General features: G+C 66.0%; 51 protein-coding genes (1 of these 51 running past the window's edge). 21 read left to right on the top strand and 30 right to left on the bottom strand.

Going from position 1 to position 57671, the window contains the following annotated elements; genetic code table 11:
* Window positions 1–474 carry the 5' portion of an intradiol ring-cleavage dioxygenase gene (locus tag QX124_RS29425; protein ID WP_315737165.1) on the bottom strand. Its footprint begins 441 nt before the window's first position, so the window shows 474 of its 915 coding nt (coding positions 1–474); the start codon lies at window positions 472–474; its stop codon lies off the left edge, out of view.
* 148 nt (window positions 475–622) lie between these two features.
* On the opposite strand from QX124_RS29425, the gene QX124_RS29420 reads away from it, so the two are divergent.
* Both QX124_RS29420 and QX124_RS29415 read left to right on the top strand, forming a co-directional pair.
* Window positions 623–1897, top strand: coding sequence for a serine hydrolase domain-containing protein (locus QX124_RS29420; RefSeq protein ID WP_315799033.1), 1275 nt, complete (start codon window positions 623–625; stop codon window positions 1895–1897).
* Between the two features lie 242 nt (window positions 1898–2139).
* A complete protein-coding gene (locus tag QX124_RS29415) occupies window positions 2140–3657 on the top strand; it encodes a sensor histidine kinase (RefSeq protein WP_315779522.1) in 1518 nt (505 codons plus the stop codon).
* A gap of 6 nt (window positions 3658–3663) precedes the next feature.
* Here the strand turns inward: QX124_RS29415 and QX124_RS29410 are convergent, their stop codons facing one another.
* Both QX124_RS29410 and QX124_RS29405 read right to left on the bottom strand, forming a co-directional pair.
* On the bottom strand, window positions 3664–4398 hold the full coding sequence (locus QX124_RS29410) for a cytochrome c biogenesis CcdA family protein (protein ID WP_315758506.1): 735 nt from the start codon (window positions 4396–4398) through the stop codon (window positions 3664–3666).
* A 304-nt stretch (window positions 4399–4702) separates the two neighbouring features.
* Window positions 4703–5014, bottom strand: a complete 312-nt coding sequence (locus tag QX124_RS29405; RefSeq protein ID WP_315758505.1) for a hypothetical protein — start codon at window positions 5012–5014, stop codon at window positions 4703–4705.
* A 407-nt stretch (window positions 5015–5421) separates the two neighbouring features.
* Here QX124_RS29405 and QX124_RS29400 point away from each other — a divergent pair, with 407 nt between their 5' ends.
* From QX124_RS29400 to QX124_RS29390, 3 genes are all read left to right on the top strand, one after another.
* Window positions 5422–6642 (top strand): LysR family transcriptional regulator, encoded by a 1221-nt coding sequence (locus tag QX124_RS29400; RefSeq protein WP_315799032.1) that lies wholly within the window; start codon window positions 5422–5424, stop codon window positions 6640–6642.
* A 7-nt stretch (window positions 6643–6649) separates the two neighbouring features.
* Window positions 6650–7045 (top strand): helix-turn-helix domain-containing protein, encoded by a 396-nt coding sequence (locus QX124_RS29395; protein WP_015668220.1) that lies wholly within the window; start codon window positions 6650–6652, stop codon window positions 7043–7045.
* A 441-nt stretch (window positions 7046–7486) separates the two neighbouring features.
* Window positions 7487–8308, top strand: a complete 822-nt coding sequence (locus tag QX124_RS29390) for an enoyl-CoA hydratase (RefSeq protein ID WP_315799031.1) — start codon at window positions 7487–7489, stop codon at window positions 8306–8308.
* A 104-nt stretch (window positions 8309–8412) separates the two neighbouring features.
* Here the strand turns inward: QX124_RS29390 and QX124_RS29385 are convergent, their stop codons facing one another.
* From QX124_RS29385 to QX124_RS29375, 3 genes are all read right to left on the bottom strand, one after another.
* Complete coding sequence (locus tag QX124_RS29385) at window positions 8413–9492, bottom strand: isocitrate/isopropylmalate dehydrogenase family protein (protein WP_315799030.1); 1080 nt, start codon at window positions 9490–9492, stop codon at window positions 8413–8415.
* A 126-nt stretch (window positions 9493–9618) separates the two neighbouring features.
* A complete protein-coding gene (locus tag QX124_RS29380) occupies window positions 9619–10686 on the bottom strand; it encodes an alcohol dehydrogenase (protein WP_315776388.1) in 1068 nt (355 codons plus the stop codon).
* Between the two features lie 229 nt (window positions 10687–10915).
* On the bottom strand, window positions 10916–11983 hold the full coding sequence (locus tag QX124_RS29375; protein WP_409997771.1) for a CaiB/BaiF CoA transferase family protein: 1068 nt from the start codon (window positions 11981–11983) through the stop codon (window positions 10916–10918).
* A 340-nt stretch (window positions 11984–12323) separates the two neighbouring features.
* On the opposite strand from QX124_RS29375, the gene glgA reads away from it, so the two are divergent.
* The gene (glgA, locus tag QX124_RS29370; RefSeq protein WP_315737157.1) at window positions 12324–13739 is read left to right on the top strand and encodes a glycogen synthase GlgA; all 1416 of its coding nucleotides are present in this window, start codon (window positions 12324–12326) and stop codon (window positions 13737–13739) included.
* Between the two features lie 157 nt (window positions 13740–13896).
* Here glgA and QX124_RS29365 read toward each other — a convergent pair whose 3' ends face one another.
* The 12 genes from QX124_RS29365 to QX124_RS29310 form a co-directional block, all read right to left on the bottom strand.
* On the bottom strand, window positions 13897–16020 hold the full coding sequence (locus QX124_RS29365) for a HAMP domain-containing methyl-accepting chemotaxis protein (RefSeq protein ID WP_315776386.1): 2124 nt from the start codon (window positions 16018–16020) through the stop codon (window positions 13897–13899).
* 240 nt (window positions 16021–16260) lie between these two features.
* Complete coding sequence (locus QX124_RS29360; RefSeq protein ID WP_315737155.1) at window positions 16261–16389, bottom strand: hypothetical protein; 129 nt, start codon at window positions 16387–16389, stop codon at window positions 16261–16263.
* A gap of 220 nt (window positions 16390–16609) precedes the next feature.
* Complete coding sequence (gene ccoS / locus QX124_RS29355) at window positions 16610–16795, bottom strand: cbb3-type cytochrome oxidase assembly protein CcoS (protein WP_315737154.1); 186 nt, start codon at window positions 16793–16795, stop codon at window positions 16610–16612.
* Entirely contained in the window at window positions 16786–18987 is a 2202-nt protein-coding gene (locus tag QX124_RS29350) for a cation-translocating P-type ATPase (RefSeq protein ID WP_315799029.1), read from the bottom strand. The genes ccoS and QX124_RS29350 overlap by 10 nt, the downstream gene beginning before the upstream one ends.
* Window positions 18988–19000: 13 nt before the next feature.
* On the bottom strand, window positions 19001–19501 hold the full coding sequence (locus QX124_RS29345) for a FixH family protein (protein WP_315737152.1): 501 nt from the start codon (window positions 19499–19501) through the stop codon (window positions 19001–19003).
* A 15-nt stretch (window positions 19502–19516) separates the two neighbouring features.
* The gene (ccoG, locus tag QX124_RS29340; protein WP_315799028.1) at window positions 19517–20998 is read right to left on the bottom strand and encodes a cytochrome c oxidase accessory protein CcoG; all 1482 of its coding nucleotides are present in this window, start codon (window positions 20996–20998) and stop codon (window positions 19517–19519) included.
* Between the two features lie 113 nt (window positions 20999–21111).
* Window positions 21112–21984 (bottom strand): cytochrome-c oxidase, cbb3-type subunit III, encoded by an 873-nt coding sequence (gene ccoP / locus QX124_RS29335; protein WP_315758486.1) that lies wholly within the window; start codon window positions 21982–21984, stop codon window positions 21112–21114.
* A 6-nt stretch (window positions 21985–21990) separates the two neighbouring features.
* Window positions 21991–22155 (bottom strand): cbb3-type cytochrome c oxidase subunit 3, encoded by a 165-nt coding sequence (locus tag QX124_RS29330; protein WP_315715702.1) that lies wholly within the window; start codon window positions 22153–22155, stop codon window positions 21991–21993.
* Between the two features lie 17 nt (window positions 22156–22172).
* Window positions 22173–22907, bottom strand: a complete 735-nt coding sequence (gene ccoO, locus QX124_RS29325) for a cytochrome-c oxidase, cbb3-type subunit II (RefSeq protein ID WP_315737149.1) — start codon at window positions 22905–22907, stop codon at window positions 22173–22175.
* A gap of 10 nt (window positions 22908–22917) precedes the next feature.
* Window positions 22918–24564, bottom strand: a complete 1647-nt coding sequence (gene ccoN, locus QX124_RS29320) for a cytochrome-c oxidase, cbb3-type subunit I (RefSeq protein WP_315737148.1) — start codon at window positions 24562–24564, stop codon at window positions 22918–22920.
* A gap of 215 nt (window positions 24565–24779) precedes the next feature.
* Window positions 24780–25205, bottom strand: a complete 426-nt coding sequence (locus tag QX124_RS29315) for an HPP family protein (RefSeq protein WP_315737147.1) — start codon at window positions 25203–25205, stop codon at window positions 24780–24782.
* Window positions 25206–25242: 37 nt separating this feature from the next.
* Window positions 25243–26076 carry a universal stress protein gene (locus QX124_RS29310; protein WP_315737146.1) on the bottom strand — a complete coding sequence of 278 codons (834 nt, stop codon included), beginning with the start codon at window positions 26074–26076 and terminating at the stop codon, window positions 25243–25245.
* A 271-nt stretch (window positions 26077–26347) separates the two neighbouring features.
* Between QX124_RS29310 and fixL the strand changes: the two genes are divergently transcribed.
* From fixL to QX124_RS29290, 4 genes are all read left to right on the top strand, one after another.
* Entirely contained in the window at window positions 26348–27859 is a 1512-nt protein-coding gene (fixL, locus tag QX124_RS29305) for a sensor protein FixL (protein ID WP_409997770.1), read from the top strand.
* Window positions 27852–28469: a response regulator FixJ gene (gene fixJ, locus QX124_RS29300; RefSeq protein ID WP_315772439.1), complete on the top strand. Its 618-nt coding sequence runs from the start codon at window positions 27852–27854 to the stop codon at window positions 28467–28469. Before fixL ends, fixJ begins: the two co-directional genes overlap by 8 nt.
* A gap of 77 nt (window positions 28470–28546) precedes the next feature.
* A complete protein-coding gene (locus QX124_RS29295) occupies window positions 28547–28951 on the top strand; it encodes a response regulator (protein ID WP_315737144.1) in 405 nt (134 codons plus the stop codon).
* 112 nt (window positions 28952–29063) lie between these two features.
* Complete coding sequence (locus QX124_RS29290) at window positions 29064–29756, top strand: helix-turn-helix domain-containing protein (protein WP_315737706.1); 693 nt, start codon at window positions 29064–29066, stop codon at window positions 29754–29756.
* Between the two features lie 14 nt (window positions 29757–29770).
* Here the strand turns inward: QX124_RS29290 and QX124_RS29285 are convergent, their stop codons facing one another.
* The 4 genes from QX124_RS29285 to QX124_RS29270 all read right to left on the bottom strand — a co-directional run bounded on the left by QX124_RS29285 (window position 29771) and on the right by QX124_RS29270 (window position 35753).
* The gene (locus QX124_RS29285) at window positions 29771–31093 is read right to left on the bottom strand and encodes an MFS transporter (protein WP_315799027.1); all 1323 of its coding nucleotides are present in this window, start codon (window positions 31091–31093) and stop codon (window positions 29771–29773) included.
* A 116-nt stretch (window positions 31094–31209) separates the two neighbouring features.
* Window positions 31210–31668 (bottom strand): PRC-barrel domain-containing protein, encoded by a 459-nt coding sequence (locus tag QX124_RS29280; protein ID WP_315799026.1) that lies wholly within the window; start codon window positions 31666–31668, stop codon window positions 31210–31212.
* A 47-nt stretch (window positions 31669–31715) separates the two neighbouring features.
* Window positions 31716–33917, bottom strand: coding sequence for an amylo-alpha-1,6-glucosidase (locus QX124_RS29275; RefSeq protein ID WP_315799025.1), 2202 nt, complete (start codon window positions 33915–33917; stop codon window positions 31716–31718).
* A gap of 72 nt (window positions 33918–33989) precedes the next feature.
* On the bottom strand, window positions 33990–35753 hold the full coding sequence (locus QX124_RS29270; protein ID WP_315799024.1) for an ABC transporter ATP-binding protein: 1764 nt from the start codon (window positions 35751–35753) through the stop codon (window positions 33990–33992).
* A 292-nt stretch (window positions 35754–36045) separates the two neighbouring features.
* Here QX124_RS29270 and QX124_RS29265 point away from each other — a divergent pair, with 292 nt between their 5' ends.
* Window positions 36046–37116: a glycosyltransferase family 4 protein gene (locus tag QX124_RS29265; RefSeq protein WP_315799023.1), complete on the top strand. Its 1071-nt coding sequence runs from the start codon at window positions 36046–36048 to the stop codon at window positions 37114–37116.
* A gap of 44 nt (window positions 37117–37160) precedes the next feature.
* On the opposite strand, the gene QX124_RS29260 is transcribed toward QX124_RS29265, so the two are convergent.
* The 5 genes from QX124_RS29260 to bioB form a co-directional block, all read right to left on the bottom strand.
* Entirely contained in the window at window positions 37161–39104 is a 1944-nt protein-coding gene (locus QX124_RS29260; protein ID WP_315799022.1) for an alkyl/aryl-sulfatase, read from the bottom strand.
* Window positions 39105–39186: 82 nt separating this feature from the next.
* Window positions 39187–40452: an adenosylmethionine--8-amino-7-oxononanoate transaminase gene (locus QX124_RS29255; protein ID WP_315799021.1), complete on the bottom strand. Its 1266-nt coding sequence runs from the start codon at window positions 40450–40452 to the stop codon at window positions 39187–39189.
* Window positions 40449–41081 carry a dethiobiotin synthase gene (gene bioD / locus QX124_RS29250; protein ID WP_315799020.1) on the bottom strand — a complete coding sequence of 211 codons (633 nt, stop codon included), beginning with the start codon at window positions 41079–41081 and terminating at the stop codon, window positions 40449–40451. The genes QX124_RS29255 and bioD overlap by 4 nt, the downstream gene beginning before the upstream one ends.
* The gene (locus QX124_RS29245; RefSeq protein ID WP_315799043.1) at window positions 41078–42223 is read right to left on the bottom strand and encodes an 8-amino-7-oxononanoate synthase; all 1146 of its coding nucleotides are present in this window, start codon (window positions 42221–42223) and stop codon (window positions 41078–41080) included. The genes bioD and QX124_RS29245 overlap by 4 nt, the downstream gene beginning before the upstream one ends.
* 100 nt (window positions 42224–42323) lie before the next feature.
* On the bottom strand, window positions 42324–43376 hold the full coding sequence (gene bioB, locus QX124_RS29240; protein WP_409997769.1) for a biotin synthase BioB: 1053 nt from the start codon (window positions 43374–43376) through the stop codon (window positions 42324–42326).
* A gap of 120 nt (window positions 43377–43496) precedes the next feature.
* Here bioB and QX124_RS29235 point away from each other — a divergent pair, with 120 nt between their 5' ends.
* The 9 genes from QX124_RS29235 (at window position 43497) to soxA (ending at window position 51795) form a co-directional block, all read left to right on the top strand.
* Window positions 43497–44129, top strand: a complete 633-nt coding sequence (locus QX124_RS29235) for a GntR family transcriptional regulator (RefSeq protein WP_315758544.1) — start codon at window positions 43497–43499, stop codon at window positions 44127–44129.
* A gap of 130 nt (window positions 44130–44259) precedes the next feature.
* Window positions 44260–45660 carry an MFS transporter gene (locus QX124_RS29230; RefSeq protein WP_315799019.1) on the top strand — a complete coding sequence of 467 codons (1401 nt, stop codon included), beginning with the start codon at window positions 44260–44262 and terminating at the stop codon, window positions 45658–45660.
* A 137-nt stretch (window positions 45661–45797) separates the two neighbouring features.
* Window positions 45798–46247, top strand: coding sequence for a (2Fe-2S)-binding protein (locus tag QX124_RS29225; protein WP_315779500.1), 450 nt, complete (start codon window positions 45798–45800; stop codon window positions 46245–46247).
* 10 nt (window positions 46248–46257) lie between these two features.
* Window positions 46258–48441, top strand: coding sequence for a xanthine dehydrogenase family protein molybdopterin-binding subunit (locus QX124_RS29220; RefSeq protein ID WP_315799018.1), 2184 nt, complete (start codon window positions 46258–46260; stop codon window positions 48439–48441).
* Window positions 48442–48496: 55 nt separating this feature from the next.
* Entirely contained in the window at window positions 48497–49774 is a 1278-nt protein-coding gene (locus tag QX124_RS29215; protein ID WP_315799041.1) for an NAD(P)/FAD-dependent oxidoreductase, read from the top strand.
* Window positions 49761–50204 (top strand): sulfur oxidation c-type cytochrome SoxX, encoded by a 444-nt coding sequence (gene soxX, locus QX124_RS29210; RefSeq protein ID WP_409997773.1) that lies wholly within the window; start codon window positions 49761–49763, stop codon window positions 50202–50204. The genes QX124_RS29215 and soxX overlap by 14 nt, the downstream gene beginning before the upstream one ends.
* A gap of 15 nt (window positions 50205–50219) precedes the next feature.
* The gene (locus tag QX124_RS29205; protein ID WP_409997772.1) at window positions 50220–50699 is read left to right on the top strand and encodes a SoxY-related AACIE arm protein; all 480 of its coding nucleotides are present in this window, start codon (window positions 50220–50222) and stop codon (window positions 50697–50699) included.
* Window positions 50699–51019 (top strand): thiosulfate oxidation carrier complex protein SoxZ, encoded by a 321-nt coding sequence (gene soxZ, locus QX124_RS29200; RefSeq protein WP_315799016.1) that lies wholly within the window; start codon window positions 50699–50701, stop codon window positions 51017–51019. Before QX124_RS29205 ends, soxZ begins: the two co-directional genes overlap by 1 nt.
* Entirely contained in the window at window positions 51019–51795 is a 777-nt protein-coding gene (soxA, locus tag QX124_RS29195) for a sulfur oxidation c-type cytochrome SoxA (RefSeq protein ID WP_315799015.1), read from the top strand. The genes soxZ and soxA overlap by 1 nt, the downstream gene beginning before the upstream one ends.
* Window positions 51796–52113: 318 nt before the next feature.
* Here the strand turns inward: soxA and QX124_RS29190 are convergent, their stop codons facing one another.
* From QX124_RS29190 to QX124_RS29180, 3 genes are all read right to left on the bottom strand, one after another.
* Complete coding sequence (locus tag QX124_RS29190) at window positions 52114–53769, bottom strand: regulator (protein WP_315799014.1); 1656 nt, start codon at window positions 53767–53769, stop codon at window positions 52114–52116.
* 75 nt (window positions 53770–53844) lie between these two features.
* Complete coding sequence (locus tag QX124_RS29185) at window positions 53845–54531, bottom strand: isochorismatase family cysteine hydrolase (RefSeq protein WP_315799013.1); 687 nt, start codon at window positions 54529–54531, stop codon at window positions 53845–53847.
* Between the two features lie 1275 nt (window positions 54532–55806).
* Window positions 55807–56844 carry a S1C family serine protease gene (locus tag QX124_RS29180; protein WP_315799012.1) on the bottom strand — a complete coding sequence of 346 codons (1038 nt, stop codon included), beginning with the start codon at window positions 56842–56844 and terminating at the stop codon, window positions 55807–55809.
* A gap of 156 nt (window positions 56845–57000) precedes the next feature.
* On the opposite strand from QX124_RS29180, the gene QX124_RS29175 reads away from it, so the two are divergent.
* A partial coding sequence (locus QX124_RS29175) for a thermonuclease family protein (RefSeq protein ID WP_409997768.1) occupies window positions 57001–57671 on the top strand: 671 nt, incomplete at its 3' end.

Raw genomic sequence — 57671 nt, 5'->3', positions numbered from 1 at the left:
ATCGTAGAAGCCCTCGTCGTCGGCATGCCAGACATCGACCGTGGCGCCTGCCAGCGGGGCACCCGACAGATCGGTGACCCGTCCCTGGACGAACATCTTCTCGCCCTTGAGATCCGCCGAAATGTCGGTGCCGTGGGGCGTCACCTTGTGCTCGCCGACGTAGAACGGGCCGAGCACGGTCGTCTCCGTCGCCCCTGCCCGGTCGCGATGATTGATGGCGTCGACCAGCATCGACACGCCGAGCACGTCGGACAGCAGGATGAACTCCTGCCGGCTCGCGGTGCAGGTCTGTCCGGTGCGGGTGAGAAAGTCGATGGCGGCGGCCCACTCGTCGAAAGTGAGCTCCGTCCGGCGCACGTAATCGTGCAGCGATTTCACCAATTCCTGCAGCAGGAATTTCGCGCGCGGATCGGGTGTCCCTTCGAAGCTCGCGACGACGGCCTCCGTGAGCTCGGCCTCGTTGAATTGTGTCATTGCCAATTCCTCCCGGCGCAAAGGGTACACGACGCATCCCTGGCCTGCCATTGGACGCGGCGCGTTTTTCGGCTATCACCCGGACAAACGGCATGTGCGGCCGATCCTCGCGCAGGCCGCCAGAAACCGATCATAGCGGAGACGCCCGATGCTCGCCCCGACACCCGCCTCGCCCGAAACCGTCGGCATGTCGAAAGCCGCGCTCGATCGCATCGATGCCCATCTGCGGCAGCGCTATATCGAGGCCGGCCGCTTTCCCGGGACGCAGTTGATGGTCTATCGCCGCGGCAAGATCGTGCATGCGAGCTCGCTCGGCTATGCCGACGTCGAGCGCAAGGTCCCGGTCAGGGACGACACGATCTACCGCATCTATTCGATGACCAAGCCGATCACCTCGGTCGCCTTCATGATGCTGGTCGAGGAAGGCAAGGTCGCGCTCGACGAGCCGGTCGCGAAATACATTCCGGAGTGGAAAAATCTGGGCGTGTTCGTCGCCGGCACCGCGCCGGCCTTTGTCAGCCGGCCGCCGGCGCGGCCGATGCTGATCGTCGACCTCTTGCGCCACACCTCCGGCCTCACCTACGGCTTCCAGCAGCGCTCGAACGTCGATGCCGCGTATCGCGACGCCAAGATCGGCGCGGTCGAAAAGGCAGGAACGTTGCAGTCGATGATCGACGACCTGTCGCTCATTCCGCTGGAGTTCTCGCCGGGGGAAGCCTGGAACTACTCGGTCTCCACCGACGTGGTCGGCTATCTCGTCGGCAAGATAGCCGACAAGCCGTTCGAGCAAGTGCTGAAAGAGCGCATCTTCGATCCGCTCGGCATGAGCGACACCGACTTCCACGTCCCCGCCGCGAAGGCGCACCGGCTGGCGGCGTGCTACTCGGCCGATGCCGGCGGCGCCTTGTCGTTCCACGCGGCCGATCGCAAGGGCGGCCTGACCTTGCAGGACGATCCCGCCACCAGCTCTTTCTTGAGCCCGCCCGACTTCATCTCAGGCGGCGGCGGTCTGTGCTCGACCACGGCGGACTATCTGACGTTCTGCCGCGCGCTGGTCAATGGCGGCGAGCTCGGCGGGGTCAGGCTGCTCGGCCCGAAGACGCTGAAGCTGATGACCTCGAACCATCTGCCGGGCGGCGTCGACCTGCCGGCGCTGTCGCGCTCGATGTTCGCGGAAGCAGCCTATAACGGCATCGGCTTCGGTCTCGGCTTCTCGGTGACGATGGATCCGGCCAAGACGCTCATTCCAGGCAGCGCCGGAGAATATGCCTGGGGCGGTGCGGCCTCCACCGCGTTCTGGATCGATCCGGCCGAGGAGCTGATCACGATCTTCATGACCCAGGTGCTGCCGTCGAGCGCCTATCCGATCCGCCGCGAGCTGCGCACGATGGTGTATGCGGCAATCACAGAGAGCAACGTCTAGAAGAGGCGCTGTGGCGGTAAAGCCGCTCAGGGAACCGGCGATCGCCGCGCGTTGCGCTTGGCGTGCACGCGGTGCTCTCCTATGCTGACAGTCATGTGAACGGTTGCAACCGCCGAGCCCTTGCGGAGGCAACCGCTCCAGCCTGATATGCGCTCGCTGCACAAATTCGCCTCCGCCCTACGCACCTCCCGCCTGCGTCAGTCCCAACGGCGATCAGCAGCGCCAGCTCAAACGGGGCATCCGTGCCAAAACTCTCCCTGCCGATCCGGCTTGCTCTTCTGGTCGCAGGGACCACGCTGCCGCTCATCCTGTTCGCAGGCGGGATCGTCTTGCACAACTACATGCAGGACCGCAGCGACGCCCGTCAGCGCGTGCTGGAGACGGTGCGCAGCATCCGGCTGACGCTCGATGCCGAAATGCAGCGCATGACTGGCGGCGTCCAGGTGCTGGCGCTGACCGATGCCCTGACCACCGGCGATTTCGAACGCTTCCGCCCGATCGCGATGGGTTTCCTCGAGCAGTACGGCAAGAACGGCACGATCGTGGTCGCCGACCGCAACGGACGCCAGCTGTTCTCGTCGGCGACGACGGATACGGCTCACCTGCCGACGCGCAACAACCGCGAGATCACCCGCCGCGTGTTCGAGACCCGGCAGCCGCAATATTCCGACCTTTTCTACGGCGTCGTGAAGAAGAGCCTGATCGTCACCGTCGAGGTGCCCGTCTTTCGCGACGGCGAGGTCGTCTATGACATCTCGTTCAGCCCGCCGATCGAGATGTTCCAGACCATCCTGGAAAAGCAGCGGCCGAACCCGGACTGGACCTTGTCGCTGCTCGACCGCAAGGCGACCGTATTCGCACGCGTGCCAAATCCGGCGGACACGATAGGCAAGCAGGCCTCGCCATCGGTGTTTGATCGCATGCGCAGCGAGCAGGAGGCGACGCTGTCGAGCGTATCGCTCGAGGGCGTGCCGCTGCTGTCGAGCTTCACCCATTCCACCCTCACCGGATGGACCATCGGCGCCGGCATCGCCGAGGATTCGCTTGTGGCGCCGCTGTGGCGCAACCTCGCCGTCACCAGCCTGCTCGGCGGCATCATGCTGGCGATCGGTCTGGCCTTTGCGGTGCGGATGGCGACGACGATCGCGCGCGCCGAGATGCTGCACGACCTGCTGATCGAGGAGCTCAATCACCGGGTCAAGAACACGCTGGCGATCCTGCAGGCGATCGCGGTGCAGACCTTCCGCAGCGCCAGCCGCCATGAGCGTGAGAAGTTCGAGGGCCGGCTCGGCGCGCTCGCCGAGGCGCATAATCTGCTCAGCAAGGAGAAATGGCAGGGTTCTGAGCTGGAGGACGTGATCGAGCGCGTGCTCAAGCCCTACCGCCTCAACACGCCCGAGCGCATCAGGATCTCCGGCCCGAAGGTGGCGCTGTCGCCGCGGCTCGCCGTGGTGCTGTCGATGATCGTGCACGAGATCGCAACCAACGCCGCCAAATATGGTGCGCTCTCCAACGACACCGGCACGGTCGATCTGTCCTGGGAGCTGGCGAGCGCGGCCGACGCGGCGAAGAAGCTGCCGGCACGGCTGCGGCTGGTGTGGCAGGAAACCGGCGGGCCGGTGGTCTCGGCGCCGATCCAGCGCGGCTTCGGCTCCCGCCTGATCGTGCGCAGCGCGCGCGATCAGCTCGGCGGCGAGGCCACGGTCGACTTCCTGCCGCCGGGCGTGGTCTACACCATCACCTGCAAGCTCGACGATTGAGCCGCGTCAGCCGAACCTCTGCAGCGCCGGGAACGTCTCGAGCAGCCAAATGCTGAAGGTCGAGACCGCGCCGGTGAGAAAGCCGATACCGGTGGCGATCATCAGCACGCCCATCGCGCGCTCGATGTTCACGAGATGGCCACGCATGCGGATGAACAGCGCCGAGAACTGTTCGATCATGAACGCCGCGACCAGGAACGGAATGCCGAGGCCGGCGGAATAGACGGCAAGAAGCCCGGCCCCCTTGGCGACTGTCGTCTCCGCGGCTGCGATCGAGAGGATTGCCGCCAGGATCGGCCCGATGCACGGCGTCCAGCCGAAGGCGAAGGCGAGCCCCATGACGTAGGCGCCCCACAGGCCGACCGGCTTGGGGATCGGCAGCCGACCTTCGCGCATCAGGAACGCGATCCGGGTCAGGCCGAGGAAGTGCAGGCCCATCACGATGATGACGATGCCGGCGAGAATGGACAACTGCTCCGACCAGGCCCGGATAAGGCCGCCGATCAGCGACGCGCTCGCCCCCAACATCACGAACACGGTCGAGAAGCCCAGCACGAACAGTGCAGCCGAGATCATCACGGCGCGGCGCGACGCGGCCGGAGGCTCCTCGCTCTCGATGTGCTCGATCGTGGCACCGGTGAGATAGACCAGATAAGGCGGAACCAGCGGTAGCACGCAGGGCGAAAGAAAACTGACCAGGCCAGCAATGAACGCGGCCGGAATCGATACGTTCTGGATCATGCGAGTCCCGCGATACGCCCCTCCAGGCGCAAGCCGGGGCACGACGCTTCTTGCCGCCGATGCCGGGAATACGCAACAGACGTGCCGAAGTTACGGCGGTCACCGATGATCACCGCCTGCGGGCTTTCGCGAGGACAGAGCCCGACATCCCCGGATCGGGGGCCTCATTGGCGAAGTCCCCCGCCGCGATGGGAGTGTCCGCCTCGTTCCAACCGGCTCGTCTGCGAGCCGGTGCGCGCTCACTGTGGGATCACGACATATCACAAATGCGCTAAATGCACCCTTGTGCACACATCGAACTGTGCTATTTCACCACTCGAAGCAACGGTGGCCGGCGCTGACCCGGCTGCAGCTTCGCATCGCGCAGCTTGTCGGGATTGTCAGCTTGAACCATCTCATCGCAAAGCGATTTCAGATCGTCTTCGCTCAGACGGTTCAGCTTCATACGCAGGTCGAGGATGGCAACCGAGACCAAATGTGCCGATTCGCGATTGCCCGTTGCCGCGAGCATGGCGCGGCACTGCTCCAGGGATGCAAGCACTGCAAGCATTTGTTCGTCTGAATTGGCCACAGGCGTCGTTTCCGTTCTAGCGTGCGACGAGATCGAGCCGAGCAACTCCCGACTCGCGGATGGCTTCCAAATACGTCATGTCGTTGCTCCCCTGCGCTTTGCCCATGCGGCTCAGTCCTGGCATGACGCAGGGTGAAGACACGCCACCGCTTCCCGGCATTCGATGAGTCAGCGCCACGATCCGTTCATCAAGATAGCATGACAACGGACCATCTTCGAATACCATTTCATTGCGGTCGAGGCAAAAACCGTCGATCTTAGATTCGACTCGCGCTAAGCGTGTCCTTGTCCTACATGATGTGTCAGACCGCGCGTCTGCCGCCGGTAAGACCATGCTGCAGAGAACTGAAGGTAGCAGACTCATCGACCCTCGATCGCTCAACCAAATCATGGCACGAACGTGTCTTGCCCGTAATTTATCGGAATCACTCTAGCAGGCGGAGAGAGCTTGTATGCGCGTTGCGGCGGAACGGGGCGTTCCTCAGAAGGAACGCCAGGACCTAGCCGAGACCCCTGCGACGCTGGCGCCAGGGGAGCACGGCGACTCGTCTGCTGCGGCAGGATCGAGCATCGAACTGAGCCGAGAGAGTGGCGGCGCCAGGGGCGCAGCGGCGAGCAAGCCGGCAAGAACTGTGACGGGCCGGGCCCCCCCGGCAAAGTCAACCATGAGCAAATCGGCGCTGGCAAGTCTCACCGACTGGGATGCAGCGCGGATCTTCCTCGAGGTTGTCAGGGCCGGCAGCTTCCGCTCCGCGGCCGAGCGGCTGACGCTCTCGATCAATGCCGTACGGCGGCGCATCGATGATTTCGAGCGGCAGATCGGCGCGACGCTGTTCACGCGCGATGTCCACGGCGCTCGGCTGACCGACGAAGGCGCGCTGGTGGTCTCCGCCGTCGAGCACATGGAGGCCGCGTCATTCGAACTGCTGCGCGCGGGCGATGGTCTCGCCGGCGCTGCGTCGGGCGAGGTCCGAGTCGCGGTGACCGAGGGGCTCGGCACGTTCTGGCTGGCGCCCCGGCTGGTCGAATTTCAGCAGAGCTTCCCCAACGTCATGGTCGACCTCTATTGCGCGATGCGCTCGGCCGACGTGTCGCGTCACGAGGCCGATGTCGCCATCCACCTCACCCGGCCGGCGGCGCTCGACGTCAAGCTGGTCCGGCTCGGCCGCATGCACCTGATGTGCTTTGCGAGCGAGAAATATCTGGAGATATTTGGCATCCCAAAGACGATTGACGATCTCGTCAAACATCGCTTGGTTCTGCAGGTGGCGGACGAAGCCGCCGCCAACGCCGCCTTCGCCACCATCTTTCCCGGTTTTGAGCAGCGGGACCTGATCGCGATGACCACCAATGTCTCGAGCGCCAATTACTGGGCGGTGGCGCACGGCGCCGGTATTGGAGTCTTCCCAACCTACGCGAGTGCCCTGGGCGGGAAGATCATACCGCTTGAGGTTGATCTCAAGTGGTCCTACGACATCTGGCTGTCTTACCATGCCACCACTGGACGCATCCCTAGGGTGCGTCACATGATCGACTGGCTGGTGGAGGCCTTTAACCCTGGCAAATACCCGTGGTTTAAGGACGAATTCATCCATCCACAGCAACTTAAAACAGTATATATGGGTGAACCCCTGACCCATCTTTTCGGGGGCTTTCCGATGGAAGGACGGTAAAATCAGTATGAACAAATCAGCGGCAAAGAAAATGAAGCAGCGCAGTGCGGGCAAGCCCGACATCGAGCTCGGCAAGCGGATTCGCCTGCGGCGTGTAGAGCAGAAGATCTCGCAGGCTGAGCTCGGCGAGAAGCTCGGCGTGAGCTTCCAGCAGGTCCAGAAGTACGAGAAGGGCGTCAACCGGGTCGGCGCTGCGCGTCTGCAGCAGATCGCCACCGCGCTCGACGTGCCCGTGACGTTCTTCTACGACGGCGACAGCAAGGCCCGTGAGGTCGAGAGCCTCCTGTTCCTGGACAGCGCCTTCAGCCTGCGGTTGCTGCGCGCCTACAGCAAGATCAAGGACCAGACGGTACAACGTCAGCTGGTATCCTTGATGGAATCGATCGCAGCGAACGAAGAATAGGCAAGGCTGTCTGATCCGTCAGACAGGTCTGCCCGTGATGGTTATGGGCCATCTTCGCTCGAGGGCGCAACTTGGGGGCGCCAGGCGATCTGCCAGCTCGGGCGAGTTCACTGCCTCGGCTCAAGGCCGAGCGATCGGCGTGGCCGACACACCGGCCCTTCTCGTCCGCCCAGCGATCGCTGCGCGGTCTGAGGCTTCGTCGCCTTTATTTTTTCGTGCTCCCCTGCCGTCATAGGAAGTGGCGGCATGCCGGCGTTTCGGTCCCGTCCGGCCGACGCTGATCGTGAAGGGCTCGCGTTCTCTCCTGGACGATCCGTGCACAGGTCGAGAGCATCGGCCCGGACGTCCCTTGCCTGCCCATCATGTCCTGAACCCACATTGACGCCGTCACCGGCGCGGTGAACGATGCCGGCCGCCTGCCCTCCTGCCGACGGACCCTTCATGCCGACCATCTCCGAGCTCCCCACCACCTTCGCTGGGGACAAGATCCTCATGACCAGAGCGGGCGATGGCGTCGGCATCATCACCTTCAACAACCCGGACAAACGCAATGCGATGTCGCTGGAGATGTGGGAGGGGCTCGGCCAGGCGCTGGTGGCGCTGCGCGACGACGAGGCGATCCGGGTCGTGGTGCTGACCGGCGCCGGCGACAAGGCCTTCGTGTCCGGCGCCGACATCAGCCAGTTCGAGCAGAGCCGCCACAATGCCGCAGCCTCCGAGGCCTATGCCGAGCGAAGCGCAGCCCAGCGGGCGCTGCTCGCCGGCTACCCGAAGCCGACGATCGCCTGCATCCGCGGCTTCTGCCTCGGCGGCGGCCTGCAGATCGCGATGCTGACCGACATGCGCTTCGCCGCCGCGGACAGCCAGTTCGGCATCCCCGCCGCCAGGCTCGGCATCGCCTACGGTTACGACGGTCTCCGCAATCTGGTGTCCCTGGTCGGCCCGTCGCAGGCGCGGCTGCTGCTCTATACGGGCCAGCGGATCGATGCCGCGGAGGCGCTGCGGATCGGCCTCGTCGATCGGATGATGAGCATCAACGAGCTGCTGCCGGCCACGCTGGAGATCGCCCGCACCATTGCCGGCAATGCGCCGCTGGCGGTTAAGGCCGCCAAGATCACCATCGCCGAAGTGCTGAAGGACGAAAGCCGCCGCGACACAGCCGCGATCAAGCGGATTGGCGATGCCTGCATGGATTCGGAGGATTTCCGCGAGGGCCGCCGCGCCTTCATGGAGAAGCGCAAGCCGGCCTTCAAGGGACGCTAATTAAATCATGATGCGTTTCCAAGAAAACGCATCATGATCCTATCTCTCATTGTTTGAGCATGATCGTTTCGGAAAAACCGGTTCCCACTTTTCCGGATCATGCTCTAAAGCGCCTCCAGCACCGCCTTCGTGACGTCGATCGTGCCGGCATTGCCACCGAACTCGAACGGCTTGAGGCCGGATGCATAGACCTGGTCGACGGCCTGCTCGATCCGCTGGGCCGCCTCGGCTGCGCCCTCGATGCCATGGGTGTCCGCCAGCCAGTCCAGCATCATCGCGGCCGACAGGATCATCGCGGTCGGGTTGGCCTTGCCCTGCCCCATGATGTCGGGCGCGGTGCCGTGGCAGGGCTGGAACACCGCATGGCGGTCGCCGATGTCGGCCGAGGGCGCCATGCCCATGCCGCCGACGAGGCCGGCGGCGAGATCGGAGAGGATGTCGCCGAACATGTTCTCGGTGACCAGGACGTCGAAATCCCAGGGGCGCTTCACCAGCATCAACGCGCACGCATCGACGTAGAGATGATCTGCCTTCACATCCGGATGAAGCTGAGCGACCTCGTCGAAAATCTTGCGGAAGTAGGCGAAGGCCTTGAAGACGTTGGCCTTGTCGACGCAGGCTAATGTCCCCGAGCGGCCGCGATCCTTGCGGCGGGCGGCGAGCTTGAAGGAGAAGTTGAAGAGCCGCTCGGACGTCCTGCGGGTGATGACGAGCGTCTCGCGCGCCTCCTCATGTGTCACCACACCTTTGCCCATCGAGGCGAACAGGCCCTCGGTCGACTCGCGGATGACGACGAAGTCGATGCCGTGCTCGGCGGCACCGACGATCGGGCTCGGCACGCCCGGAATCAGCCGCGCCGGCCGCACGCCGGCATAGAGATCGAAATGGAAGCGCAGCTCGATCTGCGGCGCGATCTCGGTGTTGTCGGGATAGCGCACCGACGGCAGACCGCAGGCGCCAAGCAGGATCGCGTCGGCCTGCTCGCACAGCCGGACCGTGGATTCGGCGATCGAGACCCCGGTCGCAAGATAATTGGTGGCGCCAGCCTGGGCCTCGGTGAAACGGAACGACAGGCCGGCCCTGGCCTCGACCTTGCGCAGCACCTCGAGCGCTGGCGTCATGACCTCCGGCCCGATGCCGTCGCCGGGAAGGACTGCGATGTGGAGTGCGTTGGTGGAGGGCATGTTTTCTTTACAATACGAGTGAGTTAGCTCGGTCATTGCGAGCGAAGCGACGCAATCCAGGGCTCAGGTTGAGACTCTGGATTGCTTCGTCGCTTCGCTCCTCGCAATGACGGGAGTGGCTGGGAGTTACGGCGTCAGCACGGCGCGGCCGACGAGTTGGCCCTTCTGCAGCTCGCGCAGGGCATCGTTGGCCTTGGCAAGCGGCATCGGCGTCACCGGGATCGGCGCGATGTTCTTGGCGCGGACCAGGTCGAGCAGCTCCTTCGTCTCGCGGAGATTGCCGACATAGCTGCCCTGGATGGTGACCGCCTTGATCGGAATGAGCGGCAGCGCCCACGGCGCACCGCCGCCGAACAGGCCGACGATGACCAGCTTGCCGCCCTTTGTCAGGCAGTCGAAGCCGAGCTGCGCGGTGGCGGCATTGCCGACCAGGTCGATGACGGCCCGGATCGGCTCGCCTGCGGCCTTGTTCAATTGCTCGAGCGCATCCGGCGCCTTGCCGTCGACCGCCGCCAGCGCGCCGGCCGCCAACGCGGCCTCGCGCTTGCGCGCGTCGATATCGACCACGATCGCGCCCTTGCCGCCCATGGCCTTCAACAACGACAGCGCCATCAGCCCGAGCCCGCCGGCGCCGAAGATCACGATCGGCGTGTCGAAATCCTTCTCGACCTTCTTGAGCGCGCTGTAGGTCGTCACGCCCGAGCAGGCATAAGGCGCGGTCGTCACCGGATCGAGCCCCTTGAGATCGATCAGGTGGCGCGGATGCGGCACGGTCATGTGGTCGGCATAGCCGCCGTCGCAATAGACGCCGAGCGAGGCCGGCTTCAGGCACATGTTCTCGTCGCCGGCCAGGCACGTGGCGCATTTGCCGCAGCCGATCCAGGGATAGACCAGCACGACGTCGCCGACCTTCAGCCCGCCCTTCTCGGCTTCGGTGACCTCGGGCCCGAACGCCACGATCTCACCGGCGCTCTCATGGCCCATGGTCCGCGGCAGCGACACGCCGCGATCCTTGAGGGACAGCGGCTTGCGGCCGTGGCCGAGATCATAGCCGCCTTCCCAGATGTGCAGATCGCTATGGCAGACGCCGGCCGCCTTCACCTTGATCAGCACCTGTTTGCCGAAGGGCTGCGGTGTCGGCTCGTCGACCTCGGTCAGCGGTGCATTGAAATCGGTGACCTTGAAGCTCTTCATGCTTTCACTCCCGTAGTCCGATGCGGGCGGGACCGGACGGCGCATCGACGGGACGAGCGGCGAGGCTGCGCGCGGCAACGTCGCCTTGGACCTCCTCCCGGCATGAGCGCGTCCGGCTGGTCCGGACTGTTCTTGCGATATCGCGACATTGGCTGGAAACACGTGGAGCGGCAAGGCTACGCGCAGCATGTGCGGTCATGGCAGCCCTGCAGCGGTCTGGCTCACGAGCTCAAGGTTTTGCAGAGTCGCTTACGCCAGCCCCCCGCAGGATTTCCACGGTGTGCTCTCCGAGGCTTGCAGCCCGCGGGCCCGCCGCAACCTTTGCCTCCGACATCCGGAACGGCAGGTTGACGACCTTGAAGGTCCCGGCGGCATCCTCCACGTCGACCAGCGCGCCGCGATGCGCGATCTGCGGATCGGCCAGCGCATCGGCCACGCTGCGGTAGGCCGAGCTGGGCACGCCGCCCGCGTTCAATGCGTCCAGGCATTGGGCGACGTTGAGCCGGCGCGACCAGGCCTCGACGCCATCCATCAGCGCGCCCCAGTTTGCCCGCCGGTCAGAATATTTTGCGAATCTGGGATCATCGACCCAGTCCGGATGTCCGATCACCGTCATCAGGTTCTGGAACGTCTTCTCGCTGGCGATGGCGATCATCACGAAGCCGTCGCGACACTCCGCCGGGCCGAAGGTCGGCCGCGACGGCTGCGCGACGGGAAATTGCGACCATTGGATCTCGTTCAAGGTCAGGCTCAGCATCGATTCCAGCATCGAGCAGTCGATGTGCTGGCCGCGGCCGGTGCGCTCGCGCTGATACAGGGCGGAGGCGATGGCGCCGAAGGCATAGGTGCCCGTCACCACGTCGGCGTGATAGATGCCGCAATAGTCAGGCCGGCTGCGCCCGGGCTGGTAGGCGAGATGCGCCATGTCATAGCCCGAGGCCGCGTGGATCACCGGCGCATAGGCCGGGAGCTCCGCCGAGGGGCCGGTCTGGCCGTAGCCGGAGATCGAGCAGTAGATCAGCCGCGGGTTCAATTTGCGCAAGGTCGCATCGTCGAGCCCGAGCCGCTGCATCACGCCGGGGCGGAAATTCTCGACCAGGATGTCGGCACCTGTGACGAGCCGACGCACCGCGTCGCCGCCATCGCGCGATTTCAGATCGAGCACGACACTCTTCTTGCCGACGTTGAGCTGACCGAAGGCGGTGGAGCAGCCGCCGCGCATCGGAGGCCGGATGCGCATCGTTTCACCTTCGGCTGACTCGATCTTGATCACCTCCGCACCCATGTCTGCAAGCATGCGTGCACAATGCGGGCCGGCGATCGTGGTCGAAAAATCCAGGACGCGCAGCCCCGCGAAGCATCCTGTCAAACGGCTCTCATCGTTTCCAACTAGACTCACGAGCGCAGCTCCCTGGTGGAGTTCTCTTTTCCGCACGCCGAAGCCGGCATGATCCACTTCCTCTTCGCCGATTCACGAAGCGTAAGCCATCGGATGCGGTGCGCGGGGAGTCTAGTTCGAACCATTCGATGTCGAAAGCGTTTGGCCTTCCGCCGCGGTGGGGCGACGCTTTTCTTCACGACTGAATTTGGACCTTTTCTTGCATAGGACGAACATGGGGCTTGATCGAGGACATCTCTTGCGGGTTCTGTTCGTTACGACCGAAATGGACGATTTCGTCCGGGTGGGCGGACTGGCTGCCGTTTCGGCGGCACTTCCCCGGGCACTACGCTCACACACCGACGTCAGGATCATGCTGCCCGGCTACCGGGACGTGATCGAGCAACTCACTCACATCGAGATCGTCGGCCAATGCGCTCCTCTGGCAGAGATGCCAGCCTGCGCGCTGGGACGGTCTTCGACCCGCGACGGCCTGCCGGTCTACGTCCTGCTCTGCGACGAGCTCTATGACCGTCCGGGCAATCCTTACGGCGACGAGAACGGGCAGGACTGGGCGGACAACGACATCCGCTTCGGCCGTCTCGCCGCCGCCGCCGCCGAGCTGGCGGCGGGCACGCTGGATGAGAACTGGGCAGCCGATCTGGTGCACGCCAACGATTGGCAGGCCGCATTGGTGCCGGCCTATCTGGCATGGCGCGGGGTCGAGGTTCCCTCGATCCTGACCATCCACAACCTCGCCTATCAGGGCCTGTTCCCGCGCGAGTCGCTGCGCCGGATCGGCGCCCCCGAATCCTCGTTCCACATCGACGGTCTGGAGTTCTACGACAAGCTGTCCTTTCTCAAGGGCGGCCTGGTCTATGCGTCGCATCTCACCACGGTCAGCTCGACCTATGCGCAGGAGATCACGACACCCGAGCTCGGCTGCGGGCTGGAGGGCCTGCTCCGGCAGCGCTCCAACGCCCATGAGCTGACCGGCATTCTCAACGGCATCGACGAGAGCTGGGATCCCCGATACTGCCAGCAGCTGGCGCAGCCCTTCGCCGCCGGCGACTGGAAGGGCAAGAAGGCCAACGCCGACTACGTCCGCAAGCAGTTCGGCCTCGCCGTGTCGCGCGGTCCGATGTTCGGCATCGTCGCGCGCCTCGTCCATCAGAAGGGCATCGACCTGGTGCTGGAAGCCGCCGACGAGATCGTCGGCGCCGGCGGCCAGATCGTGGTCACCGGCACCGGCGAGCCCGCCATCGAGCGCGCGCTGTTGGAGGCTCACCGCCGCCGGCCGGACGCGATCGGGGTCGCCATTGGCTTCAACGATGCGCAGGCGCGGCGCATCTTCGCCGGCAGCGACTTCACCCTGATGCCGTCGCGCTTCGAGCCCTGCGGCCTGAGCCAGATGTATGCCCAGCGCTTCGGCTCGCTGCCGATCGGCCACCAGACCGGCGGCCTCGCCGAGACCATCACCGATGGCGAGACCGGATTCCTGTTCGAGAAGCCGTCGGCGGAATCCTTCCTCGGCGGGGTGAAGCGCGCGTTTTCGGCGTTCACCAGCACCGAACGGCTGAACGAGATGCGGCTGTCGGCGATGGCACGCTCGTTCAGCTGGAACCTGTCGGCCGCCTGCTACAACGCGCTGTACCGGAAGATGCTGGCGTCGTAGCCCGCTCCCGTTGCCCGGATGAGCGAAGCGACATCCAGGTTCATCTCATCCTGTCGAACAGGCCCCGGATATCGCTTCGCTCATCCGGGCTACGGTCAAACAACAAAAGCCCGGACGTCGTCCGGGCTTTTTCTTGTGCGCTTGAAAGGCGGGCTTCTTACGCTGCGCGGACCGCTTCCAGGAAGCTGCCGACCTCGCGCTTGAGCCGGTTGGAATCTCCGGCGAGCGACTTGGCCGATGACAGCACCTCGGCGGAGGCCGAGCCGGTCTGCGAGGCGCCGCGCTGCACGTCCGTGATGTTGGACGAGACCTGCTGGGTGCCGTGGGCGGCCTGCTGCACGTTGCGGGAGATTTCCTGCGTTGCAGCACCCTGCTCTTCGACCGCCGCCGCAATGGCCGCGCCGATCTCGGCAAGCCGCTCGATCGTCGAGCTGATCGCCTGGATCGAATTCACCGATTCCTGCGTCGCGGCCTGCACGCCTGAGATCTGCTGCGAGATCTCCTCGGTCGCCTTCGCCGTCTGCTCGGCCAGCGCCTTGACCTCGGTCGCGACCACCGCGAAACCGCGCCCGGCGTCGCCCGCGCGCGCCGCCTCGATGGTGGCGTTGAGTGCGAGGAGATTGGTCTGTCCGGCAATGCTGTTGATGAGCTCGACGACGTCGCCGATGCGGGCTGCGGCCTGCGACAATTCTGCGACGCGCCCATTGGTCTGGCGCACCTGCTGCACGGCGTCGCCGGCCATGCGCGCCGACGCCTGGACCTGACGGCTGATCTCGGTCACCGACGAGGAGAGCTCCTCGGTGGCGGAGGCGACCGACTGAACGTTGGCGGAAGCTTCCTCCGACGCAGCCGCCACCACCGTGCTGAGCTCTTGCGAGCGGTTGGCGGTGTTTGTCAGCATATCCGCCGACGTTTCGAGGCCCGAGGCCGCCGACGACACGGTGTTGACGATGTCGGCGATCGTCGACTCGAAGTTGCGCGTCAGCGCATCCAGCCGCCGGGCCCGATCGATCTGCGCCTGCGCGTCGCGCTGCGCGGCCTCGTCCGAGGCCTTCTTGGCGATCAGCGCATCCTTGAAGATCTTCAGGGCGCGCGCCATCGCGCCGATCTCGTCCTTGCGGGACTCGTTCGGAATGTCGGCGCTCAGCTCGCCATTGGCGAGCCGCAGGGTCACGCCGGTCAGTCCGACCAGCGGGCCGACGACGCCACGGACGATGCCGATGACCACGGCGACCGACACGATCGCCACCAGCAGCAGAACGCCGAGCGCGATGAACAGCCGCAGCCGCGCCGCGCCGATGGCCTGATCGATGGCCTGATGCGCGGACTTGAGCGCCGCATCGCGCAGCACGATGACGTTGTTCAGCATCGGCGTCGTCCAGCGGCCCCACTCCTCCGCCGTGACCGGCGACGGCTGTCCGTCGCGCCCCGCCGTGACGAGTTGACGGTAGCGCTGTTCGCCCGCGCCCATCAGGGTCGTGCGAACGTGCTCGAGCGCTGCGGACACTTCCGGCGTATTGCGAACGCTGCGCGCCGCGAGCTCGATCTGCTGCCACAGCAGGGTCACCTGTCCGCTCTGCTCGGTCACCTCGGCAAGACGCGCCGGGGTCCAGCTGGTGTTCTGGATGAAGAAGCGCAACACGGCGGAGCGCGCGCCGTTGATCGTGCGCATCGATTGCGCCAATTGCGCAAGCTGGGCCGACGGCAACAGGTTCTCGATCTCGCCGCCGGCCCGCGACAGCTCGATCGCGGACTCGTCGATGGCGGCATTCAGAGACTCGGCCGCGCGACCGAGGCCATCCGTGGTCGTCGCCTGGATGTTCGCCGGACGCTGCGCGGCCGGAAGCGGTGCCGCGCTGCGCGCCGCGGAACGGACGCCGCGCAATGTCGTCGCTGCGGCATCGAGATTGGTGGTCGGCAGTCCCGCTACTTGCGCGGCGGTCTTGGCCTGGACCAGCGACTCGTCCGTCGTGGCGATGGCCTTGTCGAGCTTGGCGACATCATCCGCCGAGGCGGACCCGGCCGCCGCGAGCAGATTCCACTGGCCGCGCTCGAGCGGGATCTGCGCATTGACCTTCAGTGCCAGCTCGAAGGCGTCCAGAACCCGGGCCGCCTGCTCGCGCTTGCGCAAGTCGCCCCACCCGCTCCACGCGAGCGCAAAGGCGAAGGCCATCGCGAAAAATCCGGTCAGCAGATTGCCGGCGAGAATTTTCCATTTGAGGCTGACCGCACCGGTCTCCGGCTCAACCGTCTCATTCTGCAGCACCGCGCGTTCGGACATTGGCCAATCCCAATCAAATACCGCTGCCCGGCCGGTCACGCTCGCATCGGCCGATACGCGCTTGCGCAGCGGCCCTCCGGCGACGTCTTCGCACGGTCGGCAAACAAGGATCGCGGCGACGCCGCCGCGCCATAATGATTAAGAACGAATGGCGACTAATCCCTTAAACTGAGTTGATCCGAGCGGTATCGGAATGCCGAGATGCCGCACTAATCGGATCGACTCAGCGCATCGGCCCCTCTACTCCGCAGCCGCTGCGAGCGTCACCGACGAATCGCGTAACACCTCGCCGGAGAGCGGATCGTGCTCGCCCGACCAGGGCCTGCGCTCCAGGATGTTGCACGGGCGGGTCGTGGCTCTCGTCCTCATGAATGCCGTCGCCCGTCATCGGGCGTTCGCATTGCACGCGCGGCCTGCGCTGCTTGAGAAATGCCGTTGTCCAATCGCGATGATAGCGCCTGCCTATCGATAGCGACGCTGATCTTCGTTCAGCGGGGCGAGACCATCGCCAGCAACTGCGCCGAGCAGGCATCGCCGCCGCGCTCGCGGTCGCGGGATGTCTGGCGCGTTGGCTGACGCTGCCGGGCGTTCAGGACCGGCTCGGCGCGGGCTCGGATTGAGCCGGCGGGGCCTGCTCATCGTCGTCGGCGATCGCGCGCCAAGCCGCCCCTTCGAGATCGTCGTACTGGCCGCTCTTCAGCGACCAGAGAAAGCCGACCAGACCGGCAAGGCCGAGCGCCAAAGCGAGCGGAACGAGAATGATCATCACTTCCATGACACGGCCTCCCCAGCCACCTTGCGGGCACGCAGCGCATTCAGCATGACGATGATCGATGAGCCGGACATCGCGGCTGCCGCGATCAGCGGGGTGACGACGCCGCTGATCGCAAGCGGCACCGCCAGGACGTTATAGCCGACCGCGAGCCACAGATTCTGCCGCATCAGATGCAGCGCCTTGCGCGCGTAGTCGATCGCGGCCAGCACCGGCGCCAAGGGACGACCGAGAAAGACGAGATCGGCGGTGGCCTGGCTGAGATGCGCGGCCGAAATCGGCGACATCGAAACGTGCGCGGCGGCGAGCGACGGCGCATCGTTCATGCCGTCGCCGACCATCATGACCTTGACCCCGGCCCGCTTCAGCTCCTCGATGCGCGCGATCTTGTCGGCCGGCGTCACGCCGGCGCGCCACTCGCTGATGCCGAGCGCCATGGCGGCTGCGGCCACCGCCGCCTCGCGATCGCCCGAGAGGATCTCGACCTTGATGCCGCGCCGCTGCAGGCCGGCGACGATCTTGGCGGCGTCAGGGCGCAGGCCCTGGCGCACCGAGAACAGGTACTTGCTATCGCCGCGGCTGAAGGCAACCACCGAAGCCTCGGGATCGACGCTGCTGGTCTGCGCAACCAGCGCCTCCGCGCCGCAGAAGGCCGGACGCCCCAGCCTGATTCCGACGCCGTCGACGACGGCGCGGACACCCTGCCCCGGCTCCTCGACCGCGCCCATCAGCGGCGAACGCGCATTGGCAGCCTGGGCCACCGCCGCCGCCACCGGATGATGGCTCGACAGCGCGAGCTGGCCGGCCAGTGCGAACACGTCTGCAGGAATGTCGGCGGCGTTGACGACCTCGAGCTCCGGCAGCGTCAAGGTGCCGGTCTTGTCGAAGATGACGTGATCGGCCTCGGCGAGGCGCTCGATCGCATCGCCCGCATTGAGCAGCACGCCGGACTTGAACATCGCGCCAGACGCCACGGTCTGCACCGTCGGAATCGCGAGCCCGAGGGCGCAGGGACAGGTGATGATCAGCACGGCGATGCCGGTGACGATGGCGTCGTGCCAGCTCGCCCCCATCAGCACCCAGCCGAGCACGGTGAGCGCTGCGGTCGCATGCACCACCGGCGCATACAGCCGCGAGGCGCGGTCGGCCAGCCGCATGTAGCGCGAGCGGGCCTGCAGCGCGTTATCGAGCAGGCGCGTGATCTCGGCGAGCAAGGTGCCCTCGGCGGCGGCCGAGACCCGGACGCGCAGCGTGCCGGAAATGTTGAGCGAACCCGCATAGACCGCGGTGCCCTGCTCGGCCGGCACGTAGAGCGTCTCGCCGGTGATCAGGCTCTGGTCGATCTCGGAGCGGCCCTCGACGACCACGCCGTCGACCGCGCAGCGCTCGCCGGGACGCAGCAGCACCAGATCGCCGGCGCGAACAGCGGCGACCGGCACCTCCGAAATCTCGTCGGTGCCGATGAACTTGGTCGCGGTCTCCGCCTTCAGCGCGGCCAGATTGCCGGCGACGGCGCGGGTCTTCCGCCGCATGTTCTGGTCGAGATAGCGGCCGACCAGCAGGAAGGTCAGCAGCATGATCGCGGCGTCGAAATAGGCGTGCTCGGCGTGATGAAACGTCTCGACGATCGACATGCCCAAGGCCAGGATCACGCCGATGCAGATCGGCACGTCCATGTTGACGTTACCGGTCTTCAAGGCACGCCAAGCGGAGCGGAAGAACGGCTGGCCGGCATAGGCCGCAGCTGGCAGCGCGATCACGGCCGACAACCAGTGGAAGAAGTCGCGCTGCTCGGGCAGCATGTCGCTGACATTGCCGGACCAGACCGGGATCGACAGCATCATCACGTTCATGGTCGCGAACGCCGCGACGCCGAGGCAGCGCAGCAGGAAGCGCGACTCCTCGGCCTCGGTGGCTTCCGCACTCGCCTTCTCGAACGGATAGGCCTTGTAGCCGAGCTCGGCGAGCCGATCGATGAACTTGGCCGGATCGAGCGTGCCCTGCTTCCATTCCAGCGCGACGCGGCGGTCGGTGAGATTGACGCGCGCCAGCGTCACGTCGGGCAGCGCGGAGAGGCCGCGCTCGATCTTGGCCATGCAGCCGGCGCAGCTGACGCCTTCGACCGCGAGGTCGATATGCTTCAGCCCTGCCCCGAGATCCTTGACGTAGTGAGAGAAGTCACGCGTCGCATGCATGATCGAAATCCCTTCAGTTCAGCAGCACGCGGTTCTTCGACATGAACAGGCGTCGGCCGCTGGAATCGCCTTCGAGCACGAGGTCCCACTGGCCCGGCGCGATCGCCTCCGCCGTGCCGCGATAGATGCCGATGCCGACCTCGGCGAGCGCGACCTCCTGATCCGCGCGCTTGTCGGCGGGACGCTCGAGCCGGCCCTGGAAGGTCAGGCCCGAGACGGGATTGCCGCTCGCGTCGCGCGCGTTGACCTGCAGAATGGCGGCGCCTCCGGCGCCACGCTCGATATGCGCCTCGACCTGCCAGCGCCGCGCCTCCTGGGCGCGCGCCGCCGCGATCTCCTTTTCGTAGCCGAGGCTGGCGCTGTAGGCGCTGTCGACCTCGGTGCCCGGCAAGGTCGAGATCGCCATCTTCATCATGTAGACGTTGACGCCGATCACGGTCCCGAAGAAGGCAAGGAGCATCGCGAGCACCATGCCTCCGGTCAGCTGGAAAGAAGGATTGGAACGGCTGGCCATTGACAGGCTCCTTGCTTACGGGCTGACGAAATTGTCGGTGGCGGAGGCGACGACGCCAAGACCGATATCCGTCACGTGGAACTTCACCGGGATGGACTTCGCAGGATTGCTCTCCTCGGGCGCGGTCACCAGGAGGCGCAGCTCCTCGGTCTGGTCGCGGCCGACTACGATCATCGGTCGGTCCGGCGTGACGGAGTCGGCGCCGACGACGTGAACGGTCGAATTGACGGGACCCTCGATGTCGATGGCGATGACGCGATCGAAGCCGTGCTTGTTGAGGACGCGCACCGTATAGGCATTGCGGATCGAGCCGTCGGACAGCTTGATCGCAATCGGATTGCGATCGTGCAGCACGTTGACCTCGAGCAGCGACCGGGTCGCGAGCTTGTAGGCCATGGCGCCGCCGACCGCGGCGATGATCGCGGCATAGACGATGGTCCGCGGGCGCACGAGCTTGTAGATCGGCGGCTTGCCTTCCTGCCGGCGATGGATGTTGATGTCGTTGTCATAGCCGATCAGCCGCGTCGGGCGGCCGATCTTGGTCATGACGGTGTCGCAGGCGTCGATACAGAGGCCGCACTGGATGCAGTCCATCTGGGCGCCGTCGCGGATGTCGATGCCGGTCGGGCACACCGCCACGCATTGCTTGCAATCGATACAGTCGCCGGCCGGCTGGCCGAGCGCGCGCAATTCGGCGGCCTTCTTGACCGACATGCGGCTCTCGCCGCGGTCGTAGCGGTAGGTGACGTTGAGCGCCCATTCATCGGTCAGTGCCGCCTGGATGCGCGGCCACGGGCACATATACACGCAGACCTGCTCGCGCATGAAACCGGCGAGCGTGTAGGTCGTCGCGGTCAGGATCGCGATCCAGACATAGGCGAGCATCGGCCCCTGGAAGGTGATGAGATCCTTCACGAGCGTCGGCGCATCGCTGAAATACAGCACCCAGGCGCCGCCGGTCCACCACGCAATCATCAGCCAGATCGAATGCTTGAGCACGAGCTCCGAGATCCGCTCCAGCTTCATCGGGTCGCTGGAGGCATCCTTCTTCATGCGCTCCCGGCGGTCGCCCTCGATCAGGCGCTCCACCGCGTAGAACAGGTCGGTCCACACTGTCTGTGGGCACAGATAGCCGCACCAGATGCGGCCGCCGATCGCGTTCATCAGGAACAGGCCGATGGCGGCGATAATCAGGAGGCCGGTGAAGTAGTACACCTCCTGCGGCCATAGCTCGATGAAGAAGAAATAGAAGCGGTGGTTCGGGAAGTCGATCAGCACCGCCTGGTCGGGCGCGCCGAAGCCGCGATTCCAGCGCACGAACGGCAGGAAATAATAGACACCGAGACAGAAGCCCATCAGGCCCCATTTGATCCGGCGGAAGGTTCCTGAGACGCTCTGTGGATAGACCTTCTTGTGCGCGGCATAGAGCGGACCGTAATCGTCCACCGGCTGCAGGTCCTGAGGCTTCAGGTCGTCCGGTCTTACCGTCTGGTTCATGGCTGGCGGGTCATGGCAGGGGGATCTTCTCGCAGTTGCGGCCGAAGGTATTCCCACCTCCGGCCGCGCAGTTGATCCAGCTCAATTGAAGGAAAGGTTCCGTTGGATTTCCGCTACTTTCCTCCGCCCAGCGAGTGGACATAGACGGCCATCGCCTTGATCGTGGTCGGGTCGAGACGGCCCTCCCAGGCCGGCATGACACCGGCGCGACCGTTGGTGATGGTCTCGATCAGGGTCGCCTCGTCGGAACCGTAGAGCCAGATCTTGTCGGTCAGGTTCGGCGCCCCGAGGTCCGGATTGCCCTTGGCGTTGTCGCCATGGCAGGCCGCGCAGTTCTCGGCGAAGACCTTGGCGCCGGCCTTGGCGTCATAACCCGGCCGGGTCGGCAGGCCCGCCAGCTCCCGAACGTAGTTGGCGACCGTGACGATCTCCGCCGGCTTCAGGACGCCGTCCTTGCCGAAGGCGAGCATCTGGCCCTCACGCGTCTTCGGGTGACCCGAGCGCACGCCGTACAGCAGGGTCTGCTGGATCTGCTCCAGCGAGCCGCCCCACAGCCAGTCGTCGTCGTTCAGGTTCGGGAAGCCCTTGGCGCCGGCCGCGCCGGTCCCGTGGCAGGCGGCGCAATTGTCGCCGAACACGGTCTTACCCTTGGCACGCGCCAGGGCCAGCATCGCCGGATCCTTCTCGATGTCGGCGAGCGAGGCGGTCGCGAGCGCCGCCATCTTGGCGCCGCGGATCTTCTCGAGATTGGCAAGCTCGACCGCCACGTCCGCACGGGACGAGTAGCCGAACAGGCCCTGAGTGTTGCTGGAGATGGTCGGCCAGGCCGGATACACGATCCAGTAGCCGATCGCCCAGACGATGGTGATGTAGAAGGTGATCACCCACCACCGCGGCAGCGGGGTGTTGAGCTCCTTGATGCCGTCCCAGGCGTGGCCGGTGGTGGGGGTGCCGGAGACACTGTCGACTTCGGTATGGTCAGCCATGATGAATTAATCCTCCCGCAACGGCATGCTCGCCGCCTCGTCGAAAGCGGCCTTGTTGCGAGGCCAGAGGGCATAGGTCACGATCGCGATGAAGATCGCGACGAAGATCGGGGTCCACAGCGTCGTCACGAGTGACGACGCGATGTTTTCGACTGCAATGATGGGCTTCATGATGTTCGCCTCTGATCTCAGCGCAGATTGGCTTTTTCGTTGTAGATCTTGAAGTCGACCAAGGTGCCGAGCATTTGCAGGTACGCAACCAGCGCATCCATCTCGGTCGGAGCACCCGCCTTGCCGTCGAAGTTGCGCACCACCGCCTTCGGATAGCGTTTGGTGAGCGCCTCGGCACCGGCACCGTCCGGATCGACCTGCGCCTTGAGGTCGGTGGCGGCGTTGGCGATCTGGTCGTCGGTGTAGGGCACACCCACCGCCCGCAGCGTCTTCAGGTGATCGGCGACGTTGTCGGCGTTCAGCTCGGTCTCCTTCAGGAAGGGATAGCCGGGCATGATCGATTGCGGGACGATGGCGCGCGGGTTGGTCAGGTGGGTGACATGCCAGTCGTCGGAGTACTTGTTGCCAACGCGGGCGAGGTCAGGACCCGTACGCTTGGAGCCCCACTGGAACGGATGGTCGTACATGCTCTCCGCGGCGAGCGAGAAGTGGCCGTAGCGTTCCACTTCGTCGCGCAGCGGACGAACCATCTGCGAATGGCAGAGATAGCAGCCCTCGCGGACGTAGATGTTGCGGCCGGCCAGCTCGAGCGGCGTATAGGGACGCACGCCGTCGACCGCCTCGATCGTGCTCTTCAGGTAGAAGAGCGGAGTGATCTCGACGAGGCCGCCGATCGCGATCACCAGCAGGATGCCGATGACCAGGATGATCGAGTTCTTCTCGAAGACTTGGTGTCGTTGCCAGAAAGACATGGTTGATACCTCACTCCGCCGGCTGAAGGGCGACGGGCGACTGAACTTCTTCCTCACCGACACGGACCGTCATCCAGAGATTGTAGGCCATGATGAGTGAGCCGATCAGGAACAGCGCGCCACCGGCGGCACGGATGATGTAGAAGGGGTGCATCGCCTCGACGGTCTCGATGAACGAGTATTCGAGGAAGCCGAGCGCCGTGTAGGACCGCCACATCAGACCCTGCAGGATGCCCGAGACCCACATCGCGGAGATGTAGAGCACGATGCCCAGCGTGGCCGTCCAGAAGTGCCAGTTCACGAGCTTGAGGCTATAGAGACCCTTGCGGTTCCAGATCCACGGCACCAGGCAGTACAGCGCGCCGAAGGAGACGAAGCCGACCCAGCCGAGCGCACCGGAGTGCACGTGACCGATGGTCCAGTCGGTGTAATGGCTGAGCGAGTTGACCACCTTGATCGACATCATCGGACCTTCGAAGGTCGACATGCCGTAGAAGGCGACCGAGACGACCAGCATGCGCAGCACGGGGTCCGTCCGCAGCTTGTCCCACGCTCCCGACAGGGTCATCAGGCCGTTGATCATGCCGCCCCAGGAGGGCATCCACAGCATGATCGAGAAGGTCATGCCCAGGGTCTGCGTCCAGTCCGGCAGCGCCGTATAATGCAGATGGTGCGGGCCGGCCCAGATGTAGAGGAAGATCAGCGCCCAGAAGTGGATGATCGACAGCCGGTAGGAATAGACCGGCCGTTCCGCCCGCTTCGGGATGAAGTAGTACATGATGGCGAGGAAGCCGGCGGTCAGGAAGAAGCCGACCGCGTTGTGGCCATACCACCACTGGAACATCGCATCCTGCACGCCACCCCAGGCGATGTAGGACTTGGAGCCGAACAGCGACACCGGAAGCGCCGGGTTGTTGCCGAGGTGCAGAACCGCGATCGTGACGATGAAGGCAAGATAGAACCAGTTCGCCACGAAGATGTGCGGCTCCTTGCGCTTGATGATCGTCGTCAGGAAGACCAGCAGGTAGACCACCCAGACGATCGTCAGCCAAAGATCCGAGTACCATTCGGGCTCGGCGTACTCCTTGCCCTCGGTGACACCGAGCAGATAGCCCGTGCCCGCGATCAGGATGAAGAAGTTGTAGCCGATCACCACGAACCAGGGCGCAAGATCGCCGGCGAGGCGCACGCGGCAGGTCCGCTGCACGACGTAGAATGACGTCGCCAGCAGCACGTTGCCGCCGAAGGCGAAGATCACCGCCGAGGTATGCAGCGGCCGCAGGCGGCCGAAGCTGGTCCACGGCAGGTCGAAGTTCAGCGCGGGCCAGGCCAGTTGCGAGGCGATGATGAGGCCGACCGTGAAGCCGGCGATGCCCCAGAACATCGACATGAACGAGGCGAACTTGATCGGACCGAGATTGTAGTTCGGCCGACCATTGATCTCCTGTGGAGGCAGCTCGCCGCGCTCGAAGTAGCGGTTGAGGATGAAGAAGACGGACGCCGCGCTGGCGGCAGCCGCGAGCGAGGCGTGGAACGCGAAGGCCGTATCCAGTGCCTTCGCCGCAGCGAAGACGCACAGGAAGGCGGTGACGGCAAAAGTGAGCGACAAGCCACTTTCGCCGATGGTCATGGATTTTGTGGATGAGGACGCGCTCATGCGGAATCTCGCTGAAAGAACACGAGCCCAGCAACCACAATCGTTCACACGTGGAATTGATCGAAATCAACTTTGCGACCGGTTCGCCGGTAAACAGGCGGAGTGTTGCACGACGACGCGGTTTCGGTCGCAGACACGGCAACGGCCGGCATGCAGCGATGCATGCCGGCCGTCATTAGACGTTCGTAGCAGGCTTCGGACTCAGCGCGCCGCGCTCAATCCTTGGCGGCAGCCGCCAGCGCTCGCACGATGTCCTCGCGGGCGACGATCCCGACCACGCGGTTGTCGGCATCGGTCACGGGAAGGCTGCGGATGCGATGCTCGACCATCAGCTGCAGCACGCGCGTCAGCTTCGTATCCGGCCTGACGTAGATGAACTCGGACGTCATCACGTCGGCGACCGTCCGGTTCATCAGGTCGCTGTAGCGCGGCAGCATCTGATTCGGCGTGAAGGCAAAGCATTTCAGCACGTCGAACTTGGTGACGATGCCGATCACCTCGTCGTTCTCGACGACGGGGTAGGTGTTGAAATCGTCGCGGTCGAACATCTCGCCGAGCTCGCGGATCGTCGTCTCCCGGCTCACGGTCGTGACGTTGCGCGTCATGTAGTTGCCGGCGGTTTCCTCGAGAAATCTGTACAAGGCGGCAATCCTGTTCTCGGATGGAGCGGGTCGAATTTCAGTGCGACAGCAGAACGCAACGCTCACTGCGCGTCATCAGATGCTCGGTAACCCCGCCGAGCACGAGCTCGCGGAACCGGGAATGGCCATAGGCGCCGGCCACCACGAGGCCTGCCGAAAGATCGGCAGCGACGGCGTCGAGCGTGGCCACAACGTTCCGTCCCTGCCCCGGCTCCGCGACGCGCGCCGATGCGACGATCTTGTGACGGCCGAGCCATGCGACCACGTCCGCAAGACGCGCTGCGCAGGCGTCATATTCCGAGGTGTTCTCCAGGATCTCGACGACCACGACGCCGCTCGCCTTGGCGAGCAGCGGCAGGGCATCGGTCAGGGCCCGGCGCGCCTCCGATGTCTCCTTCCAGGCCACCAGCACGGTCCCAAGATCGAGCGAACTGGCGTTGTCCGGCACCACGAGCAGCGGGCGCCCGGCCTGCATGACGAGATCCTTGGGATTGGCGACCGCGAACGCATCGGACATCCCGGGCGGCACGCTGCCGGTGACGAGAATGTCGGCGGCACGGGCCTGCGCCAGCACATGGCGCGCGGGAAAATCCACAGCGCCGCGCCAGCTCAACGACGCAGCCCGGTCACCAACGGCGGTGCGGAACTGCTGTTCGAGCTCGGCCAGTCGATTCCGCAGCGCGGCCTCGCCCTGCTCGATCAGATCCTGCGCCTGCTCGCCGGTCGTGAAGTAGAGCGGCGGCGCGAATTCCGCAGCCGCCACGCCGATGACGCCTGCGTCGAAGCGCGCCGCAAGGTCGGCCGCGACCTGAAGGCGGGCCTCATTCGGCTGACTGAGCGCAAGGCTCACCATCACAGTCGCGAACGTCATCCCGTCTCTCCAAACATTGCTTCCATGCAGCTCTTAGAGGTGAAATCACCTGCCGTGATGAGATAGATCAAGGTGCGGCGGTAAAGCACGGGCGGCAGGACACCGTTGGAACCCGGCCCACGATCGGAGAAAGCCTTGAATTGTCGAACCAAAGTTTAAGTCGGGCCGGGTTGCGGGGGCGCAATCTGGTATAGGATACCGCGGTGGTCGGCCTCCCGGCTGCGGCGATAACGGCGAATCGAACAACGGCGAATCGATCAAAGGCTTCGAATTGCGCGGCTTCACCCAACCCTTCCCGGATGCATCCGCCAGACCCGACGACGCTCGGACGCTGGGCTTCGGCGCGTGGGATCTCGATCTGGCGTCGGGCGAGTTCTACTGGTCGGTGACGACGCGGAAGCTGTTCGGCGTGGCGGCCGACGAGCCGGTGACCTACGGCTCCTTCCTGGCGCTGCTGGCGCCCGAGGATCGCGCGCCGGTTGAGGCGGCGATCGAGGATTCGCGCCGTCAGAGCACCGGGTTCGACATGTCGTTCAAGATGTCCGGCAGCGGCCACTGGATTCGCGTGCTTGCCGGCGTGGTCCCCGACGAGGCCGGCACACCGCACCGTCTGCGCGGCATCGCCCTCGACATCGACCAGGAGAAGCGGCTGGAGGAGACGCTGCGGCTGCGCGAGCAGCATTTCCGCTCGATCCTGGACACCGTGCCGGACGCGATGATCGTGATCGACGGCAGCGGTACGATCCAGTTCTTCAGCTCCGCAGCGGAGCGCATGTTCGGCCTCACCGAGGCGGAGGCGGTCGGCCTCGACGTCAGCGAATTGATGCCCGAGCCGGACCGCTCCCGCCATGCCGGCTACCTCACCCGCTACCACGCCAGCCGCGAGCGCCGTATCATCGGCATCGGCCGTATCGTGACCGGCCGCCGCCGCGACGGCACGACATTCCCGATGCATCTGTCGATCGGCGAGATGCAGTCCGGCGGCAAGCCCTATTTCACCGGCTTCGCCCATGATCTCACCGAGCATCAGCAGACCCAGGCGCGGCTGCGCGAATTGCAGTCGGAGCTGTTCCACGTGTCGCGCCTCAGCGCCATGGGCGAGATGGCCTCGGCGCTGGCGCATGAGCTGAACCAGCCGCTCGCCGCGATCAGCAATTACATGAAAGGCTCGCGCCGGCTGCTGGCCGGCAGCGGCGATCCGAACACGCCCAAGATCGAGAGCGCGATGGACCGCGCCGCCGAGCAGGCGATTCGCGCCGGCCAGATCATCCGCCGTCTGCGCGACTTCGTCTCGCGCGGCGAATCGGAGAAGCGGGTCGAGAGCCTGTCGAAGCTGATCGAGGAAGCCGGCGCGCTCGGCCTTTCCGGCGCCCGCGAGCAGAACGTCCAGTTGCGCTTCCAGCTCAATCCGGAGGCCGACCTCGTGCTGGCCGACCGGGTCCAGGTCCAGCAGGTCCTGGTCAATCTGTTCCGCAATGCGCTCGAGGCGATGTCTCATTCCGCCCGCCGCGAGCTCAGTGCGACAAATCGCAGACTCGGCGACGACTTGATCGAGGTCTCGGTCTCCGATACCGGAACGGGATTCCACGACGACGTCATGCCCAACCTCTTCAAGACCTTCTTCACCACCAAGGACACTGGAATGGGAGTCGGCCTCTCGATCAGCCGGTCCATCATCGAGGCCCACGGGGGGCGCATGTGGGCCGAGAACAACGAGGCGGGCGGAGCGACGTTCCGCTTCACCCTGCCGGCGGCCTCGACCAGGGTTGAGCACGATGGCTGAACGGGCCAAGGTCTATGTGATCGACGACGACGAGGCGATGCGGGATTCGCTCAACTTCCTGCTCGATTCATCAGGCTTCGACGTCACGCTGTTCGAGAACGCGGAGGTCTTCCTCGGCCGACTGCCGACGCTCCCTTTCGGCTGCGTCGTCTCGGACGTGCGGATGCCCGGCATCGACGGCATCGAGCTGCTCAAGCGCATGAAGGCCGCCGGCAGCAGCTTCCCGATCCTGGTGATGACCGGCCATGGCGACGTGCCGCTCGCGGTCGAGGCGATGAAGCTCGGCGCGGTCGATTTTCTGGAGAAGCCGTTCGAGGACGAGCGATTGGTTGCCATGATCGAAACGGCGATCCAGCAGGCCGAGCCGGCCGCGAAGAACGAATCGGTCACGCAGGACGTCCTGGCACGCGTCGCCAGCCTGAGCCCCCGGGAGCGGCAGGTGATGGATGGACTGATGGCCGGGCTCTCCAACAAGCTGATCGCGCGCGAATACGACATCAGTCCGCGCACCATCGAGGTCTACAGGGCCAACGTGATGACCAAGATGGGAGCGAACAGCCTCTCCGAGCTGGTGCGTCTGGCGATGCGCGCAGGCGCGCTGAAGGATTGAGCTAGATCAAGATACCTTGACAGAATCGAGTGTTATGTTGTGCCTCGGTTCAACATCACATTCTCGCGGCACGTGCGATGTCGGCTCACACAAAACTTACGGTCTACGTAGCCGACGACGATGCTGACGTCCTCGGCTCGCTGCGCTTCCTGCTGGAGGCTGACGGCTTCGACGTGCGCACGTTTCGCAGCGGCACCGCGCTGCTCAAGGCCTCCGACCACGCGCCCGTCGACTGCTTCGTGGTCGACTACAAGATGCCGGAGATCAACGGGGTCGAGCTCGCCGAACGGTTGCGCAAGCAGGGCGCCACCGCTCCGGTGGTGCTGATCACCGGCCACTACGATGACAGGCTTGCGGCGCGCGCGGCGGCCGTCGGGATCCAGGATTTCCTGCTCAAGCCGCTGCTCGACGACAATCTGGTGAAGCGGATCCGCAAAGCGATCGCCAACGACCATTCGGGTACCGCACAGCGCGTCTCCTGACCCGGCCGGCCTACGTATATCTACGTAAGGGGCCCCCCTTAAGATATCGCGCGAAATGTCCTTAACGGGAGCCGCCGTGTACCACATCGCCATCCGCCGCAAGGAGATGGTCATGCTCAATCAGTCGATTATCAATTCGGTCGTCAGCACCAACGTTCCCCACACCGTCCCCTCTCCTGCGGCCAATCCCTTTGCCGAGATCACCGGCCACACCGGGCTGATCGCCAGCGAGTTCTCGTACAAGAAGGACGAGGAGATCTATGGCGAGGACGAGCCGGCCGAGTACGTCTACCAGGTGATCTCCGGCGCGGTTCGCAGCTACAAGCTGCTCTCCGACGGCCGCCGCCAGATCGGCGCCTTCCATCTTCCCGGTGACGTTTTCGGCCTCGAATTCGGCTCCATGCACCGTCTCGCCGCCGAAGCCATCATCGACACCACCGTGCGCTTGGTGAAACGCCGCAGCCTCGAACAGGCCGCAGGCGTCGACGTCACGGTCGCCCGCAAGCTCTGGACCATGACGGCCGGTGATCTCCGCCATGCCGAGGACCACATGCTGCTGCTGGGCCGCAAGACCGCGATGGAGCGCGTCGCCACCTTCCTGCTCGAGATGGACCGCCGCCTCGCCGTCGCCGGCATGATGGCGCTGCCGATGTGCCGCCGCGATATCGGCGACTATCTCGGCCTGACCCTGGAGACCGTGTCGCGCGCGCTGTCGCAGTTGCACAGCCAGGGGGTTCTCGGCTTCTCCGGTGCCCGCCAGATCGTGCTGCGCAACCGCCAGCGCCTGCGCAGCATGGACGCCTGAGGCGCCCTGCCCGTTCACGCCCTGCGCCGGCGGTGCCCGGTCTCGGGCATCAGCAGCGCAATCAGAAGAAGACCTGTCAGCGCCACGCCCGACAGACCCATAAAGGCGGTGGCGCTGCCGTAGCGGTCGCTGGCGAAGCCGGCGACGACGGTGGACAGCGATCCGCCGATCCCCGACGCCGTCCCGACAATTCCCTGCGCCAGATTGAAGTGCCCGCTGCCGAAGGCGACGTCGGCCACCGTGAGTGGAATCATCACGGCGAAGACGGCCGCGGTGACGCCGTCGAAGATCTGCACCGCCACCAGCACGTAGGGATCGTGCACGACCGCGAACAGCGCGCCGCGCATCGCGAGCGCGGCAAACCCCAGCATCAGCAGCGGCCTGCGGCCCCATTGCTGCGCCACCGCGCCGACCGAGGGCGAGGTCAGCGCCACGATCGCCTGCGGCACCACGATGCAGAACGCGATCAGCATCGGCGCCCATTCGCTCGATTTCGTCGTCACCACGCCGGCCATCAGCGGCAGCATCGCCGCATTGGCGAGTTGCAGCAGGAACACGCCGAGCGCGAAGACGAGCAGCGCGCGCTGACGCAACAGGCCGAGCAGATTCGACAGCCGCGCGACCTCCTTGTCCTCGTGATCGGCCCGGCCGTGCGCCCGCGCGACGTCGATCTCGCGCTCGCGGATTCGCGACAACGCGATCAGCGTCGGAAAGGCGAGAATGAAGGTGACCAGGAACACGGCGCGGCTGGACAGCAGATAGCCGCAGGTGCCCATCACGGCCGCGGCCACGCCATTGCCGAGCGACGCGAACCGCGCATTGCGGCCGAGCCGCTCCGCCATGCCGCGCGGCCCGACCAGGCCGAGGCTGATCGCCGCGATCGCGGGTCCCAGCACGCAGCTCGCCGCCGCATGCAACGTTGCGGCAGCCGCGACCACGGGAAAGATCGGCCAAGCCGCATAGGCCAGCGCGCAGCCGCCGATGGCCGCGATGGCAAGGCCGGCGACGCGGCGCTCGGATCTGGCCGCATCGATGATCGCGCCGCCCGGCATCTGCCCGATCAGCCCGACGATGCCGCCGATCGACAGCACCAGGCCGATCTGCGTCTGCGTCCATTTCTGCGTCGTCAGATAGACCGCGATGAAGGGACCGAAGCCGGTCTGCACGTCGGCCAGGAAGAAGATGAACCAGTCTAGCCCGCGCAGGCTCTGCCGCGACGGCGCTGGTCTTGAAGTCTGGCCATGATCCTCCCCGGCATCCGGACGCGCACCCGCCTCTGCCGCGCCGTCAGGCACGGGCTCCCGGTCAGGCGATCTCGACGGCCGTGCAATCGGCATGGCTCTCACATCTCAACTCATCTCAACTCATCTCAACTCATGAGGCTGACGGGACAGAACATCCCCACCGTGTTCCGCTGCACGCGCAGGCCGGACCAGCAATCTCACGCATCAACTCAATGATCGAAATCCCAGGGAGACAGCTTGCCGGACGCGCCGAGCACCACGACGGGCTTGTCCTCCTTGTATTCGGGCGCGGCCTTCACCTGCTCCTTGGTGAGGTCGAGCGTGACCTGGTCGCTCTTCTCGGCGATGTGCTTGAAATCGAGCGCGGTCCAGTCGACCACGATCTTGCGGCTGCCGACGCCGAGGAAGCCGCCGAAATCGATCACCGCGGCGCGCACCGTGCCGGTGAGATCGACGATGACGTCGACGATGTGGCCCATGTCCTCGCCGGTCGAGCTGCGCACGTCGCGACCGAGCACGCCATGCGCATCGCGCGCGCCGAGGATCGTGACCGAAGGGGGTGGTGCCGGCTCTTTCGCGGACGCCGCCGCATCCTTGGCAGGCGGTGTCGGCGACGGCTGCTGCGCATGCCCATGAGTCGCATGCAGACCGATCAGCAGCGGCAGCATGAGGAGGCAGCTGCGAGCAGCTCGGCGGAGGGCGCGTTTCAGCGTCATCATTGCGCCAGCACCAGCGAGACCTGGATCTGACCGCGCCGCCGCAGCACCTCCATGGAGATGTCCTCGCCATGGCGGCGAATCCGCAGGTCGATCGTCGAGTTGCCGAGCCTGAGATCGCGCAGCACCACCCAGTCCAGGAACGCCGGCAGCCGCGGATTGCGCAGGCGGATCTCGCCGCGCGCGGCGTCGAACTCGAGCCCGAGCGCCGCCTCGAGCAAGGTGAACGGCGTCGCACTCGCCCAGGCCTGCGGCGCGCAGGCCACCGGATAGAGCGTCGGGCCCCGATGCTTCTCGCGCCGGAAGCCGCAGAACAGCTCCGGCAGCCGGCGCAGATCCATGTAGGACGCTGCTTCGAACAGGCCGCCGAACACCTGCTCGACCGCATGCTTCAGGCCATAACGCGACAGGCCGAGCGCAATCAGCGCATTGTCGTGCGGCCAGATCGATCCGTCGTGATAGGACATCGGATTGTAGCGCGGCTCGCCGCAGGCGACGGTGCGGATGCCCCAGCCCGAGAAGAAATGCGGCCGCAGCAGTTCGGCGGCAAGCTTGCGGGCGCGATCCTCGCGCACCATGCCGCTGAACAGCAGCTGCCCAGCGTTGGACGTCCGGACGCGGCAGGGCTGCTTGTGGCCGTCGAGCGCGAGCGCATAGGTGTTCAGATCCTCGCACCAGAAGGCGTCCTCGAACCGTTCCGCGAGATCCGCGGCCTCGGCTTGGAGCCGGTCCGCCATCTCGGCCTTGCCGAGCCGACGGGCGCAACGCGCCGCCAGCTGCTTGCCGGCAAAGACATAGCCCTGCACCTCCGCAAGCGCGATGTAACCTTCCGCGAGACGTCCATCGGCATGGAACACCGCGTCGTAGGAGTCCTTCCAGCCCTGGTTGGCGAGACCCTGCTCGGAGGCGCGTTGATATTCCACGAAGCCATCGCGATCGGGATCGCCGGGGCCGTCGATCCAGCGCAACGCCAGCTCGATCGCCGGCCATAGCTCCCTCAGGGTGTCGATGTCGCCGGTGCGCTCGATATAGAGGCCGGCGAGCAGCACGAACAGCGGCGTGGAATCGACGCTGCCATAATAGCATCCGAACGGCACCTCACGCAGCGCCGCCATCTCGCCGCCGCGCATCTCGTGCAGGATCTTGCCGGGCTCGGCATCGGACAGCGGATCGGTCGTGCGCGCCTGATGCACGGCGAGCCGGCGCAGGACGCCGCGGGCAATGCGCGGATCGACCCACAGCATCTGCAGCGCGGTGATCAGCCCGTCGCGACCGAATGTCGTCGAATACCAGGGAATGCCGGCATAGGGATAACGCCCCTCCGGCGTATCCGTCATCAGGATGTTCAGATCGGCCGCTGCCTGGCACAGCACCTCGTTGAGGATGTCGTTGGAGGTCTCGATGCTGGCGGCGCCAACGGTGCATCGGCGCATCTCTCGGCGATGGGCGAGCAGGCTGCGGAAGAAGCGCCGGGGCCGCTCGCCGGCCTTGGCGTTGCACATCACGGCCACGAACAGCGAGGCCGATTCCTGCGGGGCAAGATCGAAATGATAGGTTGCGGCATTGACGGTGAGATGCGTCGGACGCGGATCGAAGCTCACGTCGGTGGTGCGCAGGACGTTGTCCAGGCCGCGATAGCGCAGGACGACCTCGGACGGGTCCACCAGCCGGCTCGCGCTGATGCCGCGCCGCGGCCGCACGGTGCCTCGCACCTCGAAAACGTCGGCAAAATCATTGTCGAATGTCAGCTTGAGATCGAAGCTGGCCTGGCGATCGCCATGGTTCTGCAGCCCGATGCGCTGATAGGCCGTGCCATGCCACAGAAAGATCGTGCGCACGATGTGCAGCATATCCTTCGGCAGCACCAGGCGGCCCTGGCTGTAGATGTCGGGATTGGTGAGATCGACGGTCAGCGCGGAGTTGTCGTCGCGCAGGCTCGAGCCGAGCAGCAGGGGCTGAACGTCGTCCAGCGTCAATTCGAGCCGCGCGAGATAGCGCGTATCAGCGTTGAAGAGACCGTCCGGTCCGCCGGCCGAGGCGCCGATGTCGCCGTGGCCGTCGAGGACGATAAACGTATCGTCGTGCTTGAGCGAGCGCCGCGGCCGGGACGCCGGCCCCGTCATGGGAATGTAGAACGGCTGCTCCGCGGGCTCGTCCGTCTGGGTGATCGACGACAGTGTGCTTGCGACTTCGGCGGACATGTTGGCCTCATGCGATGTTGAAGTGCCCAGACAACCGAGAGTGCACGTTCTCGACGCGACCCGACGCTACGATCAGGCGGCGAACTTGGCGAGCCGGTTCATCTCCTGGGTCACGAGATCCCGATACGGGCCCTCGTCCTGCATCAGCCGGTCGGGCGCGCCGTCCTCGATGATCCTGCCCGATTTCAGCACCACCACGCGGTCAAAATTCCGCAAGGTCGCGAGCCGATGCGCGATCGCGATGACGGTGCGGCCGCGCATCAGCCGACTCAACGCCTCGCGGATGGCCTCCTCGGACTCGCTGTCGAGCGCAGCCGTGGCCTCGTCGAGCAGCAGGATCGGCGCGTCCTTGAGGAACGCCCGCGCGATCGCGATGCGCTGGCGCTGCCCGCCCGACAGCTTGACGCCGCGATCCCCGACCATCGTTTGCAGTCCTTCCGGCAGTGTCTCGACGAAGTCGCAGCGCGCCGCGATCGCCGCCCGCAACACCTCGTCGTCGGTCGCACTCGGACGTCCGTAGCGAATGTTCTCCAGAATGGAGCGATGGAACAGCGAGATGTCCTGCGGAACCACCGAGATCGCCTCACGCAGGCTCTGCTGGGTGACCTTGGCGATGTCCTGACCATCGATCCTGATGTGCCCGGCTTGCGGATCATAGAACCGTTGCAGCAGCGTGAACAGGCTCGACTTGCCGCCGCCGGACTGTCCGACCAGGCCCACGCGCTGGCCCGGCTGCAGACGCAGCGTGAAATTGTCGAACAGCTTGTCGCCGCCTGGATAGTGGAAGGTGATGTTGTCGAAGGCGATGGCCGCACCGCTCTTGACCAGCGGCTCGGCCTCGGGGTGATCGCGCAGCTCGTGCGGCTGCAGCAGAGTCGCGATCGCCTCGCTCATGCGCGCCACATGCTGGGTGACGTCGACCAGCGCCACCGCCAGATCGCGCGTCGCGTTGAGAATGCAGAGGCCGAGCGTGCAGACCAGCACGACGTCGCCCGTCGTCGCCCCGCCCCGCTGCCACAGCGAGATCGCCCAAGCCATCAGCGCGACCGTCAGCACGATCGTGACCGTCGCGTGCAGAATGCGCAGCTTCTCGAGGTAGCGAAGACTGCGCCCGCGCGCCTCCAGCTCCCTGTCGACCGTCGCATCGAATCGGTCATGCTCGTGGCGCAGGCCGCAGAACGCGCGCACCAGCGGCATGTTCGAGATCACGTCGACCATCTCGCCGTCGACCATGGCCGCCTTGTCGGCGAAATCGTCATGCAGCGGCTTGCCGGCTGCCGCCAGACGGAACATCGCCGCCACCATCATCGCCGCGATCAGCAGCAGGCCGATGGCCATCGGGCCGCTCACGGTTCCGATCAGACAGATCGCCGCGACGGTGGCGAGGCATGGCGGCAAGACGTTCCAGACGAACATGTTCTCGACGGTGAACACGGCGTTCGACGTCGCCGTGATGCGGCTCGACAACATGCCGGGCAAACGGTCGCCGAAATAGCTCGGCGAATGCCCGGTGAGATGACGGAAGATGTCGCGCCGGAGATCTCCGGTGACACGGACGAAGGTGAAGCTCGCGATCCAGCTGGCGACGCGCCACAGAATGTTGTCGGTCGCGATCAGCGCCATCAGCAGCACGAACGCGGCCCAGACGTTGCCGCCCCCCGCAGGCCCGGCGGAGAGGCTGTCGACGAGGGATTTCACGCCATATTGCGTGCCTACCGAACAGGCAACCGCACCGATGACGGCCATCAGGACGACGAGATGGGCGGTGGGACGCTTGCGCAGATAGCGCATCACGAAGGGAAAGGGTCGGTGCGCGTAGCCTGAAAGCTGATCCATGGTCTTCCCCTTGATGAGCGAGGTCGTGGCGACACCTGATGGGGCCAGATGAACGATGAACCATTTCTCCGGTTCCGTGCGCCTTCGCAGCGCAACCCTGCCCTCCGGTGATGCCGCGGCGGGCAGCGTTGGAGAGCGGGGATGGCATCAATGAGACGGCGCGGAACACGTTGTGTCGAAGAAAGAGTGATCGCGTGAATGGAACTTCGCACATGCGACAACGTTCCCGCTGTGGCAGTGCCGGCGCCATTGGGGATTCATCCATGATCGGTCACGAACAGGAGACGACGAGATGCGCATTGCGCAAATAGCTCCATTGACGGAGGCCGTGCCTCCGAAGCTCTACGGCGGCACTGAGCGGGTCGTTCATTGGTTGACCGAAGAGCTCGTTGCCCTCGGACACGACGTCACCCTGTTCGCCAGCGGCGATTCTCAGACCTCGGCGAAGCTCTCTCCGACATGGCCGAAAGCTCTGCGCCTCGACGGATCGGTGAGGGATCCAAACGCGCTGCACATGGTGATGCTCGAAAACGTCCGGCAGCAATGCGACGACGAACAGTTCGACATTCTGCACTTCCACCTCGACTACTACCCGTTCTCCCTGTTCCACCGGCAACCCACACCGTTCCTGACCTCCTTGCACGGCAGGCTCGATCTTCCGGAGCACCAGCCGGTGTTCTCGGTCTTCAAGGATGTTCCCGTCGTCTCGATCTCGGACTCGCAGCGCCGGCCAGTGCCGAATGCGAACTGGGTGCGCACCGTGCTGCATGGACTGCCCGCAACGCTCCTGATGCCCAAGCCGGTGACGCCGAGCTATCTCGCCGTGCTCGGACGCATCGCCCCGGAAAAGGGTGTCGACCGTGCCATCAAGATCGCCATGCGCTGCGGGATTCCGCTGAAGATCGCGGCCAAGGTCGATCGAACTGACCAAGATTATTACGAACAGACGATCCGTCCCTTGATCCACGACAATCCGCTCGTCGAGTTCATTGGCGAGATCGGCGATCGTGAGAAGCCGGAGTTCCTGTCTGGCGCGCTCGGACTGCTGTTGCCGATCGATTGGCCGGAGCCGTTCGGCCTCGTGATGATCGAAGCGATGGCCTGCGGCACGCCCGTGATCGCCTACAACCGCGGCTCGGTTCCAGAAGTGATCGACGACGGCGTGACCGGCTTCATCGTCGAGGACGAGCTCAGCGCGGTCGCGGCCGTCAATCGCCTGCCCGACCTGAGCCGCGCCCGCGTGCGCGAGCAGTTCGAGCGCCGCTTCACCGCGCGCCGCATGGCGCTCGATTATCTCGCCGCGTATCGCAGCCTGATCGACATCGCGAAGCCGCGCATCCGGCTGGTCAGCAGCGCCGAATAGCACGAGGAGGCCGGGCAAGTCGGCAGCCCGGCCTCCGCCTCAACTCAGGTCACGGCGCCCCGTTTCGGCTCGACGATCTCGAACATGCGCGGGAACTCATCCATCAGCGACATCAGCTCGGCCAGCCGCATCGGATTGCCCGCGAAGCTGATCTTTCCGGCGGCGACCGCTTCCGGAAAGCTCGTGGCCTTGGCAATGACCGCATCGAGCGTCGAACGCGCCAGCGTGAACCCCGCATCGGCGGTCGACGCCTGCACGCCGACCGCATAGGTCAGCGCACAATTCTGCAAGGTGAGCACGAAGCGCTCGCCGGTGTCGGTGAACGTCCAGTTCAGCACGATGTGCTTGCCCTCCGCCTTGGGCCCGTTCAGCCTGACCCCGAGCACGTCCCATAGCTGCTCGGTGCGCAGCGCCGCCAGCGTCTCGCGCGGCAGGCCGGGCCGGGCCGGAACCTCCGGCATACCCTGGCGCAGCTCCTGCGCGCCGAACAGATAGGCATTGCGCCAGGTCGCACTCTCGGCGGCATAGCCGAGCTGCTCCAGCGTGTCGGCCAGCAGCGCGCGCGCCTCGGCATTGTCCGGCTCGGCGAAGACGAGATGACCCACGGCCTGCGCGACGAAGCGGAATTCGCCGTTGGCAAAGTCCGCGCTCGCCCGCGCCAGCAGCGCCTCGGCCCCGCCCATATAGGAGACGTATTTCCGGCCGGCCTCGACCGGCGGCAGCGGATCGAGATTGACCGGATTGGCATCATACCAGCCGAGATATTTCTGGTAGATCGCCTTCACGTTGTGGCGGATGTGGCCGTAATAGCCGCGCGCATGCCATGCCCCTTCGAGGCTCCGGGGCAGCCTGATCTGCTCGGCGATCTCGCTTGCGGTCAGGCCATGATTCATCAGCCGCACCGTCTGGTCGTGGGCAAACTTGTAGAGGTCGCGCTGCTCGCGGATCATGCCATCGACACGGCTCGCGCCCCATATCGGCCAATGATGCTGGCCGCACATCACCTCCGCCTTGCTGCCCCACAGTTGCAGCGCCTCGCCGAGATATTTCGACCACGCCAGCGCGTCGCGCACGTCGGCGCCGCGAAACGGCAGCAGGTTGTGGAAGTTGTGCGTGCAGTTCTCCGCGAGGTTCAGGAGCCCGTAGCGCGGCACGAAGAAATGCATCTCCGCCGGCGCCTCGCTGTTCGGCGCCATCTGGAATTCGAAGGTGAGACCGTCGATGACCCGGGTGTCCCCGGTCGCCATGATCAGGTCGGTCGGCCGCAGCAGCGCAACGGCCCCCGCCGCCATGGTCTTGCCGAGGCCACAATCGACATGGCCCTTCGGACCCTTCGCGAGCAGCGGCCCGAACTGATATTGCGCCCGGCGCAGCATCGCGGGGCCGGCGATGATGTTCTCGGAGACCGCATGCTCGATGAACAGGTTCGGCGCGATCAGCGGCACGCGGCCGCTGGCCAGGGCATCGTCGTCGACCACGCCGCGTGCGCCGCCCCAATGATCGGTGTGGGTATGCGTGAACATCACCGCCGTGACCGGCCTGACGCCGCGGTGCTGGTAGTACAGCTCCAATGCAGCCTGCGCGCCCTCGATCGAGGTCAGCGTGTCGACCACGATCACGCCGGTGTCCCCCTCGATCAGCGTCATATTGGCGATGTCGAGCCCACGCACCTGGTAGACGCCGGGCACGACCTCGAACAGGCCGTGATGCATGTTGAGCTTCGCCTGCCGCCACAGACTGGGATTGACGGTCGGCGGCGCCTGCTCCGCATCAAGGAAGCCGTAAGGCGCGAGGCTCCAGACGGTGCGCCCCTGCGCCGTCGCCACCTTGGCCTGATCGATCGTGCCGAGAAAGCCGCGCGCGGCATCATCGAAATCGGCGGTGTCGCCGAACGGCAGCGCCTCCAGCAAAGCCTGCTGCGCTGCGCTCACGGCTGCGCTGGCCTCCTTGCACTCCTTGGTGCCATCTCCGCTGACCGGCGCGTTCATGACCGCTTCCTCCGCAACGACGTTGGCACGATGCTAGTGCGCGGGATCGCGGAGCGCAAATCGCGGTCCGCAGAACAGCCCCTCAGAGCACGTGATCGACGGCCTCGTCGATGGCGGCATAGACCGTCTCGACGTCCCCGGCGGTGACGCAGTAAGGCGGCATGACGTAGATCGTGTGGCCAAGCGGACGCAGCAGGACGTCGCGGTCGCGAAAGAAGGCTTGCAGCTTGGGGCCGACCTCGGCGAGGTAGCCGGGCTCGTCGGCGTGGAGATCGAGCGCGGTGATGGTGCCGCAGCGTCGCAGGTCGGCAAATCGCTCGTCGTAACGCAAGCGGTCGAGGCAGCGCTCCTGCGCGGCCGCGACGGCGGCGATCCGGGCGCGCGTCTGCGGCTGCCGCAACAGCTCGAGATTGGCGCTCGCCGCCGCGCAGGCGATCGGATTGGCGGTGTAGGAGCTGGAGTGAAAGAACGTGCAGGCGCGGTCGGTCGAATAGTGCGCCTCGAAGATGGCGGGACTGCACAGCGTAACCGCAAGCGGCATCGCGCCTCCAGTCAGTCCTTTAGCGTAGCAGGCGATATCGGGGGCGATGTCCGCCTGCTCGCAGGCGAACAACGTGCCGGTGCGGCCCCAGCCGGTCATCACCTCGTCGGCGATGAACAGCACGCCAAACGCCTTGCAGATCCGGTGCATCTCGCGCAGCACCGCGGCCGGATACATCAGCATGCCGCCGGCGCCGAGCACCAAGGGCTCGACGATGAAGGCGGCCGGCCGGTCCTTCTCGCAAAATGTAGCGAGCGCATCCAGAGTCGCCTGTTCCCTGCCTTGCGCTGGAAACGGGACGACGGCGACGTCGAACAGCAGCGGCTCATAGGCCGCATTGAACACGCCGCGCGCGCCGACCGACATCGCGCCGATGGTGTCGCCGTGATAGGAATGCTGCATCACCACGATGCGTGTGCGCGACTCGCCGATGTTCCTGAAATAGCCGAGCGCCATCTTCAGCGCGACCTCGACGCTGGTGGCGCCGCTGTCGGAGAAGAACACGTGCGTGAGGCTCGGCGGCACCAGCGCGAGCAGCCCGGCGGCAACCTGCTCGGCCGGCTCATGGGTATGACCGGCGAAGATGACCTGATCCAGCCGCTCGGCCTGATCCTGGATCGCGCGCACGATATGCGGATGGCAATGGCCGTGCGTGACCACCCACCAGGACGCGATCGCATCGATGATCCGCCTGCCGTCGGCGGTGAAGAGATAGGCGCCCTCGCCGCGCGCGACCGGTGTCATCTCGGGCTGGAGGGCGTGCTGCGTGAAGGGATGCCAGATCGGCGAGGCTGCGTTGCGCGTCATCCTTCGAAATCCGTGCGCTGGAATTGAGTACCGAACACGTGCTGCAGCGATCGCGCCGTCAGCGGCGTGACCCAGGGCAACCGGCCGAGGCGCCTCACCTCGCCGAACCGGCAGATCGTATCTTCGTTGTCGTCGTGGCCGTCGCCGATGAAGGCGATGCCGAGCACGTCGATGCCGCGACTGCGCAGCGCCGCCAGCGACAGCAGCGAGTGATTGATCGTGCCGAGACTGGTGCGCGCGCAGAGCACGACCGGGAGCTGCCATTGCGCGAAGACATCGAGATAGAGCGTTCCGGAATCGAGCGGCACCATGACGCCGCCGGCTCCCTCGATCACGACAGGCCGGCCGGCGGCCCGCGGAGGACGGAGGCGGAGCGGATCGATGCTGATGCCCGCGAGGCGCGCCGCGCGATGCGGCGAGGCCGGCTCGGCCAGCCGATAGGCTTCGGGCAGCACGCGGTCGTCGCCGAGCTCGGCGAGCCGCTGGACGCAGCGGGCATCCGTCTCCTCGGCAAGGCCGGCCTGGACCGGCTTCCAATAGCAGGCACCGAGCAGCGCCGTGAGGCCGGCGGCGAACACCGTCTTGCCGATCCCGGTGTCGGTCCCGGTGACCACGATGCGCAGCGTCATGGCCGCAGCCCTCCGATCTCGTCGGCGAGCGCATCGAGCAGCGCCGCGATGGCCGCCTCGTCGATATTCAAGGTCAGCGACAGCCTGAGCCGCGCCGTGCCCGGCGGCACCGTCGGCGGGCGGATGCCGCGGACGTCGAAGCCCCGCGCCTGCAGCGCTGCAGCCAGGTTCATCGCGCGCGCATTGTTACCGACGATGCAGGGAATGATCTGCGACGGCGACCAGCTTTCACCGAAGCGCGCGGCGATCGCGCCATGGGCGAAGACAACGAGCTGCGCCAGCCTCCGCTGCCGCTCCGGCTCTTCTCGCAGGATCGCAAGCGCTTCCGTCACCGCCACCGCCATCAGCGGCGACGGCGCCGTGCTGAAGACGAAGGGGCGGCAGCGATTGATCAGCGTGTCGCACAGCACGCGGCTTGCGGTGACCAGCGCGCCGGCGGCGCCCAACGACTTGCCGCAGGTGTGAACGGTCACGATGCTCTCGCGTCCCTCGTAGGCCGCGGCAAGACCGCGGCCCTGCGCGCCGTGGACCCCGGTCGCATGGGCCTCGTCGATCAGCAGAAAGGCATCGTGGCGCTCGGCGATCGCGATCAAATCCGCCAGCGGCGCGAGATCGCCGTCCATGCTGTAGAGGCTTTCGACGACGATCCAGGGCCGGCCCACCCCGCCGCCCCTGCGCCAGATCAGGATCGCGTCCTCGGCCGACTGGGCGTTGTTGTGGATGAACTGGCACGTCTCGGCACGGCCGGCGCGCGCGCCTTCATGGGTGCTGGCATGAACCAGCGCATCGAGCACCAGCAGGTCGTCGCGCTGCGGCAGCGTGGTGAGCACGGCGAAGTTCGCCATGTAGCCGGAGCCGAAGAACAGCGCACTCTCGGCACCGAAGAAGCGCGCCGCTTCCGCCTCGAGCCATTCGTGCTCCTCGCAATTGCCTCGCAGCAGGCGCGAGCCGCCGGCACCGACCGGCGTGCCGGCCTCCATGGCCGCGGCGACCGCGCGCTTCATCCGCGGAGCCTGTGCGAGACCGAGATAGTCGTTGGAGGAGAAATCGAGACCGGCCCGTGGACTGAGGCGCCGCAACCGGTCATCGGCCGCGAGTCTCTGCAGACCGTCGGAATAGATCGCCAATCTGTCGGACGGCATAGACATGGCTCCGCTCTGTTTCGGTCAGCCGCAGGCGTGGACCGGCACGACAAGGCAGTTCCGTGGGCGCGGTCGCCCCGAGATCGCGATCAGGCTCGAATCAGGCCGGGGACGGCGCGTCCGCGCTCTCTCTGGCGGCGGCCGGCACGGCCGGGCGCGCCGACAGCGACGAGGTCATGCCGAGACGTGCGAGCAGATCGGCGTCGCGCTGGGCTTGCGGATTGGCCGTGGTCAGCAGCACGTCGCCGATGAAGATGGAATTGGCGCCGGCGAGCAGGCACAGGCTCTGCAGCTCGTCGCTCATATATTGGCGGCCCGCGGACAGCCGCACCACGCTGGCCGGCATCAGGATCCGCGCGACCGCGATCAATCGCACGAGCGCAATCGGATCGGGCCGCGCGGCCGTATCGTTGACCGGCACGCCCTTGACCTCGTTCCACATGTTGATCGGCACGCTGTCGGGATGCTCAGCGAGATTGGCCAGCAGCACCAGCATGCCGAGCCGATCATCGACCTCCTCGCCCATGCCGATGATGCCGCCGCAGCACACCTTGATGCCGGCCTGGCGCACATGCGCGAGCGTGTCGATCCGGTCCTGCAGCGTGCGCGTGGTGATGATGCGATCGTAGAATTCGGGCGATGTGTCGACATTGTGATTGTAGAAGTCGAGCCCGGCCGCTTTGAGCCGCTCCGCCTGCGGCGGGGTCAGCATGCCCAGCGTGACGCAGGTCTCCATGCCGAGACCCTTCACTGCGCTGACCATGTCGCAGACCTGATCGAGGTCACGATCCTTCGGACTGCGCCAGGCCGCGGCCATGCAGAAGCGCTCGGCTCCCGCTGCCTTGGCACGCCGCGCGGTGGCGACCACCTCGTCGCGATCCAGCAGCTTCGTCGCCTTGAGCCCGGTGTCGTAGTGCGCGCTCTGCGAGCAGTAGCCGCAATCCTCCGGGCAGCCGCCGGTCTTGATGCTGAGCAGGCTCGCCGTCTCGACGCGGGTGGGATCGAACTGCCGACGATGCGCCGACTGCGCCAGGAACATCAGTTCCGGAAATGGCAGGCGGTAGAGCGCCTCGGCCTCGTCTCTGGTCCAGTCATGACGGATGGCATTGCCAACCGCCATTCGATCAGGGCCCGCGCCGCTTCGATCTATCATGCTCGCTCCACAGCAAATTATAGATTATCATAGATATAATCTATGATTTTTCTGTATTTGAGCACCGTATCGGACGAGAGCTTCCGCTGCATTGGTTTTTTCGATAGATAATCTATGACTATGCCGGACGAGAATCTCACCACCGCTCAGCGGATCGCCGAAGCCATCACCGACCGCATCGTCAGCGGTGCGCTGCCGCCCGACGCGCCGTTGCGGCAGGACCACGTCGCGCGCGAGTTCAACTCCAGCCACGTGCCGGTGCGCGAGGCATTTCGGCAGCTCGAAGCGCTCTATCTGGTGGTCGCGGCACCGCGACGCGGCGTGCGGGTGGCGCCGCTGGATGCGAAGTCGACCAGGGAGATCGTCGAGATGCGCACAGCGCTCGAGGTGATCGCGCTGCGCAATGCCGCGCCGCGCTATACGCCGACGCATCTCGCCGCGATCGAGCTCGCGCTGATCGAAGCCGACAATGCCGAGACCATTCAGGAGTTCGAGACAGCGAACCGCGCCTTCCACCGCGCGCTGGTCGCGCCCTGCGCGATGCCGCGGCTGCTGGCGAGCCTCGACGGACTACGCCTCGCGAATTCGCGGCTGGTGCTGGCGATGGCGCGCAATGCCGGCTGGCGTCCGCGCACCAACCAGGATCACCGCCTGATCCTGCAGGCCCTGCGCGCCCGCCAGATCGGCCACGCCTGCGAGCTGTTGACGCGGCACAACCAGACGATCGAGCGGTTGGCACGGCCGGGCGTGTAGCCGGCTTCAACCCGTTCCTTGCGACCGGGCGCATACCGCCATGCGCCCGCGACGGCTGGGGCGCCCGCCTGTTCGAGTGTACATGCTGATCCGGACGCGCCCCGCGAGCCGAAGGTCCCCAAAGGTCTCCATGTCCAACCGCCACCACGCTTCGAAGCTCGCCGGCGACGGCACTGCCGACGGCCTGCCGCCCGGCAAGCGGCCCTGGGCGATCGCCGCGATCTTCACGGCACTGTCGATGGCCTCGCTCGACGTCGCCATCGCCAACATCGCGCTGCCGTCGATCTCCGCCGATCTCCACGTCTCGCCGGCGGAGGTGGTTTGGGTCGTCAACATCTATCAGATCGCGCTGGTGGCGACGCTATTGCCGCTTGGCGCGCTCGGCGAGATCGTCGGCCATCAGCGCATCTATCTCGGCGGCCTCCTGCTGTTCACGCTCGCCTCGGTCGGCTGCGCGCTGGCGTGGTCGCTGCCGACGCTGGTGGTTGCCCGCGCGCTGCAGGGCCTTGGCGCCAGCGGCATCATGAGCGTCAACACCGCGCTGGTGCGCTACGTCTATCCTGGCAAAATGCTCGGCCGCGGCCTCGGCCACAATGCGCTCGTGGTCGGGATCTCCTTCACCTTCGGCCCGACGATCGCCTCCGCCATTCTCTCGCTCGGCTCGTGGCCTTGGCTGTTTGCGATCAACCTGCCGTTCGGTCTGATTGCGATCGCGATCGGCCTGAAGATGCTGCCGCGCACGCCGCGCGCCGACCACGGCTTCGACTTCCTCGGCGCCGGGCTCGCTGCGCTCTGCCTCGGCCTGTTCATCATCGGCATCGGCAGCGCCGCGCATGGCGCGACGCCGGCCATGGTGGTGGCCGAGCTGGTCGCAGCGCTCGTGCTCGGCGTCATCCTGGCCCGCCGCCAGGCCGATCATCCCGCGCCGATGCTGCCGATCGACCTGTTCCGCCGCGGCGTGTTCGCGCTCTCGGCGGCGACCGCCGTATGCTCCTTCTCGGTCCAGGGCCTCGGCTTCGTGTCGCTGCCGTTCTACTTCGAGGACATTCTCCAACGCTCGCAGGTCGAGACCGGGTTCTTCATGACGCCCTGGCCGCTCGCCGTGACGATCATGGCGCCGATCGCCGGCCGGCTGTCGGACCGCTTTCCCGCCGGCCTGCTCGGCGGCATCGGCCTGGTGATGCTCGGATCCGGCATGGCGCTGCTGGCCATGCTGCCGGAGAACCCGAGCATCGCGAACATCGTCTGGCGCATGCTGATCTGCGGCATCGGGTTCGGCTTCTTCCAGGCGCCGAACATGAAGGCCATCATGTCGAGCGCCCCGCCCCATCGCAGCGGCGGCGCCAGCGGCATCGTCGCAACGGCCCGATTGACCGGCCAGACCACGGGCGCGGCGCTGGCCGCCCTGTGCTTCAGCCTTGCGGGGCGCGAAGGTGCCACCCTTGCCTTGGCCCTCGGCGCAGGTTTCGCCGCGCTGGGCAGCGTGATGAGCTTCCTGCGGCTTGCCGTAGCTCCGCCGCGCGGCCCATGAGCCGAAGCAACTACAACCCCGGTTCATCACAGATCTTCCCGCGCGGCAAACGCATATTCTTGATTTGAAGGATGCAAACGTTCGCGCCACATTGCAGCCTTCTGTTCAACTGGCGAGTTGAACGAAAGGGATCTGCGATGGCAAACCTCACGATCAACGGACAATCCTATGCTCTGGACGTCGAGCCCGACACGCCGCTGCTGTGGGCGATCCGCGAGAACGCCGGACTGACCGGCACCAAATATGGCTGCGGCATCGCACAATGCGGCGCCTGCACCGTGCATCTCGACGGCGCCGCCGTGCGTTCCTGCGGCGTCACCGTCTCCGAGGCCGTCGGCAAGCAGATCACGACCATCGAGGGACTCGCCAGCGACGGCGGCCTGCACAAGGTGCAACAGGCGTGGCTGGAGAACGACGTTCCTCAATGCGGCTACTGCCAGAGCGGCATGATCATGGCCGTCGCCGCGCTGTTGAAGGACAATCCGAAGCCGAGCGACCAGGACATCAACGACGCCATCACCAACATCTGCCGCTGTGGAACCTTCGCGCAGGTGCGCGAGGCGATCCACGCCGCTGCCAACGCCTGAGGAGGACGGCATGAACCAGCATGTGACGCCGCGCCTCAACCGCCGGTCCTTCGTCATCGGCACCGCCGCGCTCGGCGGTGGCCTCGCGCTCGGCCTCGACCTCCCGTTCGGTGGCCCGCAACTCGTGCGCGCCGCGGATGGCCCGCCCGAGGTCAATGCCTGGGTCGTGATCCGGCCCGACGACACCGTGGTAGTCCGCATCGCCCGCTCGGAAATGGGCCAGGGCTCGCTCACCGGTCTCGCTCAGCTCGTCGCGGAAGAACTTGCCTGCGACTGGAGCAAGGTGACGACCGAATATCCGACGCCCGGCCAGAACGTCGCCCGCAAGCGCGTGTGGGGCGATTTCTCCACCGGCGGCAGCCGCGGCATCCGCTCGTCGCAGGACTACGTCCGCAAGGGCGGCGCCGCCGCGCGCATGATGCTGATCCAGGCGGCCGCCGACGAATGGAAGGTTCCGGTGGCCGAATGCACCGCCGCCAACAGCGTCATCACCCACAAGGCCTCGGGCCGCACGACGACCTACGGCAAGGTGGCGGAAGCCGCCGCGAAGCTGACGCCGCCCACCGACGTCAAGCTGAAGGATCCGAAGGACTGGACCCTGATCGGCAAGGGCGTGAGACGGCTCGACACCGCCGACAAGGTCACCGGCGCGATGATCTACGGCGCCGATATGAAGCTGCCGAACATGCTCAACGCCGCGATCAAGGACTGTCCGGTCACCGGCGGCAAGCTGAAGAGCTATGACGAGGCCAAGATCGCCGGCATGAAGGGCGTCAAGAAGGTGGTGGCGATCGACGGCACCGCGGTGGCCGTCGTCGCCGACACCTGGTGGCACGCGAAGACGGCGCTCGATGCGCTGCCGATTGTCTGGGACGAAGGAGAGAACACCAAGGTCTCTTCGGCGTCGATCGCCAAATGGCTCGCGGAAGGATTGGACTCCGGGCCGGCCTTCGTCGGCAACGAGAACGGCGATGCCAAGGCCGCGCTGGCGAGCGCGGTGAAGAAGGTCGAGGCGGTCTACGACTATCCCTACCAGAACCACGCCACGATGGAGCCGATGAACGCGACCGCGCTCTACACGGCCGATCGCTGCGAGGTGTGGTGCGGCACGCAGAACGGCGAGGCGGCGTTCGCCGCGGTGCTCGAAGCCTCAGGGCTTCCGGCGGACAAGTGCGAGGTGCACAAGCTGATTCTCGGCGGCGGCTTCGGCCGGCGCGGCCAGACCGACTATGTCCGCCAAGCCGTGAAGATCGCCAAGGAGATGCCGGGCACGCCGGTCAAGCTGCTGTGGTCGCGCGAGGAGGACATGACGCATGGCCGCTATCACCCGATCACGCAGTGCAAGCTGACCGGCGGCTTCGACGCCGACAACAATCTGACCGCGCTGCACATGCGCATCTCCGGCCAGTCGATCCTGTTCAGCCTGCGGCCCGACGCGCTGGTCAACGGCAAGGACCCCGCGACCTTCCAGGGGCTCGCGCCATCGGGCGAAGCCACGATCGGCTACTCCGTGCCGAATTTGCTGATCGAACACGCGATGCGCAACCCGCACATCAATCCGGGCTTCTGGCGCGGCGTCAACGTGAACCAGAACGCGATCTATCTCGAATGCTTCATGGACGAGCTCGCCAATGCGGCCGGCCAGGATCCGCTGGAATTCCGCCGCAAACTGATGGCCGATCATCCCAAGCATCTGGCGGTGCTGAACGCCGTGGCCGAGAAGATCGGCTGGGACACGCCGGCGCCGGACGGCGTTCATCGCGGGCTGGCGCAGCTCCATGGCTATGGCAGCTATGTCGCGGGCGCCGCCGAGATCTCCGTGATCGACGGCACCAAGATCAAGATCCATCGCATCGTCGCCTCGACCGATCCCGGCTACGTGGTCAATCCGGCGCAGGTGGAGCGGCAGATCGCGGGCTCGTTCGTCTACGGCCTGTCGGCGCTGTTCTACGGCGGCTGCACCGTGAAGGACGGGCGCATCGAGCAGACCAACTTTGACAGCTACAACTCGATGCGGATCAGCGAGATGCCGAAGGTGGAAGCGATCATGATCCCGAGCGGCGGCTTCTGGGGCGGCGTCGGCGAGCCGACCATCGGCGTCGCCGCGCCCGCGGTGCTGAATGCGTATTTCGCCGCCACCGGCAAGCGCATCCGCTCGGTGCCGCTGCGCGCCCAGAACATCACCTTCGCATGAGACGCGTGGCGGCAGCCGTTGGGAACAATGGCCGCCGCCGTGCTATTGCAAGATGATGACGATGTCCCGGCAGCGCACGCGCAGAGAGGTCAGCGGCCTGATCGCGGCAAGCGTTGCCATGATCGCCGCCCCTGCCGTGCTGCGCGCACAAGCGATGGCGCGCGTGGTCGTGATCGGCGGCGGCTTCGGCGGCGCCAGTTGCGCCCGCGCGCTGCGCCAGGCGGATGCAAAGCTCGACGTCACCCTGGTCGAGGCCAACAAGACCTTCACGGCGTGTCCGCTCAGCAACGAGGTCATCGCCGGCCTGCGCGATATCAGTGCCCAGCAGTTCGGCTATGACAAGATCGCAGCCGAAGGCGTGAGCGTCGTGCGGCAGACGGCCACGGCGATCGATGCGCCGGCCCACAAGGTCACGTTCGCCGACGGCACCACGCTGGCCTATGACCGCCTCGTCCTGGCGCCCGGCATCGATCTCGATTTCACGGCCCTGCAAGGCTACGATGAGGCCGCCTCCGCCGTAATGCCGCACGCCTACAAGGCCGGCGAGCAGACGCTGCTGCTGCGGAAGCAGATCGAGGCGATGCCGGATGGCGGCACCGTCGCGATATCAGTCCCGGCCAATCCGTCGCGCTGTCCGCCCGCGCCTTACGAGCGCGCCAGCCTGATCGCGCATTATCTCAAGGCGCACAAGCCGAAGTCGAAGGTGCTGATCCTCGATGCCAAGGACAGCTTCTCGCAGCAGAAGCTGTTCGAGCAGGCGTGGCAGCAGCTCTACGGCGGCATGATCGAGCGTATCCCGCTATCGCAGGGCGGCCGCGTCACCGGCGTCGACGTTGCCACGCGCACCGTCGTCACCGAGTTCGGCAACTACAATACCGATGTGACCAACATCATCCCGCCGCAGAAGGCCGGCCGCATTGCCGCTCTCGCCGGCGCGGCCGACCGCACCGGCTGGTGCCCGATCGATGCCGCGACCTTCGCCTCGAAGCTCGTCGCGGATGTCCACGTCATCGGCGACGCCTGTCTCGGCGGCGGCATCCCGAAATCGGCCGGCGCCGCGCAGGCGCAGGGCAAGGCGTGTGCGGCCGTGATCGTGCGCGATCTGACGGGACGGCCGTCGGAGCCGCCGCCGCTGACCGGCATCTGTTACAGCATCGTCGCGCCGGACTACGCGTTCTCGCTGGCAGGCGTTTATCAGCCCAAGGGAGACATCTTCGCCGAGACCGAGGGCGGGCGGACTAGCCCGGTCGACGCCCCGCGCGAGACGCGCGCGCGTGAGGCCGACGCGGCGACGGCCTGGTTCAAGGCGCTGACCCATGATGCCTTCGGCTAGCGTTGTGATCGCCGCGATCGTCGCCGCCCTGCCCGCCGCTGTCACGGCGCAGGCACTCGCGCCCACTACGATCACCGGCGACGGCATCGCCTCCTCCCTCACCGGCCAGTCCGGCAACGCCGAGCGCGGCCGCGCGCTCGTCCTCGCACGCAGTTCGACCTGCATCCTCTGTCACTCCGGCCCGTTTGCGGAGGTGCGCTTCCAGGGCGATCTCGCGCCCAGCCTTGCCGGGGCCGGCAGCCGTTCGACGGTCCCGCAGCTCCGCTTGCGGCTGGTCGATGCCTCCAGGCTCAATCCGGAAACGATCATGCCGTCCTACTACCGCGTGGATGGGCTGACGCGCGTCGGTTCCGCCTGGCGCGACAAGCCGATCCTGTCGGCGGAGCAGATCGAAGACATCGTCGCCTATCTCGCGACCTTGCGCGAGTGAGCCCATATGATCGGCATGTTCGAATCGTCCCACATCTCGCGCCGCCACCTGCTGCAACTGGCGGGAACGCTGACCGCCGCCGGCGCGCTGCCGCTGATCACGGTCCGGCCGGCGCAGGCGACGCCGGCGATGCTGGCGTCGGCGATCCGCAATCTCGTCGGCGAGGCCAATGTGACGGTCGGCAAGGTCCGGCTCGACATCCCGCCGCTGGTCGAGAACGGCAACACCGTGCCGATGACCGTCAGCGTCGATCATCCGATGACGCCTAACAGCTACGTCAAGAGCATCCACGTCTTCAACGAGAAGAATCCGCAGCCCAACGTCGCCAACTTTCACCTGACAGCGAGCGCCGGCCGCGCCCAGGTGACGACCCGCATCCGGCTCGCCGATACGCAGAAGGTGGTGGCGATCGCAAGACTCTCCGACGGCTCGTTCTGGTCGGCGAGCGTCGACGTCATCGTGACCTTGGCCGCCTGCACCGAGGAGATGCCGTGATGCCTGCCGCCCTCGTCAACGTTCCCGCCAAGGCCAAGCGCGGCGCCGTCATCGAGATCAAGACGCTGATGAGCCACGTCATGGAGCCGGGCTATCGCCATACGGCGGCGGGCGAAGCCGTCCCGCGCGACATCATCACCGGCTTCACCTGCCGCTTCAACGGCACCGAGATCTTTCGGGCCGATCTGTTTCCCGCCATCGCCGCCAATCCGTTCCTGTCGTTCTTCACCACCGCGAGCGAGAGCGGCCGCTTCGAGTTCGAATGGATCGGCGACAACGGCTTCGTCGCCAGCGCCTCGACGGCGATCACGGTCGAATGATGCGGAGCGCGCTTCTCGCGGTCACAGCTTTGCTGGGCGCAGCGTTGCCTGTCGTCGCGGGTGAGATTGCGGAATCCGCGCGCCGCTCCGGCTATGACTTCATGTCGTCCGACACCAGGGCGATGCAGGACGACGACACCGCCAATCCCGCGATGCTGTCGGTGCTCGATGGTGAGACGCTGTGGACGACGAAAGCGGGCACGGCGAACAAGTCCTGCAACGATTGCCATGGCGAAGTCGACGTCAGCATGAAGGGCGTCGCCGCGCGCTACCCGGCCTTCAATGCCGCCAGCGCCGCTCCGGTCGATCTCGGCCAGCGCGTCAATCTCTGCCGCAGGCAGCATCAGGAAGCTGAACCGTTCGCCCCTGAGAGCCGGGAGTTGCTCGCACTGACGGCGCTGATCGCCCGGCAATCGCGCGGCATGCCGATCACCGCCGGCCATGATCCGCGGCTGGAGCCGTCAGTTGCGCGCGGGCGCGAGCTGTTCATGCAGCGGCAGGGCCAGCTCAACCTCGCCTGCAGCAACTGCCACGACGACAATTGGAGCAAGCATCTTGCCGGCTCCGCGATCACGCAGGGACAGCCGACGGGCTATCCGATCTACCGGCTGGAATGGCAAGGCATGGGCTCGCTGCAGCGCCGCCTCCGCGGCTGCATGACCGGCATCCGCGCGCAAGCCTTCGACTTCGACGCGCCCGACATGATCGCGCTCGAGCTCTACCTGATGTCGCGCGCGCGTGGCATGCCGATGGAGGCGCCGGCGGTGCGGCCATGAGTGCGTCGAACCAAACCACGACGCGACCAACCAAGATCGGATTGATGGGGCAACGGAGCCGCGATGCCCCGCCTCTCCTTCACCGATCCGCATGCGCAGGGACGCATCGGACCGATCCGGATGCGTCGGTGTTCGCCCTGCCGGCGTTCCACCGTCATTCCGGGGCGATCGGCAGCGCGAAGGCGCAAAGCGGCTGCGCGTTGACGATCGAAGCCGGAATCCCGAGCTTGTGAGAAACGGACGCAAGACAACACCGAGATTCCGGGCTCAAGGCCTGCGGCCTTGCCCCGGAATGACGGTGGTCGCGACGTCATCGGACTACTCCGCCGGCGCCGCCTGCATCTCCGCATGCGGAACGTAGCTCTCGGACATGCCGAGCCGGCCCAGCGCGAACAATCCGCCGGCGACCACGACATAGGCCAGCGCCACCGCGGGCGTCACGCCGAGGCCGCCGCCGATGCCGACCGCTTCACCGTGCATGAAGCCAAAAAAGGTCATGACGGCACCGGCGAGCGCGAACGCCGCCGCCTTGGTGAAGTCGCGCTCGATCACGAACACGCCGATCGCGCCGAGCACGAGCCCGGCGAGAATCGAGCCGCCGCCCATCACCTCCAGCCCATGATAGAGCACGCCCTGCTGCGGCAGCGCGGCGATCGCAGCGGTCTTGACCGCATCGACCTTGTCGGCGGCGAGGCCGCCCACGGTCTGTGCCGCCGTCACCGTCGAGGCCAGCATGGTATCGATCTGCAGCTTGGCCCAGGCGGCGAGATGCGGCGTGAAGGCGAGCACGATCGCGGGCGCATGCTTGACCGGCGTGGTCTGGAACGCCTGCGCACCGATCAGCATGCCGATGTAGAGCAGGATCGGCGAAATCGCGACCACCGGCACGAGTGCGAGCAGCACCGAGATGATGCCGAGCCAGGACAGCACGATCACCATCAGCCCGGTCGCCGCGGAGTAGCCGATGCGGCCGCCCATCGCCTTCCAGCCGGGATGGCCGATATAGACCGCGTTGATGAAGGGGTTGCCCATCATGCAGCCGATCAGGCTGACGACGCCGTCGGCAGTCAGCACGCGCGTGGTCGGATATTCGTCGCCCGCGGCTTCCGCGCTCTCGACGTTGTCCATGGCCTCGACGAGGTCGTAGATGCCGAACGGGATCGCGGTGACCAGGATCACGCCGAGATATTCGAAGCCCGAGAACACCGTGCCGAACGCCGGCAGCGGCACCGAGAAGCCGAAATTGGCAAAGGCATCGCCAACGCCCTTGAGGCTGAGGCCACCGAGGCCGAGACCGAACAGGTTCGAGCCCCAGGCGATGACCATGCCGACCGCGATGGCGACGAGCCCGGCCGGCAGCCCCTTGGGATATTTCACGCCGCCAAACCAGCTCACCAGAATGATCGCGAAGCACACCAGGCCGATCTGCGGCGTCATGTACATCTCGAGCGCCGGGCGCATCGAGATGAAGGTGACGGAGACGCCGGCGAGCGTGCCGAGCAGCGCGGCGCGCGGCGTGATCTTGCGGATGTACGGCGCGACGAAGCCGCCGATCATCAGGATGAAGCTCTGAAAGAACACCCAGACCAGGCCGGCCGACCAGCCCTTCAGCGGATCGCCGGTCTTCAAGGTGATCGGCAGCATGATCACGAAGGTGACGATGAACATGTGCGGCACGCTGACCCCCGAGGGTAGCGCACAGACGTCGCTGCGTCCGGTCCTCTGCGCGAGGCGGTAGGCGAGGAAGGCGTAGTACAAGGTCGACAAGCACATCATCAGGCCGAGCGCCGGCAGGATGCGGCCGAACACCAGGCTGTCGGGCATTTTCAGCACGAAGCGCAAGAGCCCGGTGAGCACGAGCATGTTGACAAGGATGTTGGTGCCGAAGCCGAAGAACGCGTTCCAGTCTCCGGGTGTCCACAGCACCGGCTTGAAATCCGCCTTGACCGCGCTTGCCGTCCCGCTTCCGCTCATCGCCTTGCTCCCCTGTTGCTGTCAGCGCCTACATCGTCGAACTCATCCGTCTCAACTCGTCTCTCGGCTCATCTCTCAGTTCATCGCCTTCAGGACCGCGGCCGAGTCCGCGACCCAGCCGAAGATGCCACCCTGGGCCTTGATCATCCTCAGGCCCATCTCGTGGAATTCCGGAAAGTAGGACGCGCAGCCATCGGAGACGACGACGCAGCGATGGCCGCGGTCATTGGCCTCGCGCACGGTGGTGTTGACGCAGACCTCGGTGGTGACGCCGCACACCAGGAGGTTGGCGATGCCGTGCTGCTTCAGCACCTCGCCGAGTTCGGTGGCGTAGAACGCGCCCTTGCCCGGCTTGTCGATCACCACCTCACCATCAACAGGATAGAGCGCGGGAATGATGTCGTGCCCGGCCTCGCCGCGAATAAGGATACGGCCCATCGGGCCGGGATCACCGATGCGCAAGCTGGGGGCGCCGCGCTCGACCTTCGCGGGTGGCGCGTCGGAGAGATCCGGCTTATGGCCCTCGCGGGTGTGAATGACGAGCATGCCTTTCTTGCGCGCCGCCGCCAGCACATTGGCAATCGGGGCGACCGCGCGCGCAAGCTGCGAGACGTCGTTGCCCAGCGTCTCGCCGAAGCCGCCCGGCTCCATGAAGTCGCGCTGCATGTCGATGATGACGAGCGCGGTCTTGGACAGATCGAGCGTGATCGGCTCCGGCTCGGCTGTGATCGTGGCGGTTGCCGCTGCAGATGAGATCGCCATATCAGCCGCTTGCCTCCCCGCGAGAATGTGTCGCAACAGGCGAAGCAAGCGCTATGCCATTGTGTACAATTCGGCGGGACGCAACCGCGACGGCGAAGCACGAACTAATTCAAGGGGTTGAGAAGCGCGCCGGCAATGCCCGGTCGCTGAGCAGGTTTGTTTGCAGCGATCGCAGCTCATTTCATGAGCGGCCATTGCATGCAACGATCACCCTGCTGCATCCCCGTGCGCCAAGGGAAGCCAGTGAATTGAGGAGAGTCTCAACTGCGCGAGGTTGCCCACCGATCGCGCCAAACCGAACGGTGTCGTCCCGGGCTTGACCGGGGACCCAGCCACCGGCCGATCTGTGGCGCGCCGAAATCCACCAGATCACCCCATGACTCCCGCCGCGGCGTATGGGTCCCGGGTCAAGCCCGGGGACGACAGCGGAGGGCGAGGCGCCATATTCCGATAAAAATAATCTTATTGCTATTTTTCGGAAATCATGATTGTATCCGCGCATCCCGCCTCATGCAGAAGGGGCGTAGCGCGCGATCGTCACGACACGCGAGGCGGGGATGCGATGGCCGCGGGAGCTCGCAGCATATCTTCTTGATGTGCGGACGAACGAGCGCCTGCGGACGGTCAAGTCGCGTGGTCCTGGCCTCCCGAAGCTGAGGTCAAGTCGGCGCCGCTGCTGATGCACGGCGTGGACGACGGTGGCCAACCAGCCGGCGCACCGGGGAGATCGCGAAGCAGCCGTAAGCCCATCGCGCAGGGAATGCCGGAATGTCGGCTGCACCTGTGGTACCTGCCGCCTGCATTTTTTTTCGCAGGCGGGCCATGGGTGAGGCCTTCACCCGGCATTCCCTGCGCCCTCTGCACTGTTTGCGAGGGACATGACTGAAGCACAGCTCGGGTGCAACGCACCGCGGGAACGGGGAGTTATGTGTCGTGTTGTTTGAGACCATGAAGCAGACAACGCCGAGCGACGCTGCCGTAGGGTGGGCAAAGGCGCGACTCCGAACTGCGCTATGACCCACACTCCATCGCGCGCCGTGCCCACCGTCGCCTCTGCCCGCGCCGAAACACGGTGGCACGCAACCGCCCTGCGGGCGTCCGCTCTGCCCACCCTACAAACTACGAACTGTTCGAGAAGATGCAGTATGCCAACGACTGTGCCCTCTCCCACCCTGGCGAAGCTTCACTTCGCCTTGGGGGAGAGGGCGCTATATTGCACAGTGCATCCCGTCGTGCCGGTCATCACAAGCGCGATGCTCTCGCTATGTATCAACCTCACCCCGCCTGCCTTGCCGCCGGCTTGCGCTCCACCGGGTGGATGTCGATGCCGCGCAGTCGTCCCAGCCGCAGCACGTCCATCGCGATGGTACGGCCGATGCGGTCGCGGTCGAGCACGCGGATCAGGTCGTCGACGCCGTTGATGTCGACGCCGTCGAGCCTGATCACGACGTCGCCCGGCAGCAGGCCGGCGCGGGCCGCGGGCCCGTCCTGCTCGATCTGCATCAACAGCGCGCCCATCTTGTTCTCGACACCGGCGAGCAACGCATGTCGCCGCGGCACCGGCGCGGTCTGCCCGGACACGCCGATATAGGCGCGGCGGACATAGCCGTGGCGGATGATCTCCGACAGCACGAACTGCGCGGTGTTGCTCGCGACCGCAAAGCAGATGCCCTGCGCACCCTGGATGATGGCGGTGTTGATGCCGATCACCTCGGCGGCCGACGACACCAGCGCGCCGCCGGAATTGCCGGGGTTGAGCGCAGCGTCGGTCTGGATGACGTCCTCGATCATGCGGCCCGAGACCGAGCGGATCGAGCGGCCGAGCGCCGAGACGACGCCCGCCGTCACCGTCGATTCGAACCCGAGCGGGTTGCCGATCGCGACCACGAGCTGGCCGCGGCGCAGGCTCTTGGAATTGCCGAGCGCGGCGTAGCGCAGGTCGCGCGCGTGATTGGCGCGCAGCAGCGCCAGATCGGTGTCGGGATCGACGCCGAGCACCTGCGCGTCGGTGACGACGCCCTCGACGTCGCGCAGCCGGATGCTCTTGGAGGAGCCGACCACATGGCTGTTGGTCAGCACGAGGCCGTCGGGCGAGATCACGATGCCCGAGCCGAGCCCGCCGCGGGAGCCGGCGGTCGCCCCAGCCTTGGGACCGGTTTCGACGCGCACGACCGCAGGGCCGACGCGCTCGGTGACGTCGATGACGGCATTGGAATAGGCGTCGAGCAGCGCGCGGTCGTCGGCCGGCGCAGCATCAGACGCGCGCGACGGCGACAGCGCATCGCCGGCGAGATCGGAGGTAAAGTCCAACATGGCAAGATTTCCTTCGCCCGGTCAGATGGGTAGCAGCCGCCCCCCGCGCAAGGTGGCGGTCCGGCGGCGCCGTTCCGCGCCGCCCTTGGCGAGACTCACGCGCGCTGTGATAGGACTACGGTCGAGTATTTGATGAATGTGATTGCGGGAGGAAGCATGCGGCTGCGAGACCGGCTGTTGTCGTTGTGTGGGGCCATGGTGCTGGGAGCCGGCATGACCGGCGCGTCGCTGGCCGCAAGCGCCACGGTGCGCAGCGGCGACACGATCCAGCTCGGCGACACGGTGTTCCGGCTCGACGGCATCGATGCGCCGGAGGTCGACCAGCTCTGCATCGACGATCACGCCGATTCCTGGAGCTGCGGCGTCGAGGCGCGCGAGCAGCTCGGCAAGCTGATCGGCGGCCGCGCGGTGCGCTGCGACGATCTCGGTCCGGACAAGCCGCTCAAGACCCGCAGGATCGGCCTTTGCACCGTCGACGGCGACAAGGTCAGCCTCAACCAGCAAATGGCGCGCGCAGGCTTCGCCGTCGGCGCCGACCCGGCCGCGAAGGCGCGGGTCAAGGACGATGTCGCCGCGGCCAAGGAGGCGCTGCGCGGACTCTGGAAGGGCTGCTTCGTCGCGCCGGCCGAGTTCCGCACCGACAAGAAGGACGGCGCCCTGCTCGGCGCCGCCTGCCGCACCGACCGTGACCGCGAGATCCGTGCCGTGCTGTTCCCGGACGCGCCGAGCGCGCCGCCGGGCTGCAGCATCAAGGGCAAGTTCGCGGTGCGCGCGCGCGTCACCGGCAACATCGGCATCTATCATCTGCAGGGCTGCCCGAGCTATCC

Source organism: Bradyrhizobium sp. SZCCHNRI3043 (assembly GCF_032377735.1).
Taxonomy (GTDB): domain Bacteria; phylum Pseudomonadota; class Alphaproteobacteria; order Rhizobiales; family Xanthobacteraceae; genus Bradyrhizobium.
The sequence above is the reverse complement of the archived record's forward strand: the minus strand, read 5'-3'. Positions and strand labels throughout refer to the sequence as shown.

What these genes read in the sequence shown, in the direction of transcription:
- QX124_RS29420 (WP_315799033.1), top strand. Translation starts at nt 623, where the DNA reads ATGCTCGCCCCGACACCCGCCTCGCCCGAAACCGTCGGCATGTCGAAA.
- QX124_RS29410 (WP_315758506.1), bottom strand. Translation starts at nt 4,398, where the DNA reads ATGATCCAGAACGTATCGATTCCGGCCGCGTTCATTGCTGGCCTGGTC.
- QX124_RS29400 (WP_315799032.1), top strand. Translation starts at nt 5,422, where the DNA reads ATGCGCGTTGCGGCGGAACGGGGCGTTCCTCAGAAGGAACGCCAGGAC.
- QX124_RS29395 (WP_015668220.1), top strand. Translation starts at nt 6,650, where the DNA reads ATGAACAAATCAGCGGCAAAGAAAATGAAGCAGCGCAGTGCGGGCAAG.
- QX124_RS29390 (WP_315799031.1), top strand. Translation starts at nt 7,487, where the DNA reads ATGCCGACCATCTCCGAGCTCCCCACCACCTTCGCTGGGGACAAGATC.
- QX124_RS29385 (WP_315799030.1), bottom strand. Translation starts at nt 9,492, where the DNA reads ATGCCCTCCACCAACGCACTCCACATCGCAGTCCTTCCCGGCGACGGC.
- QX124_RS29380 (WP_315776388.1), bottom strand. Translation starts at nt 10,686, where the DNA reads ATGAAGAGCTTCAAGGTCACCGATTTCAATGCACCGCTGACCGAGGTC.
- QX124_RS29375 (WP_409997771.1), bottom strand. Translation starts at nt 11,983, where the DNA reads ATGCTTGCAGACATGGGTGCGGAGGTGATCAAGATCGAGTCAGCCGAA.
- QX124_RS29365 (WP_315776386.1), bottom strand. Translation starts at nt 16,020, where the DNA reads ATGTCCGAACGCGCGGTGCTGCAGAATGAGACGGTTGAGCCGGAGACC.
- QX124_RS29360 (WP_315737155.1), bottom strand. Translation starts at nt 16,389, where the DNA reads ATGAGGACGAGAGCCACGACCCGCCCGTGCAACATCCTGGAGCGCAGG.
- ccoS (WP_315737154.1), bottom strand. Translation starts at nt 16,795, where the DNA reads ATGGAAGTGATGATCATTCTCGTTCCGCTCGCTTTGGCGCTCGGCCTT.
- QX124_RS29350 (WP_315799029.1), bottom strand. Translation starts at nt 18,987, where the DNA reads ATGCATGCGACGCGTGACTTCTCTCACTACGTCAAGGATCTCGGGGCA.
- QX124_RS29345 (WP_315737152.1), bottom strand. Translation starts at nt 19,501, where the DNA reads ATGGCCAGCCGTTCCAATCCTTCTTTCCAGCTGACCGGAGGCATGGTG.
- ccoG (WP_315799028.1), bottom strand. Translation starts at nt 20,998, where the DNA reads ATGAACCAGACGGTAAGACCGGACGACCTGAAGCCTCAGGACCTGCAG.
- ccoP (WP_315758486.1), bottom strand. Translation starts at nt 21,984, where the DNA reads ATGGCTGACCATACCGAAGTCGACAGTGTCTCCGGCACCCCCACCACC.
- QX124_RS29330 (WP_315715702.1), bottom strand. Translation starts at nt 22,155, where the DNA reads ATGAAGCCCATCATTGCAGTCGAAAACATCGCGTCGTCACTCGTGACG.
- ccoO (WP_315737149.1), bottom strand. Translation starts at nt 22,907, where the DNA reads ATGTCTTTCTGGCAACGACACCAAGTCTTCGAGAAGAACTCGATCATC.
- ccoN (WP_315737148.1), bottom strand. Translation starts at nt 24,564, where the DNA reads ATGAGCGCGTCCTCATCCACAAAATCCATGACCATCGGCGAAAGTGGC.
- QX124_RS29310 (WP_315737146.1), bottom strand. Translation starts at nt 26,076, where the DNA reads ATGACGTTCGCGACTGTGATGGTGAGCCTTGCGCTCAGTCAGCCGAAT.
- fixJ (WP_315772439.1), top strand. Translation starts at nt 27,852, where the DNA reads ATGGCTGAACGGGCCAAGGTCTATGTGATCGACGACGACGAGGCGATG.
- QX124_RS29295 (WP_315737144.1), top strand. Translation starts at nt 28,547, where the DNA reads ATGTCGGCTCACACAAAACTTACGGTCTACGTAGCCGACGACGATGCT.
- QX124_RS29290 (WP_315737706.1), top strand. Translation starts at nt 29,064, where the DNA reads ATGCTCAATCAGTCGATTATCAATTCGGTCGTCAGCACCAACGTTCCC.
- QX124_RS29285 (WP_315799027.1), bottom strand. Translation starts at nt 31,093, where the DNA reads ATGCCGATTGCACGGCCGTCGAGATCGCCTGACCGGGAGCCCGTGCCT.
- QX124_RS29280 (WP_315799026.1), bottom strand. Translation starts at nt 31,668, where the DNA reads ATGCTGCCGCTGCTGATCGGTCTGCATGCGACTCATGGGCATGCGCAG.
- QX124_RS29275 (WP_315799025.1), bottom strand. Translation starts at nt 33,917, where the DNA reads ATGTCCGCCGAAGTCGCAAGCACACTGTCGTCGATCACCCAGACGGAC.
- QX124_RS29270 (WP_315799024.1), bottom strand. Translation starts at nt 35,753, where the DNA reads ATGGATCAGCTTTCAGGCTACGCGCACCGACCCTTTCCCTTCGTGATG.
- QX124_RS29265 (WP_315799023.1), top strand. Translation starts at nt 36,046, where the DNA reads ATGCGCATTGCGCAAATAGCTCCATTGACGGAGGCCGTGCCTCCGAAG.
- QX124_RS29260 (WP_315799022.1), bottom strand. Translation starts at nt 39,104, where the DNA reads ATGAACGCGCCGGTCAGCGGAGATGGCACCAAGGAGTGCAAGGAGGCC.
- QX124_RS29255 (WP_315799021.1), bottom strand. Translation starts at nt 40,452, where the DNA reads ATGACGCGCAACGCAGCCTCGCCGATCTGGCATCCCTTCACGCAGCAC.
- bioD (WP_315799020.1), bottom strand. Translation starts at nt 41,081, where the DNA reads ATGACGCTGCGCATCGTGGTCACCGGGACCGACACCGGGATCGGCAAG.
- QX124_RS29245 (WP_315799043.1), bottom strand. Translation starts at nt 42,223, where the DNA reads ATGCCGTCCGACAGATTGGCGATCTATTCCGACGGTCTGCAGAGACTC.
- bioB (WP_409997769.1), bottom strand. Translation starts at nt 43,376, where the DNA reads ATGATAGATCGAAGCGGCGCGGGCCCTGATCGAATGGCGGTTGGCAAT.
- QX124_RS29235 (WP_315758544.1), top strand. Translation starts at nt 43,497, where the DNA reads ATGCCGGACGAGAATCTCACCACCGCTCAGCGGATCGCCGAAGCCATC.
- QX124_RS29230 (WP_315799019.1), top strand. Translation starts at nt 44,260, where the DNA reads ATGTCCAACCGCCACCACGCTTCGAAGCTCGCCGGCGACGGCACTGCC.
- QX124_RS29225 (WP_315779500.1), top strand. Translation starts at nt 45,798, where the DNA reads ATGGCAAACCTCACGATCAACGGACAATCCTATGCTCTGGACGTCGAG.
- QX124_RS29220 (WP_315799018.1), top strand. Translation starts at nt 46,258, where the DNA reads ATGAACCAGCATGTGACGCCGCGCCTCAACCGCCGGTCCTTCGTCATC.
- QX124_RS29215 (WP_315799041.1), top strand. Translation starts at nt 48,497, where the DNA reads ATGACGATGTCCCGGCAGCGCACGCGCAGAGAGGTCAGCGGCCTGATC.
- soxX (WP_409997773.1), top strand. Translation starts at nt 49,761, where the DNA reads ATGCCTTCGGCTAGCGTTGTGATCGCCGCGATCGTCGCCGCCCTGCCC.
- QX124_RS29205 (WP_409997772.1), top strand. Translation starts at nt 50,220, where the DNA reads ATGTTCGAATCGTCCCACATCTCGCGCCGCCACCTGCTGCAACTGGCG.
- soxZ (WP_315799016.1), top strand. Translation starts at nt 50,699, where the DNA reads ATGCCTGCCGCCCTCGTCAACGTTCCCGCCAAGGCCAAGCGCGGCGCC.
- soxA (WP_315799015.1), top strand. Translation starts at nt 51,019, where the DNA reads ATGCGGAGCGCGCTTCTCGCGGTCACAGCTTTGCTGGGCGCAGCGTTG.
- QX124_RS29190 (WP_315799014.1), bottom strand. Translation starts at nt 53,769, where the DNA reads ATGAGCGGAAGCGGGACGGCAAGCGCGGTCAAGGCGGATTTCAAGCCG.
- QX124_RS29185 (WP_315799013.1), bottom strand. Translation starts at nt 54,531, where the DNA reads ATGGCGATCTCATCTGCAGCGGCAACCGCCACGATCACAGCCGAGCCG.
- QX124_RS29180 (WP_315799012.1), bottom strand. Translation starts at nt 56,844, where the DNA reads ATGTTGGACTTTACCTCCGATCTCGCCGGCGATGCGCTGTCGCCGTCG.